We start from the raw sequence: 56,157 nt of genomic DNA, 5'->3' as shown, positions 1-56,157 counted from the left end.
AGCCGGCCCTGCTCGATGCGGTGCCACGGGTGCCTGATGCCCTGCGCGCGGCGTGGCAGGCCGACTGGTCGCCGCTGGTCGAGGGCCTGGCGCAGGCGCACAACCTGTTCGTGCTCGGGCGCGGACTCGGTCTGGGCATTGCGCAGGAGGCGGCGCTCAAGTTCAAGGAAACCTGCGGCCTGCATGCAGAAGCCTTCAGTTCGGCCGAGGTGAAGCACGGGCCGATGGCGCTGGTGGGACCCGACTTCCCGCTGCTGTGCTTCACCCAGCCCGATGCGACCGAAGCCGGCACGTTGGCGCTGGCGGACGAATTCCGCAGCCGCGGCGCGCGCGTGTGGACGGCGTCGGCCAACACCGGCGTACGCGACGCGCTGCCGCTGCCGGCTGCGCCGCATCCTGCCTGCGCGCCGCTGCTGGCCGTGCAGGCCTTCTACCGCGCGGTCAACGCGCTGGCGCTGCGCCGGGGCCACAATCCCGACGTGCCGCCGCATCTGAACAAGGTGACCGAAACCGTATGAGCGCGGATGCCAGCGACACGGTCGCACTGGTCAACGGACCGGTATTGGCGGGCGAGGACTTCGTGTCCGGCCTGGCGGTGCTGGTGCGCGATGGCCGCATCGACGCGCTGCTGGACGAAGCCGAGTTGCCGAACGGCATCCAGCGCCATGACCTGGGCGGCGACTATCTGTTGCCCGGCTTCATCGATGCGCAGGTCAACGGCGGCGGCGGGGTGCTGTTCAACAATTCGCCCACGGTCGAGGGCGTGCGCCGGATCGCGCAGGCGCACCGGCGCTTCGGCACCACCGGCCTGCTGCCGACTCTGATCACCGACGATCTGGACGTCATGCGCGCCGGGATCGAGGCGGTGCGCGAGGCGATGGCACAGGGCACCCCGGGCATCCTGGGCATTCATCTCGAGGGACCGTGGCTGGCCGAAGCGCGCAAGGGCACCCACGATGCGGCCAAATTCCGCGTGCCCGACGCCATCGAAATCGCACTCGCCACCTCGCTGGGTCGCGGCGTCACCCTGGTGACCCTGGCGCCAGAGCACGTGACGGCCCAGACCGTGCGCGCGCTGGTGGCGCATGGCGTGATCGTCGCCGGCGGCCACACCGACGCCAGCTACGAGCAGACGCGTGTGGCCATCGAAGCCGGCATCACCGGCTTCACCCATCTGTACAACGCGATGTCGCCGCTGCAGGGCCGCGCGCCGGGCGTGGTCGGCGCTGCGCTGGAGGATCGCGGCAGCTGGCTGGGCATCATCGTCGACGGCGTGCATGTGCACGCGGCAAGCCTGCGGGTGGCCCTGGCGGCGAAACCGCGCGGCAAGGTCTTCCTGGTCACCGATGCGATGCCGCCGGTTGGCAGCGAAGATCCGAGCTACGTCCTGTACGGGGAAACCATCACGGTCCGCGACGGCGTGGTCCGCAACGCCGCCGGTGCGCTTGCCGGTTCGGCACTGGACATGCTGACCGCGGTGCGCAATGCAGTGAGCCTGCTCGACGTGCCGCTGGCCGAAGCTACACGCATGGCGTCGCAGTATCCGGCCGACTTCCTCGGCCTGTCGCGCACGCATGGCCGGATCGCACCGGGATTCCAGGCCGACCTGGTGCAGCTCGATCCGCAGCTGCAGCTGCGCGGCACATGGATCGCGGGCCGGCACGAGTCGCATTGATTGGCGGTGGGAGCGAGCTTGCTCGCAGATGTTCTTCGTCCCGCCGTGACCGGGTGAAAGGCATTCGCGGCCGAGGCCGCTCCCACGGAATTGCCGCACCGGATCGATCAGCCGCGCGTATCATCCGCGGCGCATGACCTACGAGCGATACGAAGCGCCCGCACCCGCACCCGTACGTGTCGCGCGCTGGCGCGAGCGCCTGAGGCAATACTGGGCGCTGGTGCGCGGCGACCGCCCGATCGGCTGGCTGCTGTTGCTGTGGCCGACCTGGTGGGCGTTGTGGATGGCGGCGGAAGGCCGGCCGCCGCTGTGGCCGTGGTTCGTATTCACGGCGGGCGTGTGGCTGACGCGCTCGGCCGGCTGCGTGATCAACGATTACGCCGACCGCTGGCTGGATCCGCAGGTCGAACGCACGCGCGGCCGCCCGCTGGCGACCGGCGCGGTCTCGGGCCGGGAGGCGTTGGCGCTGTTCGCGGTGCTGATGTTGGGCGCGTTCTTCCTGGTGCTCACGCTCAACCGGCTGACCGTGCTGCTCAGCGTGGTCGGCGTGTTCCTGGCCGCGAGCTATCCCTACCTCAAGCGCTACACCTACCTGCCGCAGGTGTACCTGGGCATGGCCTTCGGCTGGGGCATCCCGATGGCGTTCGCGGCGCTGACCGGCAGCGTGCCGCCGCTGGCCTGGGTGCTGTACGTGTCCAACATCTTCTGGGCCACCGCCTATGACACCTGGTACGCGATGGTCGACCGCGAGGACGACCTGCGCATGGGCGCCAAGTCCACCGCGATCCTGTTCGGTGAACTGGATCTGCTGGTGATCGGGGTGCTGTACGCGCTGATGTTCGGCGCGCTGGCGCTGGTCGGCTGGCAGGCGCGGTTGGGCGGGTATTTCTGGGGCGGCCTCGGCCTGGCCGTGCTGCTGGTGGGTTACGAATTCCTCATCGCCAGGCACCGGGACCGGGCCGCCTGCTTCCGCGCCTTCCTGCACAACCACTGGGTGGGCGCGGCGATCTTCGCCGGCATCGCGTTCGATTACGCGACGGCATAGCCCCGAGCCGCGGTTGTGGGAGCGCGCTTGCGCGCTAATGCCTTTGCCCAGAGACATCGACGGGAGTATTCGCGCGCGAGCGCGCTCCCACAGGGGTTTGGGCACAATGGGGCTTCACCACAGGAGTAGCGCAATGGCCGCGTCAGCCGATGCCCGTACTGCCTGGCCGGTGCGCGCTGCCCTCCGCTGCTCGGCATTCGCCGAGCGCTGGTTCCCGGATGCCTATGTGTTCGCCGTGCTCGGCGTGGTGGTGGTGGCGGGCAGTGCCATCGCCTTCGGTGCGTCGCCGCAGGCCACGGCCACGCAGTTCGGCGAAGGGTTCTGGAGCCTGATTCCCTTCACCATGCAGATGGCCTTCGTGGTCATCGGCGGCTATGTGGCTGCGACGGCGCCGGTGGTGGCGCGCTGCATCGAATGGCTGGCGCGGGCGCCGAAGACCGGCCGCGGCGCGGTCTGCTTCGTGGGCCTGGTGAGCATGCTCACCTCGCTGCTGAGCTGGGGCTTCTCGCTGGTGTTCGCCGGCCTGCTGGTGCGCGCGCTGGCGAGGCGTGAAGCATTGCACATGGACTACCGTGCCGCAGGCGCGGCGGCGTACCTGGGCCTGGGTGCGGTGTGGGCCATGGGCCTGTCCTCGTCGGCCGCCCAGCTGCAGGCCAATCCGGCGAGCATGCCGCCGGGGTTGCTGGAGATCAGCGGCGTGCTGCCGTTTTCGCAGACCATCTTCCTGTGGCAGTCGCTGCTGTTGACCGCGCTGCTGATCGTGGTGTCGCTGGCGGTGTGCTGGTTCACCGCACCCACCGGCGAAGGCGTGCGCACTGCGCGCGATTTCCTGCCGGTCGCGCCCGCGATCGATAGCCCTGCGATCCACAAGCCCACGCGTCCGGGCGAATGGCTCGAATACAGTCCGCTGCTGACCGTGCTGCTGTCGCTGCTGGCGTTTGGCTGGCTCGCCGGCGAGTTCGCATCGAAGCCGGCCAGCAGCGCGATCGCCAACCTCAACACCTACAACCTGCTGTTCCTCTCGCTCGGGTTGCTGCTGCACTGGCGGCCGCGCAGCTTTCTCGATGCGGCGGCGCGCGCGGTGCCGGCCACCACCGGCGTGCTGATCCAGTTCCCGCTCTACGGCGGTATCGCGATGATCCTGACCAAGGCCGCGGGTGCGGGTGGAGTCACGCTGTCGCAGCGGCTTTCGGACCTGTTCGTGCAGGTGGCGACCACCGACACCTTTGCCATCGTGATAGGACTCTATTCGGCCGTGCTCGGTTTCTTCGTGCCCTCGGGCGGCGGCAAATGGATCATCGAGGCGCCCTACGTGATGCAGGCGGCCAACGAGCTGCAGGTGCACCTGGGATGGGCGGTGCAGATCTACAACGCGGCCGAAGCCTTGCCCAATCTGATCAACCCGTTCTGGATGCTGCCGCTGCTGGGCGTGCTGGGGTTGAAGGCGCGCGACATCGTCGGGTTCACCTTCCTGCAATTGGTGGTGCACATCCCGCTCGTGCTGGGACTGCTGTGGCTGCTCGGCCTGACCCTGAGCTACGTGCCGCCGACGATGCCGTAGGCGAGCAGAGCCTGCACAGGCAGCGCTCGCGACCGGTCCGTGTGTGTCGGCGGGACGGACCGCACGCCCTTGATTCCCGTACACTCGCCTCGCCCGCGGGGAGCGGGTATTCATTGGGGAGCGTTATGAAGTCATTCGGCGGATTGCTGTTCTTGCTGGGACTGGGCTCGTTCGTGCTCCATTACATGAACATGGAGTTCAAGCTGTTGATGTGGGTGGACAACTGGGGGCCGACGGTCGGCACCCTGATCCGGGTCGGCCTGGTGGTGATCGGCGGTGCGCTGTGGCTCGTGGGCAACCGGCGCGAGAAGGTCGCGGCGCCCGCGGCCACCTGATTGCGACAGGGGCACGCGTCGTATCGAGGCGCCGGCCAAGCCGGCGCCTTTTTCATCTTCGCTATTTACGGGACGCGCGCGCAGACCCATGCGTCCACGCGCTCGATCCCGGCCCTGCGCAGTGCGCTGGCCGCGGCATGCAGGGTGGCGCCGGTGGTCATGACGTCGTCGAACAGGACCACATGCGCCGGCATGGCCTGGCGCGGGACGACGTCGAAGGCCCGGCGCAGATTGCGTCTGCGCGCAGTCGCGTCCAGCCGCGACTGCTGCGCGGTGGCCTTGCGCCGCCGCAGCAGGTCATCGCGCAGCGGTAGCTCCAGCGCGCGCGCCAGCGGACGGGCCAGTTCCAAAGCCTGGTCGTAGCCGCGCTCACGCAAACGCGCGCGGTGCAAGGGGATCGGCACGATCGCCTCGGGCCGCGGCGCCGCGGCAAAGGCCTCGGCCGCCAGCTGCGACATCAGGCGCCCGGCCGCCAGTCCCTGGTGGAACTTCAGCCGCGGCAGCAGGCGGTCGACCGGAAAGGCGTACACGAACGCGGCATGGGTGGCGGCCAACGGTGGCGGCCTGCGCAGGCACGCGCCGCAAAGCCGGCCGGGTAGTCGATCCGGCGCAGCCGTTGCTGCCGGCAATGGCAGGGCGCAGGTGGCGCAGGCGCTGTGGTTCCAGGGCAGGGCGCCCGCGCACGCCGCGCACAGGTCGCGTCCGCCAGCCCCCGAGTTGCCGCACACCAGGCAACGCGCGGGCCAGAGCAGGCGCACGCATCCGTCAACCAAAGTGCGCGCAGCGAAGTTGACAGACCATGGCATGCTTTCCAGACTGCCGGCCTCTCCCAGCCGCCGCCATCGGACATCTGCCATGCCTGCCGTCAGAAAACTCTCAGCCGCGCCAGGGCTGCGCCACGACTGGTCGCGCGACGAGATCCAGGTCCTGTTCGACCTGCCGTTCCCCGAACTGCTGTATCGCGCGGCCAGCGTGCACCGTGCGCATTTCGACCCCGCCCAGGTGCAGGTCAGCACCCTGCTGTCGATCAAGACCGGCGGCTGCCCGGAAGACTGCGCCTACTGCCCGCAGGCGCAGCGCTATCACACCGGCGTCGAAGCGACCAAGCTGATGAGCACTGAGGCGGTGCTGGAGAAGGCCAGGCAGGCCAAGGCTGCCGGTGCCTCGCGCTTCTGCATGGGCGCGGCCTGGCGTTCGCCCAAGGATCGCGACATCCCCAAGGTCGCGGCGATGATCCGCGAGGTGAAGGCGCTGGGTCTCGAGACCTGCGCCACGCTGGGCATGCTCAGCGGCGAACAGGCGCATGCGCTGCGCGATGCCGGTCTGGACTACTACAACCACAACCTGGACACCGCGCCGGAGTTCTACGGCGAGATCGTCCACACCCGCGAATTCCAGGACCGCCTGGACACGCTGGCGCACGTGCGCGGCGCCGGCATGAAGACCTGCTGCGGTGGCATCGTCGGCATGGGTGAAACCCGCGCCCAGCGCGCCGGACTGCTGCAGGCGCTGGCCAACCTGCCGGCGCATCCGGATTCGGTGCCGATCAATCGCTTGGTGCAGGTCGAAGGCACGCCGCTGGCGCATACCGCCGAGCTCGACCCGTTCGAGTTCGTGCGCACGATCGCGGTCGCCCGCATCCTGATGCCGAAATCGATGGTGCGGCTCTCGGCCGGACGCGAATCGATGAGCGACGAGCTGCAGGCGCTGTGCTTCGCTGCCGGCGCGAACTCGATCTTCTACGGCGAGAAGCTGCTCACCACCGGAAACCCCGACGTGGAACGCGACCAGGCGCTGTTCGCCCGGCTGGGGCTGCGGCCGATGGAAGTGGAGGTCGATGCGCAGCATCACGACCGGCCAGGGACCGTGCATGCCGACATCGTAGAATCCGTCGAGTCCGACGAATCCGTTTGCGCTGCATGAAGTGTCGAATCCGGCGCCCAGGCGCGGGCCGCCATGCAGGTTGATCGTGCACTGCGGACCGCAGTGGCACCGAAGTCGACGAACCGCCCGCCTTGCGCCGGAATGACCGAGCCCGCAGTCGATCCCATGCCGCGCACCAGCCTCCACGACCGCATCGCCCATCTGCGTGCGCAACGCATCGCGCAGCAGCGCCAGCGCGTGCGCCGCACGGTGCTGCGCCGCGACGGCGCGCGCAGCGAGGTCGGCGACGGCGAAGGCGGCGAGCGCTGGCTGCTCAACTTCTGCAGCAACGATTATCTGGGCCTGTCGCAGGATCCGGCGGTTGCCGCGGCGGCGGCCGATGCGCTGTCCCGCGACGGCGCCGGCAGCACCGCTTCGCACCTGGTCTGCGGCCATGGTGCGATCCACGCGGCGCTGGAACGCGAGGTCGCCGACTGGCTGCAGGCGCCGCGCGCGCTGCTGTTCGGCAGCGGCTATCTGGCCAACCTCGCGGTGGTGCAGGCATTAATGGGAGAAGGCGATGTCTGCGTGCAGGACAAACTCAATCACGCCAGCCTGATCGATGCGGCGCGCCTGGCCGGGTGCCGGCTGCGCCGCTATCGGCATGGAGATGCGGAAGGCGCGCTGCGGCAGTTGCAGGCAGCGCCCGATGGCGCGGCGATGCTCGCCACCGACGGGGTGTTCAGCATGGACGGGGATGTCGCGCCCCTGCGCGCCCTGGCCGAAATCGCGCAGGCGCAGTCGGCGTTGCTGTATGTCGACGATGCGCATGGCATCGGCGTGCTCGGCCCGCAAGGACGCGGCAGCGTCGCCGATGCGGGACTGGGGGTGAATGCGGTGCCGCTGCGGCTGCTCACCCTCGGCAAGGCGCTGGGCAGCTACGGTGCGCTGGTGGTTGGCGAAGAAGCGCTGGTCGAACACCTGGCGCAGAGCGCACGCCCCTACATCTACACCACGGCGCTGTCGCCGATGCAGGCCGCGGCCTCGCTCGCCGCGGTGCGGCTGGCGCGCAAGGACGACTGGCGGCGCGAAGCGCTGGCCGCTGCGATCGCGCGGTTCCGCGCGCTGGCCGCGGAGTACGGCCTCGCGCTGCTGCCGTCGACCACCCCGATCCAGCCGCTGCCCTGCGGCAGCGAGCAGCGGGCGCTGGCAATGGCCGCCGCGCTGGAACGGGAGGGCCATTGGGTCGGTGCAATCCGCCCGCCTACGGTGCCGGAAGGCGGATCGCGCCTGCGCATCACCCTGTCGGCGCTGCATACGCAGCGGGACATCGATGCGCTGGCGCGGGCGCTGGCGCGCGCTCGGGATGCGGTGGACGCGGGGGACGCCGCATGAGCCCGGGTTCCGACGTCCCCGCGCGCCGCGCGCTGGCGGCCGTGGGCATCGCGCTGCTGTCGGCGCTCTTTTTCACCTTCACCTATGTGCTCAACCGCGCCAGCGCCAGCACCGATGCGCACTGGGCCTGGATCGCCGCGCTGCGCTACCTGATCACGCTGCCGCTGATGCTGCCGATCATGGCCTGGCATGGCGGCGGCTCGGCGGTGCGTTTGGCGATCCGCGCCCATCCCTGGCGCTGGCTGGCGTATGCCGCCATCGCCTTCGTGCTGTTCTACACGCTGCTCAGCTATGCCGCCGCCAGTGGACCCTCGTGGCTGGTGGCCGGCAGCTTCCAGTTCACCGTGATCGCGGGCATGTTGTGCGCGCCCTTCCTGTACCGCGATGCGCGCCGGCGGATCCCGCGCGCCGCGCTGGCGGTGGGCGCGGTGATCGTCGCTGGCGTGCTGCTCATGCAATTCGGACATGCCGATGGCGCACTCGACCGCGCCGGCTGGATCGCGCTGGTATGCGTGCTGGCATCGGCGGTCGCCTATCCGCTCGGCAACCGTCTGCTATTGCTGCACCTGGAGCGCACCGGCGAGCAGCTCGATGCGACCCAGCGCGTGTTCGGCCTGGTCCTGGTGAGCCAGCCGGTCTGGCTGGCGCTGGCGGTCTACGCCTGGCTGCAGGCCGGGCCGCCTACTGCCGCCCAGGTCTGGCTGGCGGCCGGGGTGGCGCTCAGCGCCGGCATCATCGCCACGATCCTGTTCTTCCAGGCCACCGGCATGGTGCGCGACAACCCGGTCGGGTTGGGCGCGGCCGAGGCGATGCAGGCGGCAGAACTGCTCTTCGCCACCCTGCTCGGGGTTGCGCTGCTCGGCGAGCAGTGGCCACGCGGCATTGCGTTGTGGGGCGCGTTGCTGGTGATGGCCGGTATCGCGCTGTTCGGGTGGATCGCGGCGCGCCCGAGCGCGCGCGATCCGCGCAGCGTGGATGCCCTGCGTTCGGACCACGGCGCATGAGCCGGCTGCATGTGGACGTGCAGGGCGACGGTCCAGCCCTGGTGCTGCTGCACGGCTGGGCTATGCATGGCGGCGTGTTCGAACCGCTCGTGCAGCGCATGCGCGCGCGTTACACCCTGCATGTGGTCGACCTGCCCGGGCATGGGTTCAGTCGCGACAGCCATGTTGCGCTGGAACTGGAGGCCACCGTCGACGCCATCGCCGCGCAGGTGCCGGACGCGCCGTGGTGCGCATGGTCGCTCGGCGGCCTGTTCGCGCTGCATGCGGCGTTGCGCGATCCGGCACGCGTGCCGGCGCTGGTGATGCTGTGCGCCAGCCCGCGCTTCGTGCGCGGCGACGACTGGCGCCATGGTGTTTCGCCCGAGATCTTCCAGGACTTCGCCCACGGCCTGCGCAGCGACTACCGCGGCACGCTCGACCGTTTCGTGGCCCTGGAGGCGTTTGGTGCCGATCACGCGCGCGAGGCCGTGCGTGCGCTGCGTCACCAGCTGTTCGCGCGCGGCGAGCCGCCGGCACAGATCCTGGCGCGCGGACTGGAGCTGCTCGAAACCGTGGACCTGCGCGACGGACTTGCGCAGCTGCGCGTGCCCAGCCTGTGGATCGCGGGGCGCCGCGACCGGCTGGTGGATCCGCGTGCGATGCGCGAAGCCGCGGCGCGCGCGCCCGATGCGCAGTTCGTCCAGATCGAGCATGGCGGGCATGCGCCGTTCCTGACCCATACCGAAGACGTTGCCGCCGAGTTCGAAGCATTCCTCGCGGCCAATTCTGGTTCGCGCACGCCGACCTCATCCCAACCTTCCCCCGCCGATGAGGGAACGGGCATCGAGCGATGACCGACACCTTCGACACGCGCCAGGTCCGTCGCGCGTTCTCGCGAGCCGCAGGCCAGTACGAACGCGCGGCGCGGCTGCAGCGCGAAATCGAGGCGCGCCTGCTCGAATCGCTCGATTACCTGGATGATCCTGCGCGTGGTGAGCGCCTGCCGGAGCTGGTCGTTGACCTGGGCTGCGGGCCCGCCCATGCGGCCGCGGCCATGCACAAGCGCTGGCCGCACGCACGGGTGCTCGCGCTGGACCAGGCGCTGCCCATGCTGCGCGAGGCGGGCCGCAAGGCTCGCGGTTGGCGGCTGGGGCTGCGCAAGCCGTTCGACCGGATCTGCGCCGATGCGCGCGCCCTGCCGCTGGCGGAGGGCAGCGTCGACGTGCTGTTCTCCAACCTGTGCCTGCAGTGGATCGACGATCTGCCGGCGGTGTTCGCCGGCTTCCGGCGCGTGCTCCGGCCGGGCGGTCTGCTGCTGGTCTCGACGTTCGGCCCGGATACGCTGGCCGAGCTGCGCAGCGCGTTCTCGCAAGCCGACGACGCACCGCATGTCAGCCCGTTTCCCTCGATCGCGCGTTTCGGCGATGCGCTGGTGCATGCCGGATTCCGCGATCCGGTGCTCGACCGCGACCTGTTCGTGCATGGCCATCGCGACCTGCCCGAATTGATGCGCGAACTGCGTACCCTCGGGGCGACCAATGCGCTGCAGGGGCGCCGGCATACGCTCACCGGCAAGGCCCGTTTCGCCGCCGCGGCCGCAGCGTACGAGCGCGAGCGCCGGGCGGATGGGCTGTTGCCCGTCACCTGGGAGGCGATCTACGCGCAGGGGTGGGCGCCGCAGGCAGGCGCACCGATCCGCGAAGGCGGTGTCGAGGTGACCAGCGTGCCGGTGTCGCAGATTCCGATCCGCCGCCGCTAGTGCCCCCGCGCTTCATCGCCGATTTCACCGGGTTTCCTACACTGCCCAGCATGTCATGCCGGTTCCGCACGCTCGTTGTCCTGCTCGGGCTGCTGCCCTGCGCCGTCGGCGCGGAGGAGCGTGCGAGCTGGACCTTCGATCCCCAGCTGCTGCTGGCGCGCAGCGAAACGGTGATCGAGCGCGCGCCGGATGCGAGCCTGGACCAGCTGTTCCAGTCGGTGGCCGAGGCCGCGCGCAGTCCGCAGGAACTCTCGGCGATGTGCGCTCTGTTCGATCCGCAGGCGCGTCGCGATCTGGTCGCGATCAACCGCACCGCGCTGCGCTTCGGTGACGCCAGCCAGCGCCGCTTCCAGCAGGCGACCGATGCGCTGCTGCAGACAGCGCAGGCCGCGCGGCCGCAGCCCTACGACCCGCTACTCGCCCAGCGCGCCCTGCGTCAGGCGGCCGTGACCGCGGCGATGCTGTACGACGGCTTCGTCGCGGGCCTCAATGGCCAGGGCAGCGACGCGGCGAGCCAGCAGGCGCGCTGCCGCGCGCTGCGCCAATTGCTGGACACCGTTTCGATGCGGCCACTCAACGAGCGCGCGATGATCACCCGGCTGTTGATGCGCGAGGGGCTGCAGCGTATCGAGCGGTGATGCATGCGCTGGCGGCGGGTTTCGCCTGTGCGCCGCAGCGTCGCTCGCGATTCAGACCCCGGCACCTAGACTGCCGGCTTCCCGTCACCCGGACCTGCGCCCATGCGTCTGCTCCACCTCGCGCTGCTTGCCGTTGCGGTGGCCCTGCCGGCTGCTGGCCACGCCCAGCAAGGCCTAGACGGTTTCGACCCCGGCGCGCTGATGGGCGAAGTGCAGGACGTGCTGGTGCGCACGCCGGACGCCCAGATCGACGGCCTGTTCCATGCGCTGCACGGGTCGATGCGCCAGCCGCAGGAAGCCGAGGCGATCTGCGGCCTGTTCGACGCCGAGGCGGACCGCGGGATCAACGCCCTGAACGAGGTGGCGACGCGCCTGAGCGGCGCCAGCCGCCAGCGCTTCGTCGATTCGATCGCCAACGCGTTGGTCGCCGGCCTGCAGGGACAGCCGCAGGCGTACGACCAGGCCGCCGCGGCGCAGGCGCTCAGGGCCAACGGCGCGCGTGCGGCGATGCTGCACGACGGATTCAGCGCCGGCCTGTCGACGGGGGCACCGCGCGATGCACGCTGCCGATCGCTGGGGCAGATGCTGGACGTGCTGGCGGACCGCCCGCAGCCGGAGCGGGCGATGGTGACGCGGCTGCTGCTGGACCAGGGATTGCGGCAGATTCCGCTGCAGTAGCGTCGTAGGCATCGGCGCTCAAGACCGATGCGATCGGATCTTTGCGCCGAACCGCCGAAGTCAGCCCTCGACCTGCGCGATCCAGTCCTGCAGGTTGTAGTAGTTGGTCACGCGCGCGATGCGCCCGTCGCGCAGCTCGAAGAAGGCGCCACCGGGCAGCACATAGGTCTGTCCGTCCGCAGGCGGCAGGCCCTCGTCGCTGCGCAGATAGCGGCCATGCACCACGTATTCGGCGGCGGCGCGGCCGCCATCGTCGGTTGCCATCACCACGATGTCGCGCAGCTGCTCCTGGTAGCTGGCGTCCATGCGCTGCAGGAATGCGGCGAAGGCCTCGCGTCCGGTTTCGCGCGCACCCTGGTTGAGGTCGTGCACGACGTCCGCGTGCAGGCAATCGAGCATCGCTGTCCAGTCGCCGCGGTTGAAGGCGTCGTAGTAGCGCTGGATCTGCTCGATCGCGGATTGGCGGTCGTGATTCATGGTGGATTCTCACGGTAGGTCGGGCGCAATCAGCGCCAGGGCAGGGCATCCAGATCCACATTGCCGCCGCTCAGGATCACGCCGACGCGCAGCCCGGCGAAGCGCGCCGGCTGGGTGAGCACCGCGGCCAGCGCGATTGCCGACGAGGGTTCCACGAGCTGTTTGCCGCGTTGCCAGAACAGGCGCATGGCCGCGATCGTGTCGGCGTCGTCGACTGCGATCACTTCGACGTCATGGCTGCGCAGCAGCGCGAAGTTGGGCGCGCCCAAGGTGCCGCGCAGGCCGTCGCAGAGCGTCTCAGGGGTGAATTCGGTGACGCGTTCGCCCCGCGCCAGCGACGCGATCGTATCGGCCGCTCCGCTGGGCTCGGCTCCGACCACGCGGGTGCCCGGGGATAGCGCCGCCGCCGCGATCGCCGTGCCCGAGGCCAGGCCGCCGCCGCCCACCGGCACCACCACCACGTCGAGCGCGGGGACGGCAGTAAGCAGCTCCAGCGTCGCAGTGCCCTGGCCGGCGATCACCCTGGCATCGGCATACGGGTGGACCAGTTCGGCGCCGGTGCGCGCCTGGACGCGCGCGGCTTCGGCTTCGCGCGCGGCGATGCTGGGCGCGCAGCGGTGCAGCGTCGCGCCATAGGCTTCGATCGCGGCCAGCTTGCTGGCCACGGCGCCTTCGGGCACCACGACGTGGCAAGGAATCCCACGGGTGCGCGCGGCCAGGGCCAGCGCGGCGCCGTGGTTGCCCGAGGAGTGGGTCACCACGCCGCGTGCGGCATGGGCTTCGTCGAGGGAAAACACCGCGTTGCAGGCGCCGCGGAACTTGAACGCGCCCGCGCGCTGCAGGTGTTCGGCCTTGAAATACAGCTGGCAGCCGGCCTGCTGGTCGATCGAGGCCATGCGCAAGACGGGGGTGACGTGCGCATGCGGCGCGATCCGGGCGGCCGCGGACAGGACGTCGGCCGCGTCGGGCAGGGACTCGTGGGACACGGAGACAGTGGCTGGCGAACGCGACATGCCCTCAGCCTAGCCGATCCCGATAAACGCGTTCAGGCATGATGTCGATCGACCGCCGGAATTAAGCACGCATTCAATGCATCGGGCCGAAGCTGCAGTGAGTTATCCACAGGGGCGATCGACATGATCCGCAAACTTCTTCTGCCCGCCATGTGCGCGGCGCTGCTTGGCGGCTGCGTGACGGCCGGCTATGGCTATAGCGACGGCTACAACGACGGCGGCTATTACTACGGTCGTCCCGCGGCTCGGTACTACGGCGGTGCGAGCTACGGCTACGGATATCCCTACAGCCGCTACTACGGCGGCGCCTACGGCTATCCGTACGGCTACGGGTACGGCGGCTATCCCTATTACTACTACCCGCGCGGCCACTATCACGGCGACGGCCACAACCATGGGCACGGCGATCACGACGACGATGACGACCACCATGGCGGCAACGACAACGACAACGACAACGGCGATGGCGACAACAACGGCGGCAAGCCACCGTGGCGGCGTTGGGCCGACGATGGTGGCGACATGCTGCGCCGCCGGCAGGAGACCCAGCCGGGCGCGGTCGGCCGGCTGGCGACGCCCAGCCCGCGCCAGGGCGTGATCCAGCGACCTACCCCGCGCATCGCAGCGCCGCCAAGAAACGTAACGCCGCGCGTGGATGCCCCGTCCAGAAATGTCGAGCGCCGCGCCGTCCCGCAGCGGCCGGCGCGGGCGCCAGCGCCACGCGCGCGCTCGGAACGAGAACTGCGTCGCGCTCAGGAGCCCTGATCGGTCTTGCGCAGCGGGCGCGATCCCCGCACCCTAGCGACCGTTGACCGGTTGCGTCGCATTCCGACGTACATCGGGTAGAGTTCACCCTATGTCGACACCCGGCGGGGATTCCCGGATCCCCCCTGTTCCGCTCCCCGTCGGGCGTCGGCGCCTAAACCTCCAGCGGCTGGCTGGACGATTTCGCGGCTTCAGGCCGCCAGCGACCGGACAACGGACAAAAAAAGGGGCCGGACGTCCCCCGACATCCGGCCCCTTGGCTCCCCCGACGTGCGCTCGACCGGTCCCTGTTCCATACCCGGCCCTAGCGCCCCCGCGCTTGCCACATCGGGTGCCCTGAGGATTACGCACGGACCGTGCCAACTGTCCTGCCCCCGTCGCCCGCCATGGCATTCTTCGCAGCATGAACCACGCATTCCACCGCTACGACGTGATCGTGATTGGCGGCGGCCACGCCGGCACCGAGGCGGCGCTGGCGTCCGCGCGCGCCGGTGCCCGCACCCTGCTGCTGACCCATAGCATCGAAACGGTCGGTGCGATGAGCTGCAACCCGGCCATCGGCGGCATCGGCAAGGGACATCTGGTCAGGGAAATCGACGCGCTGGGCGGGGTGATGGCGCGGGCAGCCGATGCTGCAGGCATCCAGTGGCGCACGCTCAACGCTTCGAAGGGTCCCGCGGTACGCGCTACGCGTTGCCAGGCCGATCGCACCCTGTATCGCGCCTACATCCGCCGTGCAGTGGAGCAGCAGCCCGGGCTGACCGTGTTCCAGGGCGCGGTCGACGATCTCCTCATCCACAACGACGCCGTGCACGGCGCCATCACCCAGACCGGGCTGCGCTTCGAGGCGCCGGCGGTGGTGCTCACCGCCGGAACCTTTCTGGCCGGCAAGATCCACGTCGGCGAAACCCAGTACGCGGCCGGCCGCGCCGGCGACCCGCCCGCGACCACGCTGGCGCGGAACCTGCGCGAACGCCCCTTCGCGATCGATCGGCTCAAGACCGGCACGCCGCCGCGGATCGACGGCCGTTCGCTGGATTATTCGGTGATGGAGGAACAGCCTGGCGACGATCCGAGACCGGTGTTCTCGTTCACCGGTTCGCAGGCGGACCACCCGCGCCAGGTCTCGTGCTGGATCACGCATACCAGCGAACGCACCCACGAAATCATCCGCGGCGCGCTGCACCGCTCGCCGCTGTACTCGGGCCAGATCGAAGGCACGGGGCCACGCTATTGCCCGTCGATCGAGGACAAGGTGGTGCGGTTCGCGGAGAAGGCGAGTCACCAGATCTTCGTCGAGCCCGAAGGCCTGGAAGTCATGGAAATCTACCCCAACGGCATTTCCACCTCACTGCCGTTCGATGTGCAGCTGGACCTGGTGCGCAGCATCCGCGGGTTCGAGCGGGCGCATATCACGCGCCCCGGTTACGCGATCGAATACGACTTCTTCGACCCGCGCGGACTCAAGGCCTCGCTGGAAACCAAGGCGGTGTCGGGGCTGTTCTTCGCCGGCCAGATCAACGGCACCACCGGTTACGAAGAGGCTGCGGCGCAGGGCCTGCTGGCCGGGCTCAACGCCGCGCTCTACACCCGGCAGCAGGACGCCTGGTCGCCGCGCCGCGACCAGGCCTACCTGGGTGTGCTGGTCGATGACCTGATCACCCATGGCACCAGCGAGCCCTACCGCATGTTCACCAGCCGCGCCGAATACCGGCTGCAGCTGCGCGAGGACAACGCCGACCTGCGGTTGACCGGTATCGGGCGCGAACTGGGATTGGTCGAGGATGCGCGCTGGTCGGCGTTCGCGCGCAAGCGCGACGCCATCGCCGCCGAAACCGCGCGCCTGCGCGGGCTGTGGGCGGCACCGAACAATGCGCTGGGCCGCGACATCGAAGCCGCCACGGGCATCGCCGTATCGCGCGAGAACAACGCGCTCGATCTGCTCAAGCGACCCGAGTTCGATTACGCGCGGCTCGTCTCGGTGCCCACGCTGGGGCCAGGCGTCGACGATGCGAAAGTGGCCGAGCAGGTCGAGATCGAAGCGAAGTACTCGGGCTATCTCGATCGCCAGCGCGAGGAGATCGCAAGGCAACAGCGCAACGAGGGTACCGCGATCCCGGAAGCTTTCGACTTCGCCGCCGTGCGCGGGCTGTCCATGGAAGTCAGGCAGAAGCTCGAACGCGTGCGCCCGCAAACGGTAGGCCAGGCTCAGCGCATCCCCGGCATGACGCCGGCCGCTATTTCGCTACTGTTGGTGCACCTGACCCGCAGGAAGCAGGCTCAGGTGGCGTAAGGCGGTAGAGATCTCATGCCTCGCGCACGGCATCGTCGTTGTTGCGCCGGCGCCACGGCAGCGGAATGTTGAACAGCATCAACGCGACCCAGGCGATGCGGCTGGAGAGCGACTCGCGTTCGGGCAGCTGCAGCGCGCGCTCGCCCGCGGCATCCACATCGAGTGCGAACCCGCCAGCGTCGAGTTCACGCAGCACGGACCGCGCGCGTTCGGCATCGGTGTCGGCCACCCGCAGCCGCGTGCCGCCGACCGCCAGCCGCCATTCCCAGTTCGCCACCGCCATCTGGTCGTCGGCCACGTGCGCGTCGATGCCCTCGGCGCGCAGCCGGCCGCAGGCGATATGCGCCTCGATCGGATCGTGATAGCTGGCGATGGTGGTGAACATGGGCGGCGTGGAATCCGGTGCAGCCCGGAACGGCGACTGCGGTAACCTGCGCCGATGAAGACGATCCTGCAACTGACGGTGCTCGTTGCCACCCTGGCTGCGGCGAGCTGTTCGCGTGACGAAGCCCCCGCGACGGCCGGCGACTCGACCCAGCCGGGCCTGCAGGCCTGGACGCTGCCCGCTGCGCCCGGCGCCGCCCAGCCCGATCTGGTCACCGCGCCGGACGGCCGGCTGCTGCTCAGCTGGCTGGACACCCAGCCTGGCCGCCGCACCCGCCTGCAATACGCCGAGTTCAGCCCTGCCGGGCACTGGCAGGGTCCGAAGACGATCGCGATCGGTGCCTCTTTCGTGGTCAATTGGGCCGACACGCCGCATATCCTGGCCACGCCCGATGGCGCTCTCTGGGTGCAATGGCTGCAGAAGTCGGCCGAAGCCGGTGCGTCCTACGACGTGCTGCTGAGCACCTCGCGCAACGACGGCATGAACTGGAGCGAGCCGCTGCGCCCGCACGCCGACGGCACGGTAAGCGAACACGGCTTCGTCTCGATGTGGCCGCAGGGCAACGACCGGCTCGGCATCGCCTGGCTCGACGGACGCAACATGGTGGCCGCCGCTGGACATGCGCAGACCGGGCACGACGGCCATGGCGCGGGTGCGATGACCCTGCGCAGCGCGGTGTTCGACGGCTCGCTGCGCACCGACGGCGAGGTCGAGCTGGATGCGTCGGTCTGCGACTGCTGCCAGACGGACGCCGCGCTCACCGCGAAAGGCCCGCTGCTGGTCTATCGCGACCGCACCGAGGACGAGATCCGCGACATCCACGTCGCCCGCTTCGATGGCAAGGCATGGAGTCCGTCGAAGCCGGTCTTCGCCGACCAGTGGAAGATGCCGGCCTGCCCGGTCAACGGCCCGTCGGTGGCGGCGCGTGGCGATGAGGTCGTCGTGGCCTGGTACACCGGCGCCGGCGATCAGCCGACGGTCAAGCTCGCGCGCAGCACCGATGCGGGCGACAGCTTCTCCGCGCCGCTGGTGCTGGAGCAGGACGACACCGTGCAGGGCCGGGTCGACGTGGCCCTGGATGCCGGCAATGCCTGGGTGCTGTGGCTGCGCGAGGGCGATGCCGGCCAGTCGCTGTGGTTGGCGCGCTATGCACCGGACCTGTCGAAACAGATCGAAAAGGTCGAAGTGGCCAGGTTGCAGGGCCGCGGCCGCGGCACCGGTTTCCCGCAGCTGGCCTTGCGCGAAGGCAAGGCGTATCTCGTCTGGACCGATGTTGCCGGCGGCACGGCGAGCCTGCACGGCGCGGTGTACACGCCCAAAGTCCTGTAGGAGCGCCCGTGGGCGCGACCTGATCTGTGCTGTGCGGTCGCGCCCAGAGGCGCTCCTACAGCAGCTTCTTGCCGATGAACGCGGCGTAGCGCTTCATCGCGCGCTTCAGCGGCGCCTGCTCGCCACGTCGCAGCGCGCGAAACGGCGCGACATCGATCGATACGCCGTCCCTGCCCAGGACACGTTTCCAGGTGCCGACCACCTTGCCGTCGACCAGCACGGAGGCATTGACCAGGCCGTTGATGCCGATCACCTGTCGGCTCAGCGCAGGTTCCACGGCCGCGCGGCGGTCGCGGTAGCCGACCAGGTATTCGTCGAACGGCGCGAGCAGATGCACGCCGCCCGCAGGCATCGGTTCGGCCGTGTCGCCGTGCAGGTAGCGCTTCCCGGCGACCTCCAGCACCTGCAGCTCGGGTTCTGCCAGTGCGGCCGCCAGTTGCGCGTCCCTGACCGTCAACCCGGACCACCAGGCCAGGTCCTGCGCGGTCGCCGGCCCGTGCGAATGGAAGTAGCGCAAGGCAAGCGTATGCAGCGCCTCGTCACGGGTCTTTGGCGTCGTGGGTGCGACCCAGGCGTCGAGCAGGACGAAGGTCGGCTGCCGGCCGACGCGCGGCCCGCCGCAGATCACGCCGTGGTGCGCCAGCCAGCCGGTGACATGGATGCCGCGCATGCGTTCGGTGCCGATGCCGCCGGCGTCGAGCGCGGCGTACAGATCGGTGCGCGCGATTGGCTGGCCTACACCCAGCACCTTTTCCACGATCCTGCGGCTGCGCTTGAGCGTGGACTCGTCAAGACCGAAGTCGCGTTCGATCCGCGCGCGATTGGCGGCAACCACCCGGGGTGCGAGCAGCTGCAGCATCCAGCGCACGTCGGCCGGCGCCACGAAATGCAATGTGCCGCGCATCGGCCAGGTGCGCACGATGCTGCCGTCCGCGATCGCCTGTTCGATCGTCGACTCGCTCGCCGCGCGCATGCGCGAGCCCACTGCCCATAGCGAGCCGTACCAGTCCTGCGCCTGCACTGCGCCGAGCCAGGAAACCACGGCTTCTGGCGTATCGAAGACGGGTTCGGCCAAGCCCAACCGCTGCAAGCGATGTGCCGTGAGATCCGGGCTGGGTTCCGGCGAAGACATCGATGCCACGGCAGATCTCAGCGAAGCAGCTCGAACACCGCGCTGACACTCGCCGCATATTCGACCGTGGGTTGCAGATACCTGCCGCCGGCTGCGCGGGAACCAGTCACCACGATGCTATCCAGCGTCGTGGCGCCGTAACCGCTGGCGAGATGCGAGCCCACGCTGTCGATGCTGTAGACCGACCCGATGCCTGCGCCGAAGGCCTTGGCCATGTCCGCGGCCTTGGCTCTGGCCTCCGCCACCGCTTCGAGCTTTGCCTGTTCGCGCAGATCCTCCGCCCGACGCGATTCGAACACGATCGTGCCGATCTCGCGGGCACCGGACCGAAGTCCGTCGTCGAGAAGCTCGTTCAACCGGTCGATCTCCTTCAGCACGACGGTGACGCTCCGTGTCGCCTCGTAGCCATTGGACACGCGCTTTCCCGAATCCGTGTACTCGACGTCTTCGGCTGCGTTGAGATCGGATGCGGAGATGTCGGCGTCTGCGATGCCATAGCCCTGCAACACTGCCAGCAGCGTATTGACTGAGGAGTCGACGGATTGCTTCGCCGGCAGTGGGCTTTGCGCACGGTGCTCGAAATCGAAACGGATGCGCGCCGAATCGGGTTTCACCGAAACCTTCGCTTCGCCCGACACGACGATATGCGGCCCGTCGGGTAACGGCGTGCCTGCCTGCACGTTCCAGCTCGCTGCCAATCCAAGCAGCCACCACCAGCCCTTCATGCGCATCCCCTTGCCGAAACCGGGCCCAGCTTACTTCTCCTTGCGCCAGTTGACCGAGCCGCGGTTCTCCACGCTGGAGGACTCGATCTGGATGTCGAAGCCCTTGCGCAGCAGGTACTTGAGCATGACCACCTGGCCGGTGCCCAGCAGCGAGACGCCGTAGCCGACGTAGACGCGCGGCGAGAGGTATTTGCCGACGCCAAACACGCTGCCGGCGGTGCGCGACTGCAGCACGCCGGCGTCGTCCAGGCCGATGCTGGCGCCGAGCTGCGAGGCGAGCACGCTGCCGCCGGCGGTGAGCGCGGCGGAGGCGGCGCTGACGTCGCGCGATTCCTCGCCGGACAGCCCGGACAGCGGGCGGCCCAGGGTGAGGTAAGCCAGCGCATCGGACTGGCTGCCGGCCTGGTTGCTGTAGACGTTGGCTTCCGGGGCCGAGGCGCGCCCAGTGACCGCGATCCCGGCGGTGACCTCGCCGACCTCGCGCTCCGCTCGCACGTCCAGGATCGGATCGGAGATCGCGGTATTGCTCCACAGCAGCCGGCCGCGGGTGATGTCGAGCTTCTGCCCGTAGGCGGTGTAGCGGCCGTCGACCTCGAGCGCGCCGCTGCCGGTCATCTCGCGCCCGGGCACCGCGCGCACCCGCAACCGCCCGCCGAGCTGGCCGTCGAGGCCGAAGCCCTTGAGCCGCACGTCCTCGCCCATCGCCAGGGTCAGGTCCAGCGCCAGCGGCGTGGCTGGCGTCGCTTCGGGATCGGCCGGATCGAGCACCACGACATCGTCGGACGCCGACACCCCTTCATCCAGATGCTCGAGCTCGAGCATCGCCTCGGGCACGGTCACGGTGCCGGTGACCGTCAGCGGTTGCCCGGCCTGATAGCGCACAACGAGATCCGGATCGATCACCGCGCGCACGTCGCGGGTGTCGGAGGCGAGCACGTTCTCACCGCGAAGATTGAGCACCAGCGGTGCGTCGCCGCTGCGCCAGTTGAGGCCGCCATCGATGCTGAGCACGCCTTCGCCCGAGCGCACCGCGCCCACGATCCGCGCGCTGCCGTCGGGTTGCGCGACCAGGCGCACGTCGCCATTGGTCAGGACGATGTTGAGCGCGGGCAGCTCGGTGCGGAAGCCGGTCAGCCGCGCCTGCCCGCCCAGCGACGGCGTGCCGCGGGTGCCGCCCAGGGTGATGCGCCCGGCAAGGCGGCCGGTGGGATCGACGATGTCCGGCGAGAACAGTTCCATCCAGGTCAGCTCGCTGGTATCGACCGCGATCTGGCCCGACAGGGGCGCCAGGTCGTCCCAGCCGGTGGCCACGCGCGCATCGACGCGGCCGCCGTCGGACAGGCCGGTGCCGAGCGTGCCGGTGATCCGCTGCGGATCGAACTCGGCGTCCAGGGTCAGATCGCGATAGCCGATCAGGTCGTTGCGCGCGCGTTCGCTCATGCGGATCCCGCCCTGCGCCGAACGCAGCTGCGCGCGCCCGGTCCAGGCATTGCCGTCGGGCCGCAACGATGCCGTCAATGCAACGTCGCCATTGAGCAGCCACGGCCTGCGATCCTCGCGTTCGGGCAGGTAGGGCGTCAGCAGGGCGAGCGGCAAGCCGTCTCCGTTGAGATTCAGGCCGCGACCGGGCCACTGTGCATCGGCGCACAGCGAGCCGCCGGCGCTGGAGGCGAAGCAGCTGCGCGAGAGCGACCAGCTGTTTGCGTTCTGCGCATAGCGCGCGGGCGCGGTGAGTCGCCAGTTGGCGCCGCGCGTCGGATCCAGCTGCAGGCTCTGCAGGGTCCCGCTCCAGCTGGCGCCGCGCTTGAGCGCGCTGCCGGCCAGCGCGATCCGTCCCAGTTCGCTCTGTGCGTCGCCATCGAGCTGCAGGTTTTCGATCGCACCGCGCGCATCCAGGCGCAGGCTGTCGAAGGCCAGGCCGGCGTTGAGTCCCTGCGCCCGCACTTCCAGATGGCCGTCGCCGCCGCGCCAGGGCAGGCGGCCCCGGGCGGTCAGCGCATCGGCCCGGTAGTCGCCGTAGTGCAGCGCCTCGCCGGTGAGGTCGGCGTCGATATCGGGCGCGGCGCGTGCGCCGGTCAGACGCAGCGTGCCGCGCAGACTGCCGCCGATCCCGGGCCCGATGCTGGAAGGCATGACATCGTCCAGCTGCAGCGGGCTGAGCGTCGCGTCCACGTCCAGCGTGTCGGCCACCCGACCCTTGGCATCGACCCGGCTCGCACCCATGCCGATGGCGATGTCGCCGCTGCCGGACAGCGCGCCCTGCGCGGGCAGCACCAGGTCCACGTTGCCGCGCCCGCTGAGCCGGCGCCCGCGCAGGGTGCCGCCGAGACGTTCGGCATCCACCGCGATGTCGAGCGCGCCGTCCGCGCGGCGCTTGCCGGTGGTCGACAGATCGCCGTCGACCGCGCCGCTCCAGTCGTCGAGGAACAGCCCGGGGTCGAAGCCGCGCAGCGTGGCGTCCGCCTGCCACTGCGTGTCGGCGCCGGCCACATAGCTGCCCTTGCCCTGCAGCCGGCCGTCGCCCACGCCCAGCAGCACGTTGCCGTTGTAGCGTTCACCTTCGACAACGACATCGGCATTGCCACTGAGCGCGCGGCCGCGCAGGGTGCCACCCAGGCCGGTGAGCCCGGCGGTGGCGTCGAAGCCGCCCCCGTCGCGCGCCTTGCCTTGCGTCGCCAGCGTGCCGTTGATCGCACCATTCCAGCCGGCGGCGAAATAGCCCGGATCGAAGCCGGCCAACTGCGCATCGAGCTTCCAGTTCGTGGCCGGCGACCAGCCGAGCACGCCGGTGGCATCCAATCGGCCGGTCGGCATCTGCGCACTGAGCGTGCGCAATGTCAGGCGTTCGCCATCGCCGCGACCGTCGAGTTGCACGGTGGCGCGTTCGCCGTCGCGGACGATGCGCGCATTGCCGATCGCCGCCCATGACGCGCGCGTGCCGGCGATGCCGAAATCGGCATCGGCCACGATTTCTGGCGCGGGCTCGGGCAGTGGATCTGTCGGCGTCGGCGTTGGCGTGCCTCCGAACCGCAGTCCGCGCGCATTGACCGCGTAACGCAGACGGGCCGCATTCCCGCGGTCGCCGAAGTCGCCGCTGCCGCGCACCATGACGCGACCGGCGAACACGTCCACGATCAGCGGCTCGAACGCCAGCACCTGGTCCCGCAGCTTCAGCCGCGAAGGCTGCACCACCGCGCGCAGCGTGCCCTGCTCGAAACGACCTTGCAGCCGCGCGCTGCCGCCGATGCCGTCGGCGCGCAGCTCGAACAGGATCGGTGCCGGTGACGGGTCGTCGCCGGCCAGCATGGCCGGGTCCAGGCCCTGCGTGTTCGCACGCAACGACCAGGTGGGTGTGTCCGCGCCGCGCAGGCTCAACGTGGCACGCAGCGGCTTGGGCACCGCGCCGGCGATGCCGACATCCATCCTGGCCAGGTCGCCGCGCGCCACCAGCCCGATGCGCGGCGGCGTGGCGCGCAGTGGCGATAACCCCGGCTTGCGCGGGAAAACCGCGGTGACGGTGAGGTCGGTGCGGTAGTTGTCCTTCGGCGCGTAGTCGCCGTGTGCACTGAAGCGACCCAGGTCGCTGTCCACGGCCAGGTGTTCGACGTGCACGCGGCCGGTGCTGGCATCCAGCCCGCCGCGCACGCTGCGCAGGTCGATCAGGTGTTCGCGCTGGCGGGTCAGCCTGAGCCGGTCGATGCGGATGGTGTCGGCCTGCAGCGCCAGCGGCGGCGCGATCTGCGGCAGCGCGTCGGGCCACTTCGGCAACTCGAACGGCTCGTCGGCATCGGGCAGATCGAGCGTGGCGTCGCTCAAGTCCAGCGCATCGAGCCGCAGGCGCTTGCCGAACAGCGGCCGAATCGCGGGATCCAGCACCACGCGTTTGGCGACGAAGGTAGTCACGCGCGGATGTTGGCAGTCCGGGTAGGCGACCGGCTCTTCGTTCACCGCCGGACAGCCGCGGGCCACGAGACGCACGTCGTGCAGCACCATCGGACCGCGTGCCGGACCTTCGGCGCGCGACCACGACAGCTCCGTGCCCTCGGGCAGGCGCGCCTTGACCTGGGCCAGCAGGAAATCGCGCCCGCCCAGCGTGCTCAACAGCCACCAACCCAGCACCGCGGCGAGCACGATCACCGCCACCGAACCCAGCGCGCTGCGGATCGCCAGCATCCGCATGCGTGCCTTGCGCCGCGCGCGCAGTTCGGCGATGCGGGCTTCCCGCTCCTCGGGCGTCAGGTCGTCGGGAAGTCGGCGGCGGCGCCAGCGCAAGGCCATCAGAGATCCGTTCCGATGTTGAGGTGCAAGGTGAAAGGCGAATCCGGATCGTCGAGACCACGCGCGATGTCGATGCGGATCGGTCCCACCGGCGATTTCCAGCGCAGGCCGATGCCCACGCCGGTGTGCATGTCGGGGCTGCCGCCATCGAAGGCGTCGCCGGTGTCGACGAAAGCCGCGGCGCCCCAGGGTCCGGCGAAATAGCGTTCGTACTCGACGCTCGCGGTGATCACATTCCTGGCGCCCAGCGCGAAGGCCACGTCGCCTTCGTCGTCGAACACGCGCGGCCCGACCTCGCGCCAGTTGTAGCCACGGATGCTGCGGTCGCCGCCGGCGTAGAAACGCAGGCTCGGCGGCAGGTCGTTGAGCGCGTCGGTGAAGGTATGGCCCAGTTCGCCGCGCACGATCAGCCGATCGCTCGGCCCCAGGCCCTTGAACCAGCTGGCGCGCACGTGCGCCTGGGCAAACATCGCATCGCCACCGGAGTCGTCGCCCTTGCCGCTGCCGGCACGGACCATCACGGTGCCGCCGATGCCGCGCCGCGGGGCGAAGCGATCGTCGATATCGGCGTACTCGGCGCGCAGTGCAGGGAAGAAGTAGTTCGCGTAGCGGTAGACGACGGGCGTATCCGGATCGCCGTCGCTCTCGTACTCGTAGGCCCAGCGCTCTCGCAGGGCATGGATCGAAGCGATCAGGTTGAGCTTGCGGTTGTACTGGCCGCTGCGGCTGCCGACCAGCTCGACCCGGCGCGTATCGATGTAGTCGGTCTGCTCGTCGGCGAACTGCGCGCTGGCGGTGTACCAGCCGTCGAGCCAGGCGAAGGCCGGTATCCGGTACTGCAGGGTCGCGGTCTTGCGGTTCTGCGCCCAGTCCACCTGCGCCAGCGCCTTGTGCCCGCGCGAATTCACGTAGCGCCGCTCCACGCCAAAGCTCACGCCGGGGCCACTGTCGGTGCCGTAGCTCACGCCGGCGGTGTAGATGCTGCGCTTGGCCGGCGTCAGGGTGACGATGACGGGAACCCGGCGGCTGGTGCTGCCGTCTTCCTCGGCCACGGTCACCGCCTCATCCGGCCGCGGCTCGATGTCGATCGCGCTGAAGTAATCGAGCTTCAGCAGCGAATCGCGCAGCCGGTCCAGGCGTCCCTGGTGGTAGTACTCGCCTTCGTTCCAGTACACGAGCTTGTCGAGCAGCTGCGGGCGGACGATCTGCCTGGGCGTCTGCGCGAAACTGACCGGGCCCATGTCGTAGCGATCGCCGCTGGTCCAGCGCAGGTCGATGTCCGCCGCGTTCTGCGCGCGTGTGACCTCGACCCGGTGGGCGATGAAGTCGGCATCGAAATAGCCGCGCTCGGCCAGGCGCCGGGTGATGCGCGCCTTGCTGGCTTCGTACTGCACGTGGTCGAGCACCGCGCCGGGCTGCGGCAGGAACGCGTCGATTTCCTCGTTGAGGTAACGGTCGTCGCTGGCGTCGCCTTCGATCGCCACGGTTTCGTTGCGCACCTTCACCGGCTCGCCGGGCCGGACCGTGATGGTGATGCTGACCGGGCGGTTGGGGTCCGGTTCGCGGGACGCAGGCGCCGCGCCAGTTGCCTGCGCGCGTGGGGCTACGCCGGCCGTATCGCTTTCCGGCGCGCTGCGGTCGCTGCGCTGGATGGTGATGCTGGGCGAGTAATAGCCGAACGGCTCCAGCGCCTCGCGCGTCTCGTCCTCGGCCACGCGCACCAGATAAGCCATGCGTCGCCCCGACACCACCTTGCCGATCGAATCCTGCAGCGACAGGCTGACCCGCACGTTCTCGGTCATGGCCTCGTCCAGGCCCTGGATCTGGATCCGCTCGATCTTCACCGCCATCGCCGGCATCGCGGCAATCGACAGCGCCGCGAAGGCAAGGAGACGGGGGAGGGCGCGCATCGGCCGAGGATACCCGGGCGACGTCAAGATCGGATTAACCGCGAATGCGGATCGCAGCCTGTGGTTCCGGGACATCCGCTCCTCCATGAGCATGGGCTGTTGCTTGGAACAAAACCTTGCGATCTTGGCGACTCGCTCTTGTGCGCCTCTCTGGCGTTGCAGGCGCGAAACAAATCCGTTCGCCCTGAGCGTAGGCGCGTAGCGCCGAAGTCGAAGGGCGTCGGCCGCTCATCTCTGGTGGCGATGCCTGCCTCGCGCTGCGATGCGGAGTCGAAGGACGCTCCACGCGCCTTACGTGGACAGGTGCTCGATCGCGGCCACGCTGCCAAGGCGGTCGGCGAGGCGCTTGAGCAGGGCGAGACGGTTGTGGCGGAGTTTCTCGTCGTCGACGTTGACCATCACCTGATCGAAGAATGCATCCACCTGCGGCCGCAGCCGCGCGAGGTGGGCCAGGGCATCGACGTAATCGCCGTGCGCCAGCGCGTGTCCGGTTTCGGCATACACCGCTTCCACCGATTCGGCCAGCGCACGCTCGGCCGGCTCGGTCAGCAGGTCGTGGTCGACGGTCTCGGCCACGACCACATCGGATTTCTTCAGGATGTTGCCGATCCGCTTGTTGGCCGCCGCCAGCGCTCCGGCCTCGGGCAGCTGCGCGAACGTACCGATGGCGTCGATGCGGCGGTCGAAGTCGTAGAGCGAGGCGTTTGCAATCGACCGGATTCTTGTTGCCACTGCTTCGAAATGCTGCACTGGAACATCCGTGTCGGCGTAGTACCCCCGCAGTCGATCGAGGATGAAATCGAACAGATCCTGTCCCATTGTCTCGGTGTTTCGATCGGCATGGGGTTGCATTGCGTCGGGAAGACCGACAATCGCTTGATGGATCAGACCGCGTGCGTCGAGATCGAAGCCACTCTCAATGATCGTCCGCGCCAACCCCAGCGCATTGCGCCGCAGCGCAAACGGATCCTTGTTGCCGGTCGGCTTCAACCCCGCCGCGAATCCACCCGCCAGCGTGTCCAGGCGTTCGGCGATCGCCAGCACCTTGCCCAGCGGCGAGAGCGCGATGTCGTCGCCGGCGTAGCGCGGCTGGTAGGCCTCGTCGATCGCGAGCGCGATCTCGGGCGCTTCGCCCGCGGCGGCGGCATAGTGCCGCCCGGCGATGCCCTGCAGTTCCGGGAACTCATTGACCATGCGCGACTGCAGGTCGTTCTTGGACAGTTCCGCCGCGCGGCGCGCCAGCCGCGGATCGACACCGGCCTGCGGTGCGATGGCTTGCGCCAGCGCGGCTACGCGCGCCACTTTGTCGGCCACGGTGCCGAGCTTGGCCTGGTAGGTAACCGTGGCCAGGCCCGCGCCCATCGCGGCGAGCCCCTGCTTCAGGTCCTCGTCGAAGAAGAATTTCGCATCCGCGAAGCGCGGGCGGATCACGCGTTCGTAGCCCTGGCGCACCGCGGCCACGTCCTTCGACTCGATGTTGGCGATGCCGATGAAATGCGCGGTCAGGCGGCCGCTGTCGCTGAGCACCGGGAAAAATTTCTGGTTGGTCTCCATGGTGGCGATCAGCGCTTCCTGCGGTACGGCCAGGAAGTCGCTTTCGAACGAGCAGGTCACCGCGCTCGGCCATTCCACCAGACAGTTGACCTGTTCGAGGTTGCCGGCGTCGACGCGGGCGACGCCGCCGACCGTCTGCGCCGCCGCGTGCACCTGGTGCTCGATGCGCGTGCGCCGTTCGTCCGGATCGACCAGCACCTTGGCCGCACGCAGCGCGTCGACGTAATCGCCGGCCGCGGACACCCACACGGTCTTGTCGTGCAGGAAGCGGTGGCCGCGGCTCATGCGGTCGGCGCTGACGCCGAACAGACCGCCTTCGACCACGTCGCGACCCAGCAGCATGACCAGCCAGTGCACCGGGCGCGCGAACGCGTAATCGTGGTCGCCCCAGCGCATCGGCTTGGGGATCGGCATCGAGGCCACCGCTTCGCGCAGCAGCTCCGGCAGCAGGCTGGCGGTGCTGGCTCCGGCCTGCACCGAGCGGTGCACGAAGCGCTCGCCCTTGGCGTCGGTGACGCGGTCGAGCCGGGTCCAGTCGACGCCGGCCTTGGCGGCGAAGCCCTGCAGGGCCTTGGTTGGCTGCCCGTCGGCATCGAGCGCGATGTTGAGGTAGGGACCCGGGACTTCGGAGGCCTGCTCCGGCTGCTCGGTCGCGACGCCCGGCAGCATCACCGCCAGCCGGCGCGGGCTGTACAGCGGTTTGGCATTGCCGCGTTCGAAGCCGATGCCGCGCTTGCCCAGTCCCTCGAGCACGCCATCGAACAGCGCCTGCGCCAGGCCGGGCAGGGCCTTGACCGGGAGCTCTTCGGTGCCCAGTTCGATCAGCAGCGGCTGCATGCTCATGCGGCCTCCTGCGGGGCGCGCTTCAGGCCGGGGAAGCCGAGCTTCTCGCGCTGCGCGTGGTAGGCCTCCGCCACTGCCTGCGCGAGTTTGCGTACGCGCAGGATGTAGCGCTGGCGTTCGGTCACGCTGATCGCGCGGCGCGCATCGAGCAGGTTGAAGCTGTGGCTGGCCTTGCACACCTGGTCGTAGGCCGGCAGCGGCAGGCCCAGTCCGACCAGCTTCAGCGCCTCGGCTTCGCAGGCGTCGAAGCGGTGGAACAGTTCGGCCACGTCCGCGTGTTCGAAGTTGTACGCGCTCTGCTCCACCTCGTTCTGGTGGTAGACGTCGCGATAGGTCACCGGCGTACCGTCCGGGCCGTGGGTCCAGACCAGGTCGAAGACGTTGTCCACGTTCTGCAGGTACATGCACAGGCGTTCGAGGCCATAGGTGATCTCGCCCAGCACCGGCCGGCACTCGAGGCCGCCGGCCTGTTGGAAGTAGGTGAACTGGGTGACTTCCATCCCGTTCAACCACACCTCCCAGCCCAGCCCCCAGGCGCCGAGCGTGGGCGATTCCCAGTTGTCCTCGACCAGGCGCAGGTCGTGCACCTGCGGATCGATGCCCAGCGCCTTCAACGAGTCGAAGTACAGCTCGACGATGTTGTCGGGATTGGGCTTCATCGCCACCTGGTACTGGTAATAGCGCTGCAGGCGGTTGGGGTTCTCGCCGTAGCGGCCGTCGGTGGGGCGGCGGCAGGGCTGCACGTAGGCCGCGTTCCACGGCTCTGGGCCGAGCGCGCGCAGGAAGGTGGCGGGGTGGAAGGTGCCGGCGCCGACTTCCAGGTCCAGCGGCTGGATCAGCACGCAGCCCTGCGCCGCCCAGTACGCGTTGAGCTTGAGGATGAGGTCTTGGAAAGTGATGCCCTGGAACGTGGATCCGGCCATGCGTCGCAAGCGCCTGCGCAAAGGCCCGCTAGTATACGGAGGCGGCTGCTTTCGGCCGGATTTCAAGGGCTCACGCGTGCGGTCACCGCTTTTGATCGTCGAAACCGGACAGCCGGTCGCCTCGATGCGCCGCCATGGCCGCTTCCCCCACTGGATCCGAGTAGCCGCAGGGATACCGCGCGACGAAGCCGTTGTGGTCGACGTGGCCGGCGGCGGCGGCGAAGGCCTGCCGTCGGTGGCGGGTTTCGCCGGGGTCATCGTCACCGGCTCGGCCGCGATGGTGACCGAACGTCACGACTGGAGCGAGCGCAGCGCGCAGTGGCTGCGCGACGCCGTGCATGCGGGCATGCCGGTGTTCGGCATCTGCTACGGACACCAGCTGCTGGCGCATGCGCTGGGCGGGGAGGTGGGCGACAACCCGGCCGGACGCGAGATGGGCACGGTGGAGATCGCGCTGGACGCGTCGGCCACGGACGACCCGCTGTTTGCTGGCCTGCCCGCCCGCCTGCGCGCGCAGACCACGCACCTGCAGACCGTACTGCGGCCGCCGCCCCAGGCCACCGTCCTGGCCACCTCGGAACAGGACCCCTGTCATGCGTTCCGTTGGGGCGGGCATGCCTGGGGCGTGCAGTTCCATCCCGAATTCAGCACCACGCACATGCGCGGCTATGTGCACGCGCGGCGCGAGGCGCTGGCCGGCGAGGGCCGATGCGCGCGCGAGCTATCGCGTAAGATCGGCGCAACGCCGCATGCGCGGCGTGTGCTGCGGCGCTTCGTGCGGCATGCGCACGCGCTGGCCGGCTGATTCGACTTCAACCGGACCTCGGAAGGAACGAGATGGTACAGATGCGCAAGGTGCGGCCTTCGGCCGGTGCGGAATGGCTGATGGGCGGATTCGGGCTGCTGCGGCGTTCGCCATTCGGGCTGGGGCTGCTGGGCGCGCTGTTCGGCCTGATCGCGGTCGCCTTGGGATTCGCGGCCATGTCCAGCCCGGCGCTGCTGCTGATCGAGCAGCTGATCATGATGCTGCTGGGGCCGCTGCTGGTCGCCGGCATGATCTGGGCCGCGCGCGAGGTCGACCAGGGCCGCAGCGCCAACCCCGGACACCTGCTGCGCGGCGTGCAGGACGGCAAGACCGGGCGCCTGTGGGCGACCCTGCTGCCGCAGATCGCAGCGGGCCTGCTGGCGGTGCTGCTGCTGTTCGTAGTGGTCGGGCCAACCCATCTGCAGTCGCTGGTGAGCGCGGTCGAGCAGGCCCAGGGCCAGACGAAGCCGGATCCGTCGCTGTTCGCGGGCATCCCGATGGGCCGGCTGTTCCTGTGGCTGCTGGTCGTGATCGCCGTGGGCATCGTCGCCGGCTTTTTCACCTTCACCGCGATCCCGGACATGATGTTCAGCGACATCGGCGCGATCGAGGCGATGAAGCGCAGCTTCCGCGCCTGCATGGCCAACCTCGGCGCGATCGTCCTGTTCTTCGTGCTGCTGGTGATCGCGGCGATCGCGATCACGATCGCGGTGCAGATCGTCGGCTTTATCGTGCGCCTGATCGCGGGCGAAACCGCGATGCTGTTCGTGGTGCAGATCCTGATGATGGCCGTGCTCATGCCGGTGGTGACCGGGGCGATGTATTTCGCATGGAAGCAGCTGATCGCCGGCTCGGATGTTTCGGCACCCAGCAGCCGCGACAGCATCGTGGAAGCGTAGGTCGGGGCGACGTCCCCGACGCAGGTCCCTCGCGCGTCGGCCGCTCGGGACCGACCCGCGCAGCGATCAGTCCGCCGCGACCGTCTTCGGCGCCAGCAGGCGCGAGGCCAGGATCCCGGCCTCGTACAGCAGGCACATCGGCACCGCCAGCAGCAGCATGGAAATCGCATCGGGCGGGGTGATCAGCGCGGCGATGACGAAGATGCCCACCACCGCGTAGCCGCGCCATTCGCGCAGCTGCGCCGGCGTGACCCAGCCCAGCTGGACCAGGATCACCAGCGCCACCGGCAGTTCGAAGCAGGCGCCGAAGGCCAGGAACAACACCAGCACGAAGTCGAGGTACTTGCCAGGGTCCGGGGCGATGGTGACCACCTCGGGGGTGAACATCGTCAAGGCGTGGAACACCGAGGGCAGCACCACGAAATAGGCGAACAGGCAGCCGGCGTAGAACAGCAGCACGGCCGATACCAACAGCGGCATGGCCAGGCGCTTTTCGCGCCGGTACAGGCCCGGCGCCACGAAGCCCCAGGCCTGGTACAGCAGCCACGGCGCACACACGAACACCGCGGCGCAGAACGCCAGCTTGATCGGTGCGAAGAAGCCGGAGGTGGGCTCGCTGGCGATCATCTTCGCCACCTGGCCCGCGGGCAGATTGCTCACCAGCGGCAGCGCGATCCGGTCGTAGAGCGTGCGCACGAACGGCATCAGCGCGACGAGCACCACCACGATCGCAATGACCGAGCGCATCAGGCGCACGCGCAGTTCGAGCAGGTGTTCGAGCAGGCTGCTCTCGGCCAGGTCCTCGGCCACGGACTCCCCGGCCCGGTCGCGATCAGCGGGCGTCATCGCGATCATCCTGGGCTTGTCGGGGGACGCGTTCGGTGGGATCCGCTGGCGCGTCGGCATCGGCAGGCATCGGCGCCGGAATGGGTGCTTCTGGGTGGAAGGCTTCTGTCTGGGGCGTGCCCGTGGCCGTCACCTGGTCGCGCACCGCATCGAATTCCCGCTCCACGTCGCTGCCGGTGCGGCGCACCGAATCCCCGAAGCCGCGCATCGCTTCCTCGGTGTCGTGCAGGCTCTTGCGCAGCTCCTCGGCGGCCAGGTCGCGCTCGAGCTCGGACTTGACCGAATACCACTGCGCACGCGCGCGCCGCACCCACAGTCCGGCGAAGCGCGCGGCCTTGGGCAGGCGCTCGGGGCCGAGCACCACCAGGGCCACGACCGCGATGATCAGCAGTTCGCTGAAGCCGATGTCAAACATGGGAACGGACCGCCTGCGGCGGTATCAACGCGAGATGGTGTCGTCCTGGCGTGGTTTGCCGGACACGGTGCCTTCGCCTTCGTGCTGCTGCGACTGGTCGCTGAGTTCGCCCGACGGCTTGTCGTCCGACATGCCCTGCTTGAACCCCTTCACCGCCTCGCCCACGTCCTTGCCGACGTTCTTCAGGCGCTTGGTGCCGAACACCAGCACCACGATCACCAGCACGATCAGCCAGTGCCAGATGCTCAAACCGCCCATGAGGATTACCTGGAAGTGGGAAAGACGACAGGATAGCGCACGACTTGTTGCGGTGCGGTGTCGATGTCCGGCGCCGTCACGGGCTCAGGGCGTGGCGGGCAGCGTTTCCACCTGCGCGGGGTTGTCGACTGTCTCGAACGGCTGCGGGCTGGTTTCAGCGGCGCCCTCGACCGTGCCTTGGGCCTGCGCCGGACTGGCGGCCGCTGGCGGTACGGAGGCCGCCGAACCCGGTGCGCGCCCCTGCGCGATCACGCCCTCGGTGCCGCGGCGCGCGCGCGCGGTGGCGGTGGCCTCTTCGAGCAGATCGCGGAAATCGACCACGGCGCTCGAGGGCTGACCTTGGGTGCGCCCCTCGAACACCATGCGCGGCGTGGTATCGCGTCCGTAGACCGCTTCGTTGGCGGCGTCGTCGATCGAGAGCACGGCGCCATCCAGCGCCACGCCGGCGAACAGGCCGCGTGCGCGCGACCACGACCAGATCTCGGCCTTGAACTCACCGTCGGTGGCGGTGGCGGCGTTGCGGCCCATCGGCCCGGCCGCGACACCGGCATCGGCGCCGAGGGTGAACTTGCCGTTGACGATGGATTCCAGCCCGCGGTCGCTGCGGAAGGCCAGGACGACGTCGGAGGACTGCACGCCCGCCTGCAGGCCGATGCTGCCGCCGGTGAGCTTGACGAACACCGGATTGGACCAGGTGCCCTCGGGCGTCTTCACCGACATCAGGCCGTGGCCGCGGCGGCCGCCGAATACCAACCCCGCCTTGATCGTGTCGGGCACCACCACGATCGCCTTGGCTTCGTCGAGCAGCTTGTCGGGAATCGCCGATTCCGGGATCGCCTGGATGTCGGTCATGACCCGGATGGCGTTCTGGGCACGCGCATCCTCGTCACGACCGGCCCAGGCCAGCGCACTGGCGCCTATCAGGCAGGCGCAGACCACGGCGCGGAACAGGGGGCGACGGGCGCGGGGCAGGCCGGGCATGGTGACTCTCCGAAGTTCAATGCGTTACGGGGGGAAGCTCAAGCGCAATCTAGTCCCGCGCGGGTGAATCGGCAATAAGCCGACCGTTTCCAGTGGGAGCGCCTTCAGCGGCGAATGCGGTTTCGGATGGTTCGGAAGGAAAGGCCAAGGCATTCGCGGCCAAGGCCGCTCCCACAGGCCTGCCAGACTATGGGCATGCCAGCCGATGTCGCCCGCAGTCCCGCCGCCGAACTACGCACGGCGCTCATCCTCGTCAACCTGGGCACGCCCGATGCGCCCACGCCCGCTGCGGTGCGCCGCTACCTCGCCGAATTCCTGTCCGACCGCCGCGTGGTCCAGATTCCACCGCTGCTGTGGCAGCCGTTGCTGCGTGGGCTGATCCTGCCGCTGCGCTGCAAACCGGTGGCGGCCAAGTACGCGGAGATCTGGATGGATGACGGCTCGCCGCTGGGCGTGCTGACCCGGCGGCTGGCCGAGGCGGTGCAGCCGTTGCTGCCCGGGGTGCGGGTGGTGCATGCCATGCGCTACGGCGCGCCGTCACTGGCCACGACGCTGGAGGCGCTGCGCGCCCAAGGCATCGCGCGAATGCTGGTGCTGCCGCTGTATCCGCAGTACTCGACCACCACCACGGCCTCGGTCGGCGACGTGGTGGCGCGCGGCCCGTCGGACGGCGCAGTCCGGATGCTGGACGACTACCACCTCGATCCGGGCTGGGTCGCCGCCGTCGCCGGCTCGATCCGTGCGCACTGGGCGGCACACGGACGCGGCGATCGCCTGATGTTGTCCTTCCATGGCATTCCACAGCGGGTCGTCGATGGCGGCGACCCGTATGCGCGCCAGTGCGAGGCCAGCACCGCGGCGATCGCGCAGGCCCTGGACATGGCCCGCGAGGAGGTGTTGCTGACCTACCAATCGCGCTTCGGCCGCGAGCGCTGGCTGCAGCCCTACACCATGCAGACCCTGCAGGCACTCGGCGCGCAGGGCGTTGGCACGGTGGATGTCGCCTGCCCGGGCTTTGCTGTCGACTGCCTGGAAACGCTGGAGGAGATCGCGATGCAGAACGCGGCCGCGTTCACCGCCGCCGGCGGCCAGGCACTGCGCTACATCCCGTGCCTCAACGACGCCCCGTCCCATGCCAACGCCCTGGCGGATCTGGCGCGACGCGAGTTCGCAACTTGGCCAGCGCCGGAGCACCGATGAGCCAGGGACGCGAAACCGCGATCGACATCGCACTGGGCCGGATCGCCGCGCTGCGCTGGGGCGAGTCGGGCATGCCGCGCGTGCTGGCGCTGCACGGCTGGCTCGACAACGCGGCCAGCTTCGTGCCGCTGGCCCCGCACCTGCCCGGCATCGATCTGGTCGCGATCGACCTGCCCGGGCACGGGCACAGCGCGCACCTGCCGCCGGGCGCGGACTATTCGTTCGCCCTGGCCATGCACAACGTGCTCGACGTGGCCGACGCGCTCGGCTGGGAGCGTTTCGCCCTGCTCGGGCATTCGATGGGCGCCGGCATCGCTAGCCTGCTGGCGGCCGCGTGCCCGCAGCGGATCGCGCGCCTGCTCGCGATCGAGGCGCTCGGCGCGCTGCCCGAATCGGTGGAGAACACGGTGCCGCGCCTGCGCGATGCGGTGGCCGCGACCCGCGCGCTTGGCGGCAAACGGCTGCGCACTTTCGCCGATCTGGAACCGGCGATCCGCGCCCGGGTCAACGGCAACGTGGTCCAGGTCGGCGAGGACGCTGCACGCCTGCTGGTGGAACGCGGTGTGCGCAAGGTAGAGACCGGCGGCTGGGAATGGAGCAGCGATCCGCGCCTGACCCTACCCACCATGGTGCGCATGACCGAGGAACAGGTTCGCGCGCTGATCGCGGGCATCGAATGCCCCACGCGCGTGATCTACGCCGATCCGCCGCAGCCCTACCTGCCCGAGCCGCGCCGCAGCGAACACGCGGCCCTGTTGCCGCGCGGCGAGATGATCGTGCTGTCGGGCAGCCACCATCTGCACATGGAGCATCCGGCCGAGGTTGCCGCGGCAATCGGGGACTTCTTCCACGCCGCGCCTTGACCGGCTTGCGCCACCGCAACTGCGCCGGTCAGCCGACCAGGACTCGCAGCATCGCCTTGAGACGCCGGCCTTCCGCGTGGAAGTAATCCCGTTCGTCGCGCCACGCGGGGAACCGCGCTTCCACCTCGCGCCAGAACGCACGCGAATGGTCGGCGCGGATCAGATGGCACAGCTCGTGCACCAGCACGTATTCGAACGCCGATGGCCGCGCCAGCACCAGCGACAGGTCCAGTGCGAGGGTCGCATCCGGTGCCAGCGAGCCCCATTGCGAAGAGGTGCGCTTGAATACGATCCGCGCAGGTGGCCGCGGTAGCGCGGCCAGGTACTGGGGCATCCAGCGGCCGAGCGCGGCCCGCCCCTGCGCCTCGTAGAAGTCGCGCAGCGCACGCGCGCTCGCGGCGGCGCTGGCGCGGACCGGGGTTTCGAACCACGCACCGGACTCGTCCACTCCCGCGCGATGCACCCGGCCTTCGGTCCAGCGCAGCGGCAACATCGCGCCGTGCAGCGGCAGCGCGGCGGTGATGCCCGGCGCCAGCGGTTCGATCCCGGGTTGCGTGAATCCGGCGAACTGCGCGGTCAGCCAGCTGCGATGTTCGTACAGGAAGCGCTCGCCCGACACCAGGCTGGCCCGCCACGGCAGGGTCAGGCGCGCGCCGCGTTCGTCCACCGAAAGCTTCAGCCGTTTCGCACGTGGATCGCGCACCCGCAATACGTCGATGCGGCGACCGTCCTCGAGCACGAACGGAACCGCTTCGCGCAAAAGCTGCGGCTTGACGGCGACGGATTTGGGCGCGAACAGACGAAGCATGCGTGACATGGCACTCAGTGTAGGAGCGCCGCTTCAGCGCGACCAGCATTAGCTGCGGATGGGCGTCGCCGATCGCCGCGCGGACGAGGTTGCAATGAAATCGAATGGCACCGCGCACATCGGGCACGGCGGCCCGACCGGTATCATTCGGCCTTGCTGAGCCTGAGCGCGGGTTCGAGTACCTCGAACAGGCGCTTGAGTTCAGCCGACATCAGGGCGAAGCGCGCATCGAGTTCGGCACGCACGTCCTCGCGTTCGCCCGACTCGAGCTGATCGACCGCGCCGTCGAGGAACTTCAGCTTGCGCACGACCAGGTCCTCGCCGAGCACGAACGAAAGATGATCGTCCAGGGTCAGGGCAAGGCGCGCGACCTGCTTGCCCGACTCCAGGTGCTTGGCGATCTCGTCGCCCTGCAGTTCCTGGCGCTGGCACTTGACCACCGCGCCGCCGTCGGCCGCATCGCGCAATTCGCATTCGTCGCCCAGCGACAACCCGCCCGGCAGCGGATCGCCGGCGATCCAGCCGGTCAGCACCGCGCGCGGCGCGACCTCCGCATTGAGCGGCAGCGCCGGAAAGCTGCCCAGCGCGTTGCGGATCTCGCTGACCACGGCTTCGGCGGCCTTGCGCGAGGACGCGTCCACGATGCATAGGCCGTGTTCGAGATCGAGCATGGCGTCGGTCCGGGTGGGGCGCACGAAAGCGCGCGGCAGCAGCTCGTGCACCAGGTCCTCCTTGAGCCGCTTGCGCGCGCGGCTGCCGAGCCTGCGGCCCTCCTTCTCCTCGAGTTCGGCCAGCTTCTTCTGCAGCAGGTCGTTGACCACCGCCGCCGGCAGCAGCTTGTCCTCGCCGCCGACGGTGAGCCAGATGGCGTCGCCGATCCGATGCGAGAGGGCTTCGGCGTCGCGTCCGAATGGCGAGACGAAACCGCGCGAGGACAGCTCCAGACCGCCTACCGGCTTGAGCACATGCTCGGCCAGCCGGGCGTCGAGGTCGGCGAAGTCCAGCGAGCCGGGAAAACGGAACAGGGTGAGGTTGCGAAAGAACATGGAGCTCCGGGGAATCCGTGATTGTGGGTGTGGTTGCGATATTCGGATCGGTTGCCGCGATCAGGACGACGCTGCGTGCAGCGCGGGCAGCAAGCCAGGCGTGGTTGAGCGGTGCAGCCCGAAACGGGCGCAGTGCCTAGGAGTTCCTGCTTGCGCAGGAAGGAAGAGAGCTGGGGACATGCTGGAGGTTCAGTCTTCCGTGCTGTCCTGCGGCGCGCCGGCCAGCCAGGCGTGTGCATCCGGCGGCGGGGTATCGCCGCGCCTGCCCAGGATGCGGAAGTCGAACAGCTTCGGATCGCTCAGCTGCGAGGGGCGGATGTCGCCCAGCGCGCGCGCCATGTTCTCGATCCGTCCGGGCGTGTCGCGCTCCCATTGCTCGAGCATGCGCTTGACCTGCTTGCGCTGCAGGTTCTCCTGCGAGCCGCACAGGTTGCACGGGATGATCGGGAAGCGCCTGGCCTGCGCATACGCCTCGATATCGCTTTCGCGCACGTAGGTCAGCGGCCGGATCACGACGTGCTTGCCGTCGTCCGAGAGCAGCTTGGGCGGCATGCCGCTGAGCTTGGCGTGGAAGAACAGGTTGAGGAAGAAGGTGTTGACCAAGTCGTCCCGATGATGGCCCAGTGCGATCTTGGTGAAGCCTTCCGCTTCCGCGTACGCGTACAGCGCGCCGCGCCGCAGCCGCGAACACAGCGAACACAGGGTCTTGCCCTCGGGCACGACCCGGGTCACCACCGAATAGGTGTCCTGTTCGAGGATCCGGTAATCCACGCCGATCGATTCGAGGTACTGCGGCAGCACGTGTTCGGGAAACTCCGGCTGCTTCTGGTCCAGGTTCACCGCGGTGATCGAGAACGCGACCGGTGCCTTGCGCTGCAGCTGCAGCAGGATGTCGAGCATCGTGTAGCTGTCCTTGCCGCCGGACAGGCAGACCATGACCTTGTCGCCGTCCTCGATCATGCCGAAATCGGCGATCGCGCGGCCGACCTGGTGGCGCAGGCGCTTGGCGAGCTTGTCGGCTTCGCGCTTGTCGCGCTGGGCAAGCGGTGCGGGTTCGGCGAGGGGCAGGACGGCGTGCATTGGCCGACTAGTTTAACGGCCGCGCCGGATGCGGCGCGGGGCGCCTGGCCGCGTTAAAGTCGCCAGATGCACAGCGACCCCGCCGAGCAGTCACGCATCAGCCAACGCCTGGTCGAGCTCAAGCTCGAACACCGCGACCTGGATGTGGCGATCGCGCGGCTGCAGGCCGGCATCGAGGCCGATGACCTGGCGGTGAAGCGGCTGAAGAAGCGCAAGCTGCAGCTGAAGGATGCGATCGCGCGGCTGGAGAGCGCGCTCATCCCCGACCTGGACGCCTGATTGGCAGACCCGTGCGCGGGCTGTGTATGCTCCGCCGCATGTCGTCGCCCGATAAGGATATCGCCGGGACCCTGCGCCACCCCTGGGTGCGTGCATTGATCGTCGTCGCGATGCTTGCGCTGCTGGCGACGGCGGCACTGGGCGGCTTCCGCAAGGCGGAGTCGCACAAGGACTGGCCCGTGTTCGGTGCCGGCCAGCAGGCCGGGAGCGGCGCGCTGCTGATCACGCCGCTATGCGCCTGGACCACGGCGCAAAAGCCAGGCAGACAGAGCCCGGATGCGGACAAGCGTTACCTGGTGCTGCGGGTACGTGCGGAAAACCTCACCGAACGCGATGGGTCGCGCTACCTCGGCCAGGATGTGGTCTGGCTGCCGGATGGACGCACGGGCGAACAGCGGGCCGCTTCGAGCCAGCGCGCCGACGACCACAGCTACTTCGTGCAGCTGCAACCGCGCCTGCCGGGCACCGTCGACCTGGTGTGGGAGCTGCCCGGAGCGGCGGCGCCCAGGCAACCGGTCACCTGGGGCGTGTACAGGCGCAGATTCGAGCCGCGGACCTATCTGTCTGGCGAGGCGATGTGGGTGCAGGACGGGCCGGCCGCGAAACTGGTGCTGCCGGCCCGCGGGTCGTGCACCGCGGCGGGGCAGGCATGAATGCTAGCGCCGCCAACGCGGGTGGAACCGGGCAGCGGCGTCGCCTGCCGGTGCACTGGTCCCTGGTGATCGCGACGGTCGCGGTGCTGGCGGCGATCGTACTGCTGCGCAAGGCCGAGCCAGGCTACGAGCAGAAGATCGCGCCGATCCCGGTGCAGGGCGATGTCGGGGTCAGGGTGGTGGCGCGCAATTTCGCGGTCACCGTGAAACGGGTCAAGCTTGCACGCGGCTACCAGGTGGCGCCGGGGTTGTTCGAGACCGCCCCGCGCATCCTGAAGCCGGACGGGATCTGGATGTCGGCGCTGATGGAAGTCGAGGCCCTGTCCGCCCCGGGCACCATCAACGCGCAGCTGCGCACGCGCGACGGATTGCTCTATGTCGCCAGTGGGCCGGACCGCCCGGACATCGACGAATTCAACCTGAGCCAGAAGCAGCTGGCCACGGCACTGCCGGCGAGTGGCGCCTATTTCTTCGATGTACCCCCCGACCGCCTGGAGGGCGCGCGCCTGCAGTTCCACTGGGGCGCGGTCGGCGGCTATCCGGAAGGCATGGACCATCTGGTCGACATCGACCTGGGGCTGGATGCCGCCGCGGCACGCAAGCTGCAGGCGGAAGCCCAGCCGGTGATCGACCTGCGATGAACGCGCCGCCGATCCAGGGCCCCGGCGCTCCCGTCGCCGGCTGGGCGCGACGCAACCGCTGGTGGCTGGCGGGCGCGGTGGTCATGGGCGTGCTTGCCTTCGTGCTGCCCTACCGCAGCGCCCAGCACGAGTGGGGACGTCGCGGCTACAGCCATCCGGTCGAAGGTCGCGCGCAAGGCTGGACCAACTACCAGGGCTCGCGCTGGCGCCTGGTGGAGGTCCTGCGGGACGACGCGGTCGGCAAGGTCGCCGGCGGCTATGTGCATGCCGACGCCTCGTTGCTGCTGCTGGTGTACGAGGTCATTCCAGGCAAGGGCGTGGATGCCGGGACGCTCGACCGGTGCCGGGGACGCCTGAGCGACGCCCGCGGCCGGGTCTGGGGCGGCCCGCCCTGGGGCGTGGACGTCGCGTTCCCCAGCGACGGCTCGATCGCCTGGAAAACCAAGAGCCGGGTCGCCAGGGCGCTTGGACTGGAAACCGGCTGCGGCTCGCGTGCCGGCGCCGATGTCCTGCCGGTCAAGGCGCGGCCGACCCGTCCGTTCCGGTTCTTCCACATGTTCCTGGTCCCACGCCAACTGGCGGCGCAGGGTCTGTACGGCGAGATCGTCGTCGACCCTTACCGGACCACGCCGCCGGGCAGCTACGTGCGCTTCAAGCTCGGCGCGTCGCGCCTGTTGCAGCAAGGCGCGACATCGCGCAACTGAAGGTCGCTGCCAGCAGCACCACCCGCAACAGTTCCGTGAACAGGCCCGCACGCAGCGCCAGTGGCGTGCTGAACAGCAGCGCGAACGGCTGGTAGAGCACCTCCTGTTCCGGCTTGCTGTGCGCCCCCACCAGCTTCACCACCCCAAACCAGGCCACGGCATCGACGAACGCGAGCAGCTGCCAGCACAGGCACAGGGTCAGCAGTGCCGGCAGACCGGCGCGCAGCACCAGCCGCAGGCTGTTGACCAGCGGCACGCCCTTGCTGCTCCATCCGGCGCTCATCTTGTCGGCCAGCAGGTGCCAGGCGAACGACAGCCGCCGGTAGCGATGCACCGCATAACGCAGACGGGCGTCGGCGCGATCCAGCCGCTGCCGGCGGCGCAAATCCAGGCCGTAGATCAGCGCGGTGATCGCCAGCCAGACCAGCGGCATGGCCACCGCACCTGCTGCGGTTGAAATCAGATCCCAGACTGGATCCACCGCCCGCTTGAGCGGCTCCAGCGAGACCAGCCCGACGAACGGGTTCTGCCACCACGCCGCCACCGCAAAGTACACCGCACGCGCGTGCCACCAGTCGAGGACCCAGGCCATCGCGCTGCTGATCGCGGCGACCCCGACGAAGACCCAGTAGGCCTCGCACAAGGTGGTGACGACGGACCACGCGCCATGTCCGGTGGCCGCCATCCGGCGTTTGGCGATTTCCCTCACCGCCCATGCCACCAGCAGGGCCAACCACAATCCTTTCAGGCTCAGGATGTCGTTCAGATTCTCGCGGTTCTCGAACGACACGCTCAGCGAATAAGAGATCCGGAAGTCGCGCTTGATGCCATCCAGCAGCCCCCAGCCCGCGTAGTAGGCGAAGAACGGCAGCAGCGCCACCGCCAGCGCCGTCAGCCAGGGTTCGATCGGGCGTACGGAAGCGGCGCCCGGCGCCGGCAGCGACAACGATGGCCGCAGCGCCAGGAACATGCCGATGGTGGCGACCAGCTGGGTCACGATCAGCAATGCGATCGCCGCGTACGACAGCAGCGCGCTGCGCTCGGCCAGACGGATCGCGAGGTCCATCAGCAGGCCGTAGGCCACACGCTGGGCGAAGAACCAGAACAGCAGTGCCGGCCAGTGCCGCCACAGCAACATCGCCGCGAGCTTCGGAACCTCGAGCCAGACCGGTTCCGGCGCGGGTCGCGTGGAATCGGCGGCGATCGTTTGAATGGCGGACACGTGCTCTTCCTTGGGCATCGGCGGGCGCGTACGCGCTCGAGGTTAGCGCAGCGCGCCCTTGCGCGACCGCGGCGGCGCGGTGGCCGGCTTATTCGGGTAGCGCGCCGGGTTCGGGCTCGCGGCGCGCCAGTTCGGGGCTCACTTTTTCGATCGTGTGCCGAAGTTCGCGGCCCAGGATCACCTTGGCATCCTTGGCCAGCGTATCCAGGCGCTGGTCGAACACCAGCTTGCTGTCCTCGTTGGGCCATACCAGCCGCAGTTCGCGCAGCTTCTGGATGAAGCCGCGGAACAGCGCCTTGTCGAAGAACTCCGGCGCGGCCTCGGCGTAGAGCAGGCTCAGACGCTGCGCGGCCAGCTGGCACAGGCTTTCCAGCTCGCCGGCGCCGAGCGTGCCGGGGCCATTCTTGGCCAGCACCGAAATGGCGATGTAATAGCGCTCGAACGCCTGCTGCAACGGATGGCCCAGCCCGCGCAGACGGAAGACCTCGTCGCTCTGTCCGGCGTTGCGGCCGAGGATGCCGCCGTCGTCATGGCTGACTTCTTCCAGCAGGCCTTCGCGCACGAACACCTGGATCGTGCGTTCGATCCGATCGGCGAAACCGTCCTCGTCCCAGGGCAGGAACAGCTCGGCGTGCAGGAACGGATAGAGATTGCGGCCCAGGCGCTGCAGGGTGTGGCGCGACATCCGCCGGTTGTGCAGGAAGCAGCAGGCGATCCAGGCCGACGCCGTGAACAGGTGCAGCACGTTGTTGCGGAAATAGCTCAGTAGCACTGCGTTGTCGTCGTCGACGCTGAGTACGTCGCCGAGCGGATGCGGGGTGCGCTGCAGCACCGCGATTTCCTCGCCATGGGCAACGATCTGCTCCGGCGTGTGCGGGGTGACGGTGACGCGTCCGGAATAGGGCACTTCCTGGAGCAGGGTCTTGGACAGCGCGATTTGCGCGAGCAGGTCGGCCTCGCCCATCGCATGCTTGGGCGTGGACAGCAGGGCCAGGGCGAGCAGATTGATCGGATTGACGTCCGCGGCCCGGTTGACGTTGACCTGGATCTTCTGCGCCAGCGCGTCGATGGTGTTGGACAGCCACTGCGGGCGGTCGTCGTCGGCGACCGGCTGGCCGTCCCATTCGGGCGCCAGCTCGGCCAGCACTTCGCCCAGCGGGATGGCTTCGCCGAAATTCACCACCACCTGGCCGTAGTTCCGGCGCAGTACCCGGGGTATGCCGGCGAGCAGCTGCCAGATCGATTCCTTCTGCTTGGGTTTGCCGGTGAGCTCGTCGGAGTAGCTGTCGCCTTCCATCAGCTTTTCATAGCCGATGTACACCGGCTGGAACAGCACCGGACGCGTGGGCTGGCGCAGGAATGCACGCACGGTCATCGCCAGCATGCCGCCCTTGGGCTGCAGCAGGCGGCCGGTGCGCGAGCGCCCGCCTTCGATGAAGTATTCCAGCGAATAGCCGCCGGCGACCAGCTGGGCGACGTATTCGGCCAGCACCGTGGAGTACAGCGCGCTGCCGCGGATCGAGCGGCGGATGTAGAAGGCGCCGCCGCGGCGCAGGAAGCTGCCGAGCACCGGCAGGTCGAGATTGATCCCGGCCACGATATGCGGCGGCACGATGCCCTTGGTGTAGAGCAGATAGCTCAGCAGCAGGTAATCCATGTGGCTGCGATGGCTGGGCACGTAGACGATTTCATTGCCCGGCGCGACCGCCTTGAGCTCGTCCAGGTGATGCACCAGCACGCCGCGGTAGATGCGGTTCCACACGCTGGTCAGCAGGAAGCTGGCCGAGCGCACCACCGGATGCGAATAGTCGGCGGCGATCTCGTAGGCCATCGCATGCGCCTTGCGCCAGGCGGCTTCGGGCTTGGAGTTGTCGCGGCGCGCCTGGTCGGCGATGGCGTCCTTGACCGACTGCGACGCGAGCACCTTGTCGATCAACAGCCGCCGGGTGGACAGGTCCGGCCCGATCACCGCCTCGCGGATGCGGTGGAAGTGGGTGCGCAGCACGCGCGATAGCTTGCGTACGGTGCGCTCGGGATCCAGGCCTTCGTCGATGATGTCGCGCAGCCCCACCGGCGGGGCGAACCGGACCAGGGTGTCGCGCCCGTTGAGCAGGATCGCCAGCAGCCGGCGGAAGCGCCCGACGATCGCCCAGTTTTCCGAGAACAGCACCGAGAACCAGCCCGAACTCTTGTCCGGCGCGCGGCCGACGAAGATCGATACCGGCACCAGTTGCACATCCAGGGCCGGATCGGCGCGGTGCGCTTCCAGCAGCCGCGCGAGCGACTCCGAATGCGATTTGTTGCCGCCTGCCGGTTCCCCGGTCAGGGTGCGCGCCATCAGCTGGGCGATGGTCTGGTTGCGCCGCGACAGGGCGACATAGGCGCGCTTGCGCGCCAGCGGATCGCCGGGCAGCGGCCGCAGCGGCGAGGGCAGGCCGGCCTCGCGGCAGGCGCGGTCCAGGATCAGGGCGTTGGACAGCCCGTAATCCTCCAGTACATAGCAGACCGGACGGTGGTTGACGTATTCGCGCGGCGCGGGCGGTTCGATCTTCAGCGTGAGCCAGGGAGAGATCAGGCCACCCAGCAGCCGGGCCCACCACGGCCGGCGCCCGCGCAAGGCGGCCACCTGCGGCGGCACCGGCACAGCCTCCGCCGGTTCGCGTTCATCCGGCGGGGTCATCGCATCGCCCAGGGTCATGTCCGGCGGCGGCGCGAAGCGCGGTTCTTCGGCCGACGGCCCCGAGGGGGCGGAGCCGAACAGGCCGGGCTGGTCGGGGAGCTGGGGGCGGTTGGGCATCGGCGGCATTATGCCGCGCCGCCTGAGAACCCTCGGCGGCCGCTGCAACGCGCGGGGCCGCTCATCGAAGAGCAATTAGCTCCGCGTGGTTCTCGCGGTCGTGCAATGGCAGCGAGGCGCTTGTGCTTCGCTGCGCGCGCGCAACCGGCGCGCCGCATGGCTTCAACGCGCCGCCACCGCCTGGCGCGCGTGCCGCAGGTAGTCGCTGAGGTACCAGCGATCGCCGATGCGCTCGACCTCGACCACCGCTTCCACCGGGCTGCCGCCCAGGGTGTAGCGCATCCGCACCTTTGCCTGGGTGCCGCGGCTTTCGACCACCTCCGCCTGCAGCGCGGCCAGGCTGTCGTTAAGCGCCAGTCCGTAGCCGGCCAGGACCTGCTTGAGCGTGCGCAGGAACCCGGACAGCCGGCGCAGGCTGCCGTCCATGCCCGTGCGGGCGAAATCAGCTTCCGAGCGCAGGCCGGTCGCGCGCGCGGCAGCGGCGAGTAGCGGAATCGCAGCCCGGGCGCGGACCGGATCCGCCAGCGGCGCGGAGGCGCCCCATCGGCTGAGCGCCTGCACGAATTGCAGGTAATGCGCGCGTTCGCCGGCGCTGAAATCGCTGCCCTGGCGCACGTACTGGGCGCCGAACAGACCCAAAGTGGTGGCGGCTGCCTTGAGCGCAGTGGTTTCGCCGGCGAACTGGCGGTCGAAGACCCGCTGCAGCCGGGCCTCCGCCTCCGGCTCGGCCAGCGCGCCCAGCAGTCGCGGCAGGCGCTCGTCGAAGGGCAGCTCGTCCAGCGGCCAGCGGGTCTGACCCCGGCGCCAGGCTGCCTCGAGCTGCCGGTGCAGCGCAGGCGGCACCGCGTCCCGGGCAAATGCAGCCAGATCGTTGTCGTGCAGGTGCCGGGTGAGCAACAGCACGGCCTGGGCCGGCTCGCGCGCGCCGGCAGCCGGCGCAGGCCCGGCGCCCGATTCCCGCCGGCAGCCGCACAGCACCGCGACCGCCAGCCACAGCAGCCAGAACCATCGCATGCCTGTCCTCCCCTGAGGTCGGCTGCATCTTGTGCGCAGCGCGCGGGCCCGGCAAGGGCGGGACCGCTGTTCTCAGCGCGCAGGCGCCGGTTCGTGGCGACCGCGGCGGAGAGCCGCCGGATCAGAGGTCGCGCACCAGCCAGCCCGACGGATGGTCCGGCGCGGCCGCTACGGCGGCGGCCTGGGCGACCTGTTCGGGCGACTTCCCGGCCCGCCACGCCGCGGCGATCGCCGCCAGGCTATCGCGCGTGACCCGGGTATAGGCGCCTTCGAGCTCGTTGACCGCGTCAGCGGCCAGCTTCTGCGGGTACAGAAGCCGGGCCTCGTCGCTGTGGTTGAACAGCTCGATCAGCCTGGTCAGCGTGTCGCGGTAACTGTCCGCGCCCAGCACGATCCGCTGGGTGCGCTGCAGGTGCCAGACGGTCAGGTACTCGACCGGTCCCAGCAGCCGGCGCGGAGTGGCGCCGAAGAACTGGCCGGAGAGGGTGTTGAAGTCCAGGGTGCCGGTCTCGGGCAGGCGGGTGGCCCCCCAGGAACTCAAGGCCCCGCCGGGCATGTCCATCCGCCGCAATGCGGCACCGAAAGTGCCCGCGACCAGGGCCTTGGCCGCGTCGTCGTCGCTTTCGGCGACCACCGTCAGCAGACGCAGGAACAGCGGATAGCGGTCTTCGCCCAGGCGCCGCGCCAGCCGCCGGAGCACGGTCAGCCGATATTCGTCGTCGTCGTGCGCGGCCAGGGTGGCGACCAGCCGCGCGGCGGCGGTGCGCAGGGCTTCGGGGCTGGGGGCGGCATTGGTCATGGCATCGCCGGGCCGATGCGGCAAGAAAGGGGCGGACGACAGGCTAGCTCACGCGGGGCGGCGTACGGGAATGTTGCCGCTGGCGGGTGGCAGGGGACCGACGGCTCAGGCCAGCGGCGCGACCATGCTGTCGACGCCGGCGTCGAGATCCTGGCCGCGGTCGCTGCCGGCCAGCTGGAAATCGCCGGTGGCGAGCAGCCGCGGGCCGGGCTCGTCCCAGGCGGGCGCGTTGAGTGCCAGTTCGCCGTCGTCGACCGCAGGCGACCGCAGCGCTTCCTCGAGCCCGACGTCCGCGACGGCAGGCGCCTGTACGCCACCCTCGAGCTGGGTCTGGCGGCCTTCCAGCCCCTGCCGGTCGAGCGCGGCGAGCGCGTCGAGGTTGGCGAGATTCGGGTTGAGGCGGGTATCGACGGACATGCGTGGACGGCGTGAGTGCCAGACAGGCTGGAGGGAGACGACGCCGACTCTAGCGCCGCGCGCATGGGTCCACCACCTCGGGCCAACCCTAGGTCGGCGTGCCCATTCATGCGGGCCATTCACGCAGGTAAGGGCGACGCCAGCCTCGCGCGGTCGCATGCTAGCCTCGGGCGGGAACGGAGCAAGAGGCACCAGGTCATGGCGTCGAAGGACCAGGGCGCGGACAAGACCGAAAGACCTACCCCCAAACGCATCCGCGATGCGCGCAAGGAAGGCAACGTCAGCAAGAGTCGCGAACTGACCGCGACCGTGCTCACGCTCGGCTGGTTGGTCGGTGGCTGGCTGCTGATGGGCTTCATGTACTCCCGCCTCCAGGAGCTGTTCGACCAGAGCCTCAAGGCGATGCAGCTGCCGTTCCGGCAGGCGCTGCTGGAGACCTCCGCGATCGCCTTCCAGACCCTGCTCTGGCTCAGCCTTCCACTGCTGGGCCTGGCCGTGTTCCTGGGCCTGATCGTGGAATTCCTCCAGGTCGGTCCGATCGCGACCATGAAGAAGCTCACCCCCGACCTGGACAAGCTCAATCCGGTCGAAGGCATCAAGAAGATGTTCTCGCTCGACAACCTGGTCGAACTGGTCAAGTCGATCCTCAAGAGCGTCGCCCTGATCGGGATCGGCTGGTACGTGCTGTTGAAGATGATGCCCGACCTGCTGCTGCTGCCCTATGGCGCGCCTGCGCAGATGGGCAGCGCGATCTGGCACGCGCTCACCCGCATCACCCTGTGGACCATCGTGGTGTTCTTCTTCGTGTCGGCGCTGGACGTGTGGTACCAGAAGTTCTCCTACACCAAGCAGCTGCGCATGAGCCGGCGCGACATCCGGCAGGAAGTGAAGGAGAACGAAGGCGATCCCTACATCAAGTCGCGCCGCCGCCAGCTGCACCAGGAATGGGCCCAGCAGAACATGCTCAGCGCGGTGCGCGGCTCGAGCGTGGTGGTGACCAACCCCACCCACATCGCGGTGGCGCTGCAGTACGAACTCGGCGTCACCGACCTGCCGGTGGTGGTGGCCAAGGGCGAGGGCGACCTGGCCGAGCAGATCAAGCGCGCCGCCGAGGAAGCCGGCGTGCCGATCCTGCAGAACATCCCGCTGGCGCGCGGCCTCAACGAGAAGGTCGGGTTAGACGACTACGTCGACAGCGAGTTCTTCGACGCCGTGGCCGAGGTGCTGTACTGGGCCGAGAGCGTACGCCGCGAGCGCATCGACGGCTGATCGCGCCGCGGCGTCAGGAGAATGCTTTCTGCATGAGCTGCAGCAGGCCGCGATTGGTGTCGAGGCGATCGAGCAGGATTTCCGCGTAAACGCCGAGCAGCAGCAGGATCACGCCGGTCGCGATCCAGGCCTTGATCGGCAGGGTCAGCGCGAACACGTTGAGCTGCGGCGCATAGCGATTCACCAGTCCGAACGACAGGTCGACGATCAGCAGCAGCACCATCGCCGGCGCGGCCATGACCAGGACCGCGGTCATCATGTAGCTGAAATGGCCGACGAACAGCGCCATGCCCTGCGCATGCAGGGTCGGCCACCACTGGGTCACCGGCCACAGCGAGTAGCTCGACAGCAGCAGGTCCAGGAACACCAGGAACGCGCCGCTGGCCATGAACAGCCACATCGCGGCGCGCGAGAGGAAATCGCCGTGCACCGAGGTCTGGTGGCCCTGGATCGGGTCGAACACCGCGGCCATGCCCAGTCCGACCTGGGTATCGAGCACATTGCCGACCGCGCCGATCGCCCAGAACACGATGCCGAAACAGAATCCGATCGAGATGCCGATGAACAGTTCCTTCAGCACCACCGGCACCCATTGCAGCGCGTTGAGCGCATCGACCGGGATTCCGGCCATCGAGATCGGCAGCGCGACGATTGCCAGGCTCACCATGAAGCTGTTGCGCACCATCGCCGGCACGGTTTCGGCGGTCAGCAACGGCAGCATCAGGAACGCGCCGGCGATCCGGGGCAGGGTCAGCCCCAGCGCCATCATCACGTCGCCGACGGTGTCGAACGGCATCAGCGTCTGATCAGGCCGGGGAATTCGACGAAGATCTTGTCGGCGTAGGTGTACAGCGTTCCGCCGATCAGCGCGCCGGTGACGAACAGGGTGATCACGATCACCGTGAACTTGATCGCATAGGCGAACGTCTGCTCCTGGAGCTGGGTCGCGGCCTGCAGGAAGGCGACCGCCAGTCCCACCAGCGCGGCGGCCGCGATCGGCGGCCCCGACAGGATCAGGGTCAGCATCAGCGCCTGCTTGGTGAGTTCGAGTACGGTTTCCATGCGCCAGCCCTCAGGTTCCGTACGTCAGCACCAGGCCGTGCACCAGCTTGGCCCAGCCGTCGATCAGCACGAACAACAGCAGCTTGAACGGCAGCGACACCGTGGTCGGCGACATCATCATCATGCCCAGCGCCAGCAGGATGTTGGACACCACCAGGTCGATGATCAGGAACGGCAGATAGATCAAAAAGCCGATCTGGAACGCGGCCGTCAGCTCGCTCACGGTGAATGCGGGCACGACCACGATGAAGTCGTTGACCGTGATCTCGCCGCGCGAGGCCGGCGGCAGCAGGCGCTGCGCGCTGCGCAGGAAGAACGCGCGCTCGGCATCGCTGGAATGCTGGATCAGGAACTTGCGCAGCGGCTCCTTGCCGGCTTCGACCATGGCCATCAGCCGGTTCATGTCGAACTTGCCGCCGCCGGTGAGCGAGAGCTGGCTGATCGGCGTGGTGCGCGCCGGCACCATCACCGTGGTGCGTGCGGCGGTGGATCCGGGCACCGGAGCCGGCGATGCCGTGACCGGTGTCGCGTCGGGCGAGCCCTGCACGTTCGCGAACAGCGGTCCACGCGCGGTCGGCGCGGCGGGTGCAGCCGGGGCAGCGCCCTGTGCGGCGGCTTCGGCCGCCTGTGCGTCGGCCGCCGCTGGCGAGGCAGGCGCCGGATCGTCGGGCGCACGCGTGGGCGAGGGTGGCGGGCCGGGCGGTTGCTGCGACGTTCCGGTCGCAGGCGCCTGCGGTGCCGCCGCCGCCGCGCCCGCGCCCGCTGCCGGCAGCGTGGCGCCCTGGGTTCCGGAGGCCGAGGTCGTTACCGGCGGCAGACCGTTCACCGCCGCGGTGGTGTCCAGGATCACCGGATACATCACGTAGATCGACAGCACGATCGCCAGGCCGTTGATCACCACGTTCGGCGGCACCTGCTGCAGGCCCAGCGCATTGCGCAGCAGGCTCAGCACGACCACGATCTTGGTGAACGAGGTCACCATCACCGCCACGAACGGCGCCAGCGCCAGCGCGACGACGGTGACGAGAACCAGGGCGGGCGAGAAGTTGCTGAAGTCCATGTCGGGTTCTCAGCTCCAGGAAACCAGGCGCACGCCCAGGGTGTCGCCCACCGCGACCAGTTCGCCGCGTCCGCTGGCCCGCCCGTTGGCGCGGATGGTGACGTTGGCGCCTTCGACAAAGGCCGGCAGCGGGAACACATAGCCCGGTTGCAGCCCCGCCAGTTCGCCGACCGTCAGTTCCAGTCGGCCGAGCTCGAACTCCACCAGCACCGGCAGGCTGCGGGTCGCTGCGTCACCGGCATCCTGCGGGGTGGCGCCGTCGGCGGCTGCGTCATCGTGTTCGGTCATGGCGGATCTCTCCAGCAAAGTGGGTAGGGTCTGCATCGGGCCAGTGACCCGGCAGCCATCGTGGTTGGAGGCCAGCGGCCAGCGGCGCCCGTTGGTGTCTGCGTATAGCGGCGGCGGCTGCGTGCGGCTGCCCAGCACGATCACATCGCCCGGGCGCAGACCGGTCCAATCGGCCGCAGTCAGGCGCGGCCCGGGGCAGGTCACCGAGACGGGGGCGGGCAGGTCGCGCCAAAGCGCGAGCGGAGGCTGCGGGTTGTCCGGATCGAGCGGCTCGGCGCGCCCAAGCAAGCGGGTCAGCCATGCCACCGGCACGAGCAGTTCGCCGCTCTGGTAATGGGCGGTCGCGCCCGCTTCGGGTTCGTACATGTCCTCGATGCTGAAGCTCAGCCACACCGCATCGTCGCTGGCAGTCGGCGGCGCCTGTTCGGTCAGCTCGGCCACCGGGAGCAAAGGTGCCCCAAGGGCTTCGCTCAGCTGCACCAGGGTCTGCTCGTGCGCGAGACTCCAGGCGAGCAGGCGCGAACGCCCGCTGTAGTCGCTCCATTGGGGCGATGTGCCGGTGCTGGCGTGGCTGCGGTCCAGGCGCACCGCCAGGCGCGTGCCGTCTGCGTCGAGTTCGAACACCCCGCCCGCGCCGCCGGGCCTGCGCAGCGGCGCCAGTGCCAGCATCCGCTCGCTCTGCAGCGGCCAGCACACCTGGCTGGCGAACAGCTGGCGTAGCGCCTCCGCCTGGGACCCACGCAGCGAGGGAATGCGTCCGCGCAGTGAAGCGCCCGCAGGCGCGGCGACGGCGCCAGAGCGCTGCTTACCCATTCAAGGCCACCTTCATCAGCTCGGGAACCGAGCGCACCCCCAGCTTGTGCATCATGTTGGCGCGGTGCAGTTCCACCGTCTTGATGCTGATGCCGAGGATGTCGGCGATGATCTTGTTCGGCTTGCTCGCCACCACCAGGTCGAGCACCTGCTTCTCGCGTGGACTCAGCTTGGCCAGCAGCGCCGCACCGCCACTGCCGCCGTTGCGCGCGTTCGCCAGTGCGACCTCGACCGCTTCGGTCAGCGCCTCGTCACTGAAGGGCTTTTCGAGGAAGTTGGAAGCGCCCTTGCGCATGGCCTCCACGGCCAGCGGAACGTCCCCGTGCGCGGTCACGAACACCAGTGGAATCCGGATCCCGCGCCGGAGCAGTTCTTCCTGCAGCTGCAACCCGCTCATCTGCGGCATGCGGATGTCGGAAACCAGGCAGTGTTCGCCCTCATGGCGCGCCGCGGAATACGCGTCCAGGAATTCGGACCCGGATGGGAACGGGCGGACCGCATAGCCAGCGGTTTCCAGCAGCCAAGCGGTGGAATCGCGAAAACCATCGTTGTCGTCCACCAGAAACACGGTTGCTTTTTCGGCCATGGCTCATGCCCTCCCTTGCGCCAGCGGCAGCGTGAACCCGAACACGCTGCCGCCGCCATCGCGTGGCTCGAAAAACAGGCGGCCTTCGTGATATTCGATGATCGAACGGCAGATCGCCAGTCCGATGCCCAGGCCATCGCTCTTGGTGGTGAAGAATGGCGAGAATACCTGCCCCTGCTGTTCCGGACTCAATCCGGCACCGCGATCGAGCACGCGCAGTTCCACTTCGCCATCGAGGGTGCGCCGCCCCTCGATGCGCAGCGCGCGCTTGGTCGCGGGGATCTCGCGCATCGCTTCGATCGCGTTCTTGACCAGGTTCAGCAACACCTGTTCCACCATCACCTTGTCGGCGTACACCGCCGGCAGGCCTGCTGCCAGCGCGACCTCGATGCGCAGTTGCAGGCGCTCGGCTTCCAGGCGCAACAGTTCGACCACGGTCGCGACGATCGCGGCGATGTCCTGCGCGTCGCGTCGCGGTTCGCGCGCGCGCACGAATTCGCGCACCCGCGAAATCACCGCCGCGGCGTGCTCGGCCTGGGTGCGCGCCGCGCCCAGCGCGCGCGCCACCTGCGCCGGCCCGCCGGCCTGGTCGACCAGGCGCAGGCTGCCGTTGAGGTAATTCATGATCGCCGCCAACGGCTGGTTGAGTTCGTGGGCCAGGGTCGCGGCCATCTCGCCCACGGACATCATCCGCGAGGTGAACAACAGCTTCTCCTGCTGGTGGGTGCGCGAATCCAGCGCCTCGATCCGCTCGCTGATGTCGGTGGCGGTCAACACGTCGGCGTCCGCTGTCCGACCCCAGTGCAGGCTGTACCAGCGCCCGTTGCGGGGGGAGCGCACCTCGCTGGAGGCCACCGGATCGGCTGCGGGCAGCGCCGCCAGCAGGGCGGCGCGATCGGCATAGGGCAGGCCGTCGAACTCGGCCTGGAAGCGGGCGTTGGCGGCGAGCAGCGCGCCGGTGGCGGTGGCGTAGGCGGCGGTGGCCGAGGGCAGCGCCTCGAGCAGCCCGGTCAGCGCATCGGACCCGGTGCGGGCCGTCGCTGCATCGGTGGGCCGGGTTGCCGGCATCAGCGCCCGCCTGCCGGTCGTCTGCCGACCATGCGCCGGCTGTTAACGTGGCACCGCCTCCGTTCCCCAGACCCGGTCATGTCGAAGCCCCCCTTCTCCGCCATTGCATTGTTCATTGGTTCTGTGACCGCGCCAGTCGCCGCCCAGACACAATCCACCGTCGCGGAACCCGTGTCCTTTGTCGGCGAACTGGTATCGATCGTGGTGCCATTGGCGTTCATCATCCTTGTATTGATCACGGTCTTGCATCTAGCCCGGCGCCGTTACGGGATCAGCGGTCAGGACGCGCCGCTGTCGGTGGTGCAGGTCCTGGCGCTGGGCCCGCGTGAGCGGATCGTACTGGTCAGGACCCGCACCGGCCGGGTGTTTGCCGTCGGCGTCGGCGCCCAGTCCGTCACCCTATTGACCGACCTGGACCCTGCCGAGCTGACCCCGAAGAGCCCGCCCGAAAGCGATCCGGATGCAGCCACCGCCCGGCCAAAGGTGTTCGGCCGCTCGTTAATCCCCCGTGACCTGTTCGGCAGCCAGCGTCGGGGACCAGGGGCGCCACCCTGACGCTGTCACAAACTTTTTGCGTCGCACCAACACCATCTTCACCGTTGCCATGGTTGGCTTTTGTATCGTAATTTGCCACTTTGTGACGCATGAGGTCAGGGGGCCGTGCCACAATCCACGCCAGTTTGGGGTACCGACCCCTCCGCAGTTTCACTGGCTCCCTGCCTTAACCCGTTGAATCCGTTCGCTGGCGCTGCCCCGATGGGCGGTGCTTCCGCCCGCCGAGGTCGCCTGGATGCGTGAATTGATCGGCTCGCTGCTCGCGCCCCCGACGGGCGCCGCCCCGCGCCCGCGGGTGGGCTACAACGACATCGTCCTGGCGGTGGGCGCGGTGCTGATCATCGGCGTGATGATCCTGCCGCTGCCAATGGTGGTGCTCGACGCCCTGGTGGCGATGAACATCGCGATTGGCTTCGGCCTGCTGATGCTGTCGATCTACATCCCCACGCCGGTGGCGTTCTCCAGTTTCCCCAGCGTGCTCCTGCTGACCACGCTGTTCCGGCTCTCGATCTCGATCGCGATCACCCGCTCGATCCTGCTCCACGCCGAAGCTGGGCATATCGTCGAGACCTTCGGCAAGATGGTTGCCGGCGGCAACCTGGTGGTCGGCCTGGTGGTGTTCCTGATCATCACCGTGGTCCAGTTCATCGTCATCGCCAAGGGCGCCGAGCGCGTGGCCGAGGTCGCGGCGCGCTTCACCCTCGACGCGATGCCCGGCAAGCAGCTGTCGATCGACTCGGACCTGCGCGCCAACCTGATCGACAAGGACGAGGCGCGGCGCAAGCGCCGGCTGCTGGAAACCGAGAGCCAGCTGCACGGCAGCCTGGACGGTGCGATGAAGTTCGTGAAGGGCGACGCCATCGCCGGCATCGTGATCATCCTGGTCAACCTGCTCGGCGGCCTGGCGATCGGCGTGCTGCAGAAGGACATGTCGCTGGCGGATGCGACCCATACCTACAGCATCCTGACCATCGGCGACGGCCTGGTGTCGCAGATTCCGGCGATCCTCAGCACCATCGCCGCCGGCCTGGTGGTCACGCGCACCACCGGCGAGATCGACGACCGCCATCTGGGCGATGCGATCGGGCGACAGATCTCCGGCCAGCCCCGGGTGGTGCTGATCGTCGGCATCCTGGCGGTGCTGCTGGCCTTCGTGCGCGGCTTCCCGACCATGGTGTTCCTGGTGCTCGGCGGCGGCCTGCTGACCCTGGCCGCCTGGCGTTATCGACATCAGTTCGATTCGCTGCGCAGGGTGTTCCGGGTCAGTGCCGCGGAAATGACCGAAGCGCACAAGCCCGTCGATGCCGACGACCTTGCGCCGCCGGCGCCGCTGCGCCTGGAGCTTTCCCCGGCGCTGGCCGCAGCGCTTGGCGAAGTTCCACTGCAGGCGCGGATCAAGGACGTGGTCACCGCCCTGCGCGAGGAATACGGCGTGCCGGTGGCCCTGCCGGTCACCAAGATCGTGTCCGGACTGGCGGACGACGAGTACCGCCTGACCGCGTTCGGTGCGCGCATCGCCTCCGGGCGCCTGCGCACCGATGCGCAGCTACGCCCCGCGCGCGTGACCGCCGCGGGCAACAAGCTGCCCGGATTCTTCCCGCCGCTGACCGGCGACTGGGTGGCCGAAGCCGGCCCGGACACGCTGGATGCGGGCGAGACCCTGGCCGCGCACACGCGCGCCGCATTGCAGCGCAGGCTCGGCAGCTTCATCGGCATCCAGGAAACCGCCAACCTGTTCGGACGCATGCAGCGCGACTATCCGGACCTGGTCAAGGAGATGCTGCGCGTGGTGGCGCCGCAGCGCGTCGCGGACGTATTGCGACGGCTCGCGGAGGAAGGCATCCCGGTGCGCAACCTGCGCGACGCGTTCGAGGCGATCACCGACGTCGGCGGGCGCGAGAAGGACGTAGTCCTGCTCACCGAATATGTGCGCGTGGCGCTCAAGCGCGAGATCGCCGACCGCTATGCCGATGCCGAGCGCAGCCTGCACGTGCTGCTCATCCATCCGGAACTGGAGGACAAGCTGCGCCAGTCGGTACGCGTGGCCGGCGGCGCCAGCCAGCTGGCGATCGCGCCCGAACTCGCCGCGCGGCTCAGCGCCGAAGTGCGTTCGCACCTGGCGCGCCAGCCCGAAGGCGTGCACCCGGTGCTGCTGTGTTCGCTCGACGTG

Annotated in this window: 54 protein-coding genes (2 of these 54 cut by a window edge); 26 read left to right on the top strand and 28 right to left on the bottom strand. The window is 69.2% G+C overall.

Annotation, left to right across the window (positions count from 1 at the left end; genetic code table 11):
- The 5 genes from MC380_RS07465 to MC380_RS07445 form a co-directional block, all read left to right on the top strand.
- Positions 1–518, top strand: the final stretch of a protein-coding gene (locus MC380_RS07465; protein WP_242102222.1) for an SIS domain-containing protein. The gene continues 523 nt to the left of window position 1, outside the view; the window shows 518 of its 1,041 coding nt (coding positions 524–1,041); its start codon lies beyond the left edge, outside the window; the stop codon is at positions 516–518.
- Positions 515–1,675, top strand: coding sequence for an N-acetylglucosamine-6-phosphate deacetylase (gene nagA, locus MC380_RS07460; protein ID WP_242102223.1), 1,161 nt, complete (start codon positions 515–517; stop codon positions 1,673–1,675). The genes MC380_RS07465 and nagA overlap by 4 nt, the downstream gene beginning before the upstream one ends.
- 133 nt (positions 1,676–1,808) lie before the next feature.
- Positions 1,809–2,720 carry a 4-hydroxybenzoate octaprenyltransferase gene (ubiA, locus tag MC380_RS07455; RefSeq protein WP_242163951.1) on the top strand — a complete coding sequence of 304 codons (912 nt, stop codon included), beginning with the start codon at positions 1,809–1,811 and terminating at the stop codon, positions 2,718–2,720.
- Between the two features lie 133 nt (positions 2,721–2,853).
- Complete coding sequence (locus MC380_RS07450) at positions 2,854–4,281, top strand: TIGR00366 family protein (RefSeq protein WP_242102225.1); 1,428 nt, start codon at positions 2,854–2,856, stop codon at positions 4,279–4,281.
- Positions 4,282–4,406: 125 nt separating this feature from the next.
- Entirely contained in the window at positions 4,407–4,616 is a 210-nt protein-coding gene (locus tag MC380_RS07445; RefSeq protein WP_242102226.1) for a hypothetical protein, read from the top strand.
- Between the two features lie 65 nt (positions 4,617–4,681).
- Here the strand turns inward: MC380_RS07445 and MC380_RS07440 are convergent, their stop codons facing one another.
- Positions 4,682–5,422, bottom strand: a complete 741-nt coding sequence (locus tag MC380_RS07440) for a ComF family protein (protein WP_242102227.1) — start codon at positions 5,420–5,422, stop codon at positions 4,682–4,684.
- Positions 5,423–5,471: 49 nt separating this feature from the next.
- Here MC380_RS07440 and bioB point away from each other — a divergent pair, with 49 nt between their 5' ends.
- From bioB to MC380_RS07405, 7 genes are all read left to right on the top strand, one after another.
- The gene (gene bioB / locus MC380_RS07435; RefSeq protein WP_242102228.1) at positions 5,472–6,539 is read left to right on the top strand and encodes a biotin synthase BioB; all 1,068 of its coding nucleotides are present in this window, start codon (positions 5,472–5,474) and stop codon (positions 6,537–6,539) included.
- Positions 6,540–6,665: 126 nt separating this feature from the next.
- Positions 6,666–7,874, top strand: a complete 1,209-nt coding sequence (gene bioF / locus MC380_RS07430; protein ID WP_242102229.1) for an 8-amino-7-oxononanoate synthase — start codon at positions 6,666–6,668, stop codon at positions 7,872–7,874.
- Positions 7,871–8,878: a multidrug resistance efflux transporter family protein gene (locus tag MC380_RS07425; protein ID WP_242163948.1), complete on the top strand. Its 1,008-nt coding sequence runs from the start codon at positions 7,871–7,873 to the stop codon at positions 8,876–8,878. The genes bioF and MC380_RS07425 overlap by 4 nt, the downstream gene beginning before the upstream one ends.
- 5 nt (positions 8,879–8,883) lie before the next feature.
- Complete coding sequence (gene bioH / locus MC380_RS07420) at positions 8,884–9,711, top strand: pimeloyl-ACP methyl ester esterase BioH (RefSeq protein ID WP_242163964.1); 828 nt, start codon at positions 8,884–8,886, stop codon at positions 9,709–9,711.
- Entirely contained in the window at positions 9,708–10,616 is a 909-nt protein-coding gene (gene bioC, locus MC380_RS07415) for a malonyl-ACP O-methyltransferase BioC (RefSeq protein WP_242163946.1), read from the top strand. The genes bioH and bioC overlap by 4 nt, the downstream gene beginning before the upstream one ends.
- Entirely contained in the window at positions 10,616–11,254 is a 639-nt protein-coding gene (locus MC380_RS07410; protein WP_242102232.1) for a hypothetical protein, read from the top strand. Before bioC ends, MC380_RS07410 begins: the two co-directional genes overlap by 1 nt.
- A gap of 102 nt (positions 11,255–11,356) precedes the next feature.
- A complete protein-coding gene (locus MC380_RS07405; RefSeq protein ID WP_242102233.1) occupies positions 11,357–11,932 on the top strand; it encodes a hypothetical protein in 576 nt (191 codons plus the stop codon).
- 60 nt (positions 11,933–11,992) lie between these two features.
- On the opposite strand, the gene MC380_RS07400 is transcribed toward MC380_RS07405, so the two are convergent.
- Both MC380_RS07400 and MC380_RS07395 read right to left on the bottom strand, forming a co-directional pair.
- Positions 11,993–12,409, bottom strand: a complete 417-nt coding sequence (locus MC380_RS07400) for a ketosteroid isomerase-related protein (RefSeq protein WP_242102234.1) — start codon at positions 12,407–12,409, stop codon at positions 11,993–11,995.
- Positions 12,410–12,438: 29 nt separating this feature from the next.
- Positions 12,439–13,422, bottom strand: a complete 984-nt coding sequence (locus MC380_RS07395; protein WP_242102235.1) for a pyridoxal-phosphate dependent enzyme — start codon at positions 13,420–13,422, stop codon at positions 12,439–12,441.
- Positions 13,423–13,545: 123 nt separating this feature from the next.
- Here MC380_RS07395 and MC380_RS07390 point away from each other — a divergent pair, with 123 nt between their 5' ends.
- Together MC380_RS07390 and mnmG are read left to right on the top strand one after the other, a co-directional pair.
- Positions 13,546–14,187, top strand: a complete 642-nt coding sequence (locus MC380_RS07390; protein ID WP_242163945.1) for a hypothetical protein — start codon at positions 13,546–13,548, stop codon at positions 14,185–14,187.
- A 403-nt stretch (positions 14,188–14,590) separates the two neighbouring features.
- Positions 14,591–16,480: a tRNA uridine-5-carboxymethylaminomethyl(34) synthesis enzyme MnmG gene (gene mnmG / locus MC380_RS07385; protein ID WP_242163943.1), complete on the top strand. Its 1,890-nt coding sequence runs from the start codon at positions 14,591–14,593 to the stop codon at positions 16,478–16,480.
- A 13-nt stretch (positions 16,481–16,493) separates the two neighbouring features.
- Here mnmG and MC380_RS07380 read toward each other — a convergent pair whose 3' ends face one another.
- Complete coding sequence (locus MC380_RS07380) at positions 16,494–16,865, bottom strand: DUF2007 domain-containing protein (protein ID WP_242102238.1); 372 nt, start codon at positions 16,863–16,865, stop codon at positions 16,494–16,496.
- 54 nt (positions 16,866–16,919) lie between these two features.
- On the opposite strand from MC380_RS07380, the gene MC380_RS07375 reads away from it, so the two are divergent.
- Entirely contained in the window at positions 16,920–18,194 is a 1,275-nt protein-coding gene (locus tag MC380_RS07375; RefSeq protein ID WP_242102239.1) for a sialidase family protein, read from the top strand.
- A 55-nt stretch (positions 18,195–18,249) separates the two neighbouring features.
- Here the strand turns inward: MC380_RS07375 and MC380_RS07370 are convergent, their stop codons facing one another.
- From MC380_RS07370 to glyQ, 6 genes are all read right to left on the bottom strand, one after another.
- Complete coding sequence (locus MC380_RS07370) at positions 18,250–19,269, bottom strand: winged helix DNA-binding domain-containing protein (protein WP_242102240.1); 1,020 nt, start codon at positions 19,267–19,269, stop codon at positions 18,250–18,252.
- A 74-nt stretch (positions 19,270–19,343) separates the two neighbouring features.
- Entirely contained in the window at positions 19,344–20,051 is a 708-nt protein-coding gene (locus MC380_RS07365) for an SIMPL domain-containing protein (protein WP_242102241.1), read from the bottom strand.
- A gap of 30 nt (positions 20,052–20,081) precedes the next feature.
- Positions 20,082–24,329, bottom strand: coding sequence for a translocation/assembly module TamB domain-containing protein (locus MC380_RS07360; protein ID WP_242163941.1), 4,248 nt, complete (start codon positions 24,327–24,329; stop codon positions 20,082–20,084).
- A complete protein-coding gene (locus MC380_RS07355) occupies positions 24,329–26,188 on the bottom strand; it encodes an autotransporter assembly complex family protein (RefSeq protein ID WP_343223551.1) in 1,860 nt (619 codons plus the stop codon). Before MC380_RS07355 ends, MC380_RS07360 begins: the two co-directional genes overlap by 1 nt.
- A gap of 342 nt (positions 26,189–26,530) precedes the next feature.
- Positions 26,531–28,636 carry a glycine--tRNA ligase subunit beta gene (gene glyS, locus MC380_RS07350; RefSeq protein ID WP_242163937.1) on the bottom strand — a complete coding sequence of 702 codons (2,106 nt, stop codon included), beginning with the start codon at positions 28,634–28,636 and terminating at the stop codon, positions 26,531–26,533.
- A complete protein-coding gene (glyQ, locus tag MC380_RS07345; RefSeq protein WP_242102245.1) occupies positions 28,633–29,559 on the bottom strand; it encodes a glycine--tRNA ligase subunit alpha in 927 nt (308 codons plus the stop codon). Before glyQ ends, glyS begins: the two co-directional genes overlap by 4 nt.
- Positions 29,560–29,635: 76 nt before the next feature.
- On the opposite strand from glyQ, the gene MC380_RS07340 reads away from it, so the two are divergent.
- Together MC380_RS07340 and MC380_RS07335 are read left to right on the top strand one after the other, a co-directional pair.
- Positions 29,636–30,364 carry a glutamine amidotransferase gene (locus MC380_RS07340; RefSeq protein ID WP_343223549.1) on the top strand — a complete coding sequence of 243 codons (729 nt, stop codon included), beginning with the start codon at positions 29,636–29,638 and terminating at the stop codon, positions 30,362–30,364.
- A gap of 32 nt (positions 30,365–30,396) precedes the next feature.
- Positions 30,397–31,263: a BPSS1780 family membrane protein gene (locus MC380_RS07335; RefSeq protein ID WP_242102246.1), complete on the top strand. Its 867-nt coding sequence runs from the start codon at positions 30,397–30,399 to the stop codon at positions 31,261–31,263.
- A gap of 66 nt (positions 31,264–31,329) precedes the next feature.
- Here MC380_RS07335 and tatC read toward each other — a convergent pair whose 3' ends face one another.
- The 4 genes from tatC to MC380_RS07315 all read right to left on the bottom strand — a co-directional run bounded on the left by tatC (position 31,330) and on the right by MC380_RS07315 (position 33,763).
- Positions 31,330–32,109, bottom strand: coding sequence for a twin-arginine translocase subunit TatC (gene tatC / locus MC380_RS07330; RefSeq protein ID WP_242102247.1), 780 nt, complete (start codon positions 32,107–32,109; stop codon positions 31,330–31,332).
- Positions 32,096–32,524: a Sec-independent protein translocase protein TatB gene (gene tatB, locus MC380_RS07325; protein WP_242102248.1), complete on the bottom strand. Its 429-nt coding sequence runs from the start codon at positions 32,522–32,524 to the stop codon at positions 32,096–32,098. The genes tatC and tatB overlap by 14 nt, the downstream gene beginning before the upstream one ends.
- A 24-nt stretch (positions 32,525–32,548) precedes the next feature.
- Positions 32,549–32,782 (bottom strand): Sec-independent protein translocase subunit TatA, encoded by a 234-nt coding sequence (gene tatA / locus MC380_RS07320; protein ID WP_242102249.1) that lies wholly within the window; start codon positions 32,780–32,782, stop codon positions 32,549–32,551.
- Between the two features lie 84 nt (positions 32,783–32,866).
- Positions 32,867–33,763, bottom strand: a complete 897-nt coding sequence (locus MC380_RS07315; protein WP_242163936.1) for a lipid-binding SYLF domain-containing protein — start codon at positions 33,761–33,763, stop codon at positions 32,867–32,869.
- A 195-nt stretch (positions 33,764–33,958) separates the two neighbouring features.
- Here MC380_RS07315 and hemH point away from each other — a divergent pair, with 195 nt between their 5' ends.
- Entirely contained in the window at positions 33,959–34,963 is a 1,005-nt protein-coding gene (gene hemH, locus MC380_RS07310) for a ferrochelatase (RefSeq protein ID WP_242163933.1), read from the top strand.
- On the top strand, positions 34,960–35,826 hold the full coding sequence (locus MC380_RS07305) for an alpha/beta hydrolase (RefSeq protein ID WP_242163931.1): 867 nt from the start codon (positions 34,960–34,962) through the stop codon (positions 35,824–35,826). The genes hemH and MC380_RS07305 overlap by 4 nt, the downstream gene beginning before the upstream one ends.
- Before the next feature lie 28 nt (positions 35,827–35,854).
- Here the strand turns inward: MC380_RS07305 and MC380_RS07300 are convergent, their stop codons facing one another.
- The 3 genes from MC380_RS07300 to ttcA form a co-directional block, all read right to left on the bottom strand.
- A complete protein-coding gene (locus MC380_RS07300; protein WP_242163929.1) occupies positions 35,855–36,643 on the bottom strand; it encodes a SprT family zinc-dependent metalloprotease in 789 nt (262 codons plus the stop codon).
- 134 nt (positions 36,644–36,777) lie between these two features.
- A complete protein-coding gene (locus MC380_RS07295; RefSeq protein WP_242163927.1) occupies positions 36,778–37,680 on the bottom strand; it encodes a recombination-associated protein RdgC in 903 nt (300 codons plus the stop codon).
- 189 nt (positions 37,681–37,869) lie between these two features.
- Complete coding sequence (gene ttcA / locus MC380_RS07290) at positions 37,870–38,760, bottom strand: tRNA 2-thiocytidine(32) synthetase TtcA (RefSeq protein ID WP_242163925.1); 891 nt, start codon at positions 38,758–38,760, stop codon at positions 37,870–37,872.
- Positions 38,761–38,826: 66 nt separating this feature from the next.
- Here ttcA and MC380_RS07285 point away from each other — a divergent pair, with 66 nt between their 5' ends.
- The 4 genes from MC380_RS07285 to MC380_RS07270 are packed head-to-tail and all read left to right on the top strand — an operon-like array spanning position 38,827 to position 41,037.
- Positions 38,827–39,039, top strand: a complete 213-nt coding sequence (locus MC380_RS07285) for a YdcH family protein (RefSeq protein WP_242102255.1) — start codon at positions 38,827–38,829, stop codon at positions 39,037–39,039.
- 38 nt (positions 39,040–39,077) lie between these two features.
- Positions 39,078–39,692 carry a hypothetical protein gene (locus MC380_RS07280; RefSeq protein WP_242163923.1) on the top strand — a complete coding sequence of 205 codons (615 nt, stop codon included), beginning with the start codon at positions 39,078–39,080 and terminating at the stop codon, positions 39,690–39,692.
- Positions 39,689–40,333, top strand: a complete 645-nt coding sequence (locus MC380_RS07275; RefSeq protein ID WP_242163922.1) for a hypothetical protein — start codon at positions 39,689–39,691, stop codon at positions 40,331–40,333. Before MC380_RS07280 ends, MC380_RS07275 begins: the two co-directional genes overlap by 4 nt.
- Positions 40,330–41,037: a hypothetical protein gene (locus MC380_RS07270; protein ID WP_242163920.1), complete on the top strand. Its 708-nt coding sequence runs from the start codon at positions 40,330–40,332 to the stop codon at positions 41,035–41,037. Before MC380_RS07275 ends, MC380_RS07270 begins: the two co-directional genes overlap by 4 nt.
- Here MC380_RS07270 and MC380_RS07265 read toward each other — a convergent pair.
- The 5 genes from MC380_RS07265 to MC380_RS07245 form a co-directional block, all read right to left on the bottom strand.
- On the bottom strand, positions 40,985–42,259 hold the full coding sequence (locus MC380_RS07265; RefSeq protein ID WP_242163918.1) for a hypothetical protein: 1,275 nt from the start codon (positions 42,257–42,259) through the stop codon (positions 40,985–40,987). The two genes, MC380_RS07270 and MC380_RS07265, sit on opposite strands and share 53 nt — an antisense overlap.
- An 88-nt stretch (positions 42,260–42,347) precedes the next feature.
- A complete protein-coding gene (plsB, locus tag MC380_RS07260) occupies positions 42,348–45,065 on the bottom strand; it encodes a glycerol-3-phosphate 1-O-acyltransferase PlsB (protein WP_242163916.1) in 2,718 nt (905 codons plus the stop codon).
- Between the two features lie 153 nt (positions 45,066–45,218).
- Entirely contained in the window at positions 45,219–46,070 is an 852-nt protein-coding gene (locus MC380_RS07255) for a hypothetical protein (protein WP_242163914.1), read from the bottom strand.
- Between the two features lie 121 nt (positions 46,071–46,191).
- A complete protein-coding gene (locus MC380_RS07250; RefSeq protein WP_242163912.1) occupies positions 46,192–46,869 on the bottom strand; it encodes a hypothetical protein in 678 nt (225 codons plus the stop codon).
- 105 nt (positions 46,870–46,974) lie between these two features.
- Positions 46,975–47,286 carry a hypothetical protein gene (locus tag MC380_RS07245; protein ID WP_242102263.1) on the bottom strand — a complete coding sequence of 104 codons (312 nt, stop codon included), beginning with the start codon at positions 47,284–47,286 and terminating at the stop codon, positions 46,975–46,977.
- Between the two features lie 198 nt (positions 47,287–47,484).
- On the opposite strand from MC380_RS07245, the gene sctU reads away from it, so the two are divergent.
- Positions 47,485–48,555, top strand: a complete 1,071-nt coding sequence (sctU, locus tag MC380_RS07240; protein ID WP_242102264.1) for a type III secretion system export apparatus subunit SctU — start codon at positions 47,485–47,487, stop codon at positions 48,553–48,555.
- A 13-nt stretch (positions 48,556–48,568) separates the two neighbouring features.
- On the opposite strand, the gene sctT is transcribed toward sctU, so the two are convergent.
- Genes sctT through MC380_RS17890 form a run of 6 tightly spaced genes read right to left on the bottom strand, consistent with a single transcriptional unit; the run spans position 48,569 to position 53,432 of the window.
- Positions 48,569–49,351 carry a type III secretion system export apparatus subunit SctT gene (sctT, locus tag MC380_RS07235; protein WP_242102265.1) on the bottom strand — a complete coding sequence of 261 codons (783 nt, stop codon included), beginning with the start codon at positions 49,349–49,351 and terminating at the stop codon, positions 48,569–48,571.
- Positions 49,351–49,617 (bottom strand): type III secretion system export apparatus subunit SctS, encoded by a 267-nt coding sequence (sctS, locus tag MC380_RS07230; protein ID WP_242102266.1) that lies wholly within the window; start codon positions 49,615–49,617, stop codon positions 49,351–49,353. The genes sctT and sctS overlap by 1 nt, the downstream gene beginning before the upstream one ends.
- 10 nt (positions 49,618–49,627) lie before the next feature.
- Positions 49,628–50,677 (bottom strand): EscR/YscR/HrcR family type III secretion system export apparatus protein, encoded by a 1,050-nt coding sequence (locus MC380_RS17895; RefSeq protein ID WP_277929891.1) that lies wholly within the window; start codon positions 50,675–50,677, stop codon positions 49,628–49,630.
- 9 nt (positions 50,678–50,686) lie between these two features.
- On the bottom strand, positions 50,687–51,778 hold the full coding sequence (gene sctQ / locus MC380_RS07215) for a type III secretion system cytoplasmic ring protein SctQ (RefSeq protein WP_242163910.1): 1,092 nt from the start codon (positions 51,776–51,778) through the stop codon (positions 50,687–50,689).
- Positions 51,771–52,364, bottom strand: coding sequence for a response regulator (locus tag MC380_RS07210; protein WP_242102268.1), 594 nt, complete (start codon positions 52,362–52,364; stop codon positions 51,771–51,773). Before MC380_RS07210 ends, sctQ begins: the two co-directional genes overlap by 8 nt.
- Positions 52,365–52,367: 3 nt before the next feature.
- Positions 52,368–53,432 carry an ATP-binding protein gene (locus tag MC380_RS17890; RefSeq protein WP_277929289.1) on the bottom strand — a complete coding sequence of 355 codons (1,065 nt, stop codon included), beginning with the start codon at positions 53,430–53,432 and terminating at the stop codon, positions 52,368–52,370.
- Positions 53,433–53,510: 78 nt separating this feature from the next.
- Here MC380_RS17890 and MC380_RS07200 point away from each other — a divergent pair, with 78 nt between their 5' ends.
- Complete coding sequence (locus tag MC380_RS07200; RefSeq protein ID WP_242102269.1) at positions 53,511–53,987, top strand: flagellar biosynthetic protein FliO; 477 nt, start codon at positions 53,511–53,513, stop codon at positions 53,985–53,987.
- Positions 53,988–54,222: 235 nt separating this feature from the next.
- Positions 54,223–56,157, top strand: partial view of a type III secretion system export apparatus subunit SctV gene (gene sctV, locus MC380_RS07195; RefSeq protein ID WP_242163908.1) — the 5' portion only. It continues 114 nt past the right edge of the window; the window shows 1,935 of its 2,049 coding nt (coding positions 1–1,935); it begins with the start codon at positions 54,223–54,225; the stop codon falls past the right edge of the window.

This window comes from Lysobacter sp. M15 (genome assembly GCF_022662515.1).
In the GTDB taxonomy this organism is placed as follows: Bacteria; Pseudomonadota; Gammaproteobacteria; order Xanthomonadales; family Xanthomonadaceae; genus JAKPBU01.
The sequence above is the reverse complement of the archived record's forward strand: the minus strand, read 5'-3'. Positions and strand labels throughout refer to the sequence as shown.

Coding starts and splice junctions, on each gene's coding strand:
- MC380_RS07305 (WP_242163931.1), top strand. CDS start 34,960: ATGAGCCAGGGACGCGAAACCGCGATCGACATCGCACTGGGCCGGATC.
- glyS (WP_242163937.1), bottom strand. CDS start 28,636: ATGAGCATGCAGCCGCTGCTGATCGAACTGGGCACCGAAGAGCTCCCG.
- sctQ (WP_242163910.1), bottom strand. CDS start 51,778: ATGGGTAAGCAGCGCTCTGGCGCCGTCGCCGCGCCTGCGGGCGCTTCA.
- MC380_RS07395 (WP_242102235.1), bottom strand. CDS start 13,422: ATGTCGCGTTCGCCAGCCACTGTCTCCGTGTCCCACGAGTCCCTGCCC.
- MC380_RS17890 (WP_277929289.1), bottom strand. CDS start 53,432: ATGCCGGCAACCCGGCCCACCGATGCAGCGACGGCCCGCACCGGGTCC.
- plsB (WP_242163916.1), bottom strand. CDS start 45,065: ATGCCGCCGATGCCCAACCGCCCCCAGCTCCCCGACCAGCCCGGCCTG.
- MC380_RS07400 (WP_242102234.1), bottom strand. CDS start 12,409: ATGAATCACGACCGCCAATCCGCGATCGAGCAGATCCAGCGCTACTAC.
- bioB (WP_242102228.1), top strand. CDS start 5,472: ATGCCTGCCGTCAGAAAACTCTCAGCCGCGCCAGGGCTGCGCCACGAC.
- MC380_RS07200 (WP_242102269.1), top strand. CDS start 53,511: ATGTCGAAGCCCCCCTTCTCCGCCATTGCATTGTTCATTGGTTCTGTG.
- MC380_RS07295 (WP_242163927.1), bottom strand. CDS start 37,680: ATGTTCTTTCGCAACCTCACCCTGTTCCGTTTTCCCGGCTCGCTGGAC.
- MC380_RS07440 (WP_242102227.1), bottom strand. CDS start 5,422: ATGCCATGGTCTGTCAACTTCGCTGCGCGCACTTTGGTTGACGGATGC.
- MC380_RS07210 (WP_242102268.1), bottom strand. CDS start 52,364: ATGGCCGAAAAAGCAACCGTGTTTCTGGTGGACGACAACGATGGTTTT.
- MC380_RS07300 (WP_242163929.1), bottom strand. CDS start 36,643: ATGTCACGCATGCTTCGTCTGTTCGCGCCCAAATCCGTCGCCGTCAAG.
- ubiA (WP_242163951.1), top strand. CDS start 1,809: ATGACCTACGAGCGATACGAAGCGCCCGCACCCGCACCCGTACGTGTC.
- MC380_RS07275 (WP_242163922.1), top strand. CDS start 39,689: ATGAATGCTAGCGCCGCCAACGCGGGTGGAACCGGGCAGCGGCGTCGC.
- MC380_RS07280 (WP_242163923.1), top strand. CDS start 39,078: ATGTCGTCGCCCGATAAGGATATCGCCGGGACCCTGCGCCACCCCTGG.
- MC380_RS07360 (WP_242163941.1), bottom strand. CDS start 24,329: ATGGCCTTGCGCTGGCGCCGCCGCCGACTTCCCGACGACCTGACGCCC.
- MC380_RS07445 (WP_242102226.1), top strand. CDS start 4,407: ATGAAGTCATTCGGCGGATTGCTGTTCTTGCTGGGACTGGGCTCGTTC.
- MC380_RS07365 (WP_242102241.1), bottom strand. CDS start 20,051: ATGAAGGGCTGGTGGTGGCTGCTTGGATTGGCAGCGAGCTGGAACGTG.
- sctT (WP_242102265.1), bottom strand. CDS start 49,351: ATGCCGTTCGACACCGTCGGCGACGTGATGATGGCGCTGGGGCTGACC.
- tatC (WP_242102247.1), bottom strand. CDS start 32,109: ATGACGCCCGCTGATCGCGACCGGGCCGGGGAGTCCGTGGCCGAGGAC.
- MC380_RS07450 (WP_242102225.1), top strand. CDS start 2,854: ATGGCCGCGTCAGCCGATGCCCGTACTGCCTGGCCGGTGCGCGCTGCC.
- MC380_RS07270 (WP_242163920.1), top strand. CDS start 40,330: ATGAACGCGCCGCCGATCCAGGGCCCCGGCGCTCCCGTCGCCGGCTGG.
- sctU (WP_242102264.1), top strand. CDS start 47,485: ATGGCGTCGAAGGACCAGGGCGCGGACAAGACCGAAAGACCTACCCCC.
- bioF (WP_242102229.1), top strand. CDS start 6,666: ATGCCGCGCACCAGCCTCCACGACCGCATCGCCCATCTGCGTGCGCAA.
- hemH (WP_242163933.1), top strand. CDS start 33,959: ATGCCAGCCGATGTCGCCCGCAGTCCCGCCGCCGAACTACGCACGGCG.
- ttcA (WP_242163925.1), bottom strand. CDS start 38,760: ATGCACGCCGTCCTGCCCCTCGCCGAACCCGCACCGCTTGCCCAGCGC.
- MC380_RS07425 (WP_242163948.1), top strand. CDS start 7,871: ATGAGCCCGGGTTCCGACGTCCCCGCGCGCCGCGCGCTGGCGGCCGTG.
- MC380_RS07245 (WP_242102263.1), bottom strand. CDS start 47,286: ATGTCCGTCGATACCCGCCTCAACCCGAATCTCGCCAACCTCGACGCG.
- sctS (WP_242102266.1), bottom strand. CDS start 49,617: ATGGAAACCGTACTCGAACTCACCAAGCAGGCGCTGATGCTGACCCTG.
- tatA (WP_242102249.1), bottom strand. CDS start 32,782: ATGGGCGGTTTGAGCATCTGGCACTGGCTGATCGTGCTGGTGATCGTG.
- bioC (WP_242163946.1), top strand. CDS start 9,708: ATGACCGACACCTTCGACACGCGCCAGGTCCGTCGCGCGTTCTCGCGA.
- MC380_RS07255 (WP_242163914.1), bottom strand. CDS start 46,070: ATGCGATGGTTCTGGCTGCTGTGGCTGGCGGTCGCGGTGCTGTGCGGC.
- MC380_RS07335 (WP_242102246.1), top strand. CDS start 30,397: ATGGTACAGATGCGCAAGGTGCGGCCTTCGGCCGGTGCGGAATGGCTG.
- MC380_RS07315 (WP_242163936.1), bottom strand. CDS start 33,763: ATGCCCGGCCTGCCCCGCGCCCGTCGCCCCCTGTTCCGCGCCGTGGTC.
- MC380_RS07285 (WP_242102255.1), top strand. CDS start 38,827: ATGCACAGCGACCCCGCCGAGCAGTCACGCATCAGCCAACGCCTGGTC.
- MC380_RS07380 (WP_242102238.1), bottom strand. CDS start 16,865: ATGTTCACCACCATCGCCAGCTATCACGATCCGATCGAGGCGCATATC.
- MC380_RS07390 (WP_242163945.1), top strand. CDS start 13,546: ATGATCCGCAAACTTCTTCTGCCCGCCATGTGCGCGGCGCTGCTTGGC.
- MC380_RS07405 (WP_242102233.1), top strand. CDS start 11,357: ATGCGTCTGCTCCACCTCGCGCTGCTTGCCGTTGCGGTGGCCCTGCCG.
- MC380_RS07355 (WP_343223551.1), bottom strand. CDS start 26,188: ATGCCGGCGATGGCGGTGAAGATCGAGCGGATCCAGATCCAGGGCCTG.
- mnmG (WP_242163943.1), top strand. CDS start 14,591: ATGAACCACGCATTCCACCGCTACGACGTGATCGTGATTGGCGGCGGC.
- MC380_RS07250 (WP_242163912.1), bottom strand. CDS start 46,869: ATGACCAATGCCGCCCCCAGCCCCGAAGCCCTGCGCACCGCCGCCGCG.
- nagA (WP_242102223.1), top strand. CDS start 515: ATGAGCGCGGATGCCAGCGACACGGTCGCACTGGTCAACGGACCGGTA.
- MC380_RS17895 (WP_277929891.1), bottom strand. CDS start 50,677: ATGGACTTCAGCAACTTCTCGCCCGCCCTGGTTCTCGTCACCGTCGTC.
- glyQ (WP_242102245.1), bottom strand. CDS start 29,559: ATGGCCGGATCCACGTTCCAGGGCATCACTTTCCAAGACCTCATCCTC.
- tatB (WP_242102248.1), bottom strand. CDS start 32,524: ATGTTTGACATCGGCTTCAGCGAACTGCTGATCATCGCGGTCGTGGCC.
- MC380_RS07375 (WP_242102239.1), top strand. CDS start 16,920: ATGAAGACGATCCTGCAACTGACGGTGCTCGTTGCCACCCTGGCTGCG.